This is a genomic window from Streptomyces sp. NPDC090445 (assembly GCF_044769385.1).
In the GTDB taxonomy this organism is placed as follows: Bacteria; Actinomycetota; Actinomycetes; order Streptomycetales; family Streptomycetaceae; genus Streptomyces.
The window spans coordinates 55,361-110,786 of the sequence record NZ_JBIVXV010000006.1; the positions used below are offsets into that span (position 1 = coordinate 55,361).

Consider the following 55,426-nt stretch of genomic DNA (forward strand, 5'->3'; position numbering starts at 1 on the left):
ACGGACGACAGCAACTTCTTCACGCAGGCGTTCGGCGGGGCGGTCAGGAAGAGCCCCCGCGGCGGCACGGCGTTCCCGCACCGCGACGCGCTCTTCTACTCCGAGCCCGGCGCCGGCTGGGGGACCCGCTCCGACGTGCCGGGCGTCTGCGACCCGCTCACCCCGCAGGCCCAGGCTTGGATCGCCGAATTCAGCCAGGCACTGCGCCCCTACGTGGACGGTGCCTACGTCAACGTGCCGAACGTCGGCATGCAGGACTGGGAGACCGCCTACTGGGGATCCAACTTCGACCGACTGCGCACGATCAAGGCGGAGTACGACCCGCACAACGTCTTCAAGTACGAGCAGAGCATCCCGCCCGCGTCCTGCTGAACGAACAGTCCTGAGCCCCCTCGCGACCGGCGAGGGGGCTCAGCCGTGTTGTGCCGCGCGCGGCCGATCGGCGGTTCCGCCCGATCCCGCCCCGCCGGGCGGCTCCGGGGCTTTCGGGATGAGGGCGCAGGGGTTAAGACGTATCCATCATGACATATCTGACGGTATTTTCGTAGGGTGAACAGCACAGTCGATCCGCCTTGTTCGGGGGCTGTCGGTCTTTCAGAATTCCCTTCATGAATCACTCGGCGAATATCAATCACGATGCGGTGCTGCGGGCCAGGGTTTCCCTCCTGGGGTCGGAGAAGCCCACGGTCCGTCAGCGAGTCGCGGCCTACCGGGTGCTCGTGCAGGTCAGCCCGCTGGCGTACCTGTCCCGCCTGGCTGTCGACCTCATAAAGTACAGCAAGGAATTCGCCGACCGGCCCGAGATAGTACGGGCCTTGCGGACCGAATCCGTCGCGGCTGCGCGCCGCTTGTGCGAGCTGGAATCGGGCCGTCAGCGACTTCTCGTCGCAACGCTCACGGCGCTCCGGGAGCAGCTGGATCTCATGGACCGGAAGGAGGAGGCGTCCGCCGTGGCGAGGGAAATATCCCTTCTCCAATCCGCCTCCCGGGAGGCGTAGGGCACGGCGGCCGCGGCGGTTCAGGCGTGCGGTCCCACGGTGACCGGGCCGACCGTGAGCTCGGCCCGGCCCTCGAGGATGGCCGCCGTGCGTTCGGCCTCCGCCTCCAGCAGGCGCCGGGCGCGGGGGCCCAGCGGAGCCAGCGGCTCGACGGTGAGGACGACGCGGCGGCCCGAGCGGCGCTGGTGCCAGACCCCGGCGGCCACGCCGTCCACCAGCAGGACGGGGTGGTTGCCGGCCTGGCCGCCGGAGAGGGCGCGGGTGCGGGCGGCGCCGGGGAAGAGCCGCTCCCGCGGGCGGCCGGCCACGACGTAGGCGTCGAAGTACGGGAGCAGGCGCAGGCCGCGGGGCGGCCCGGCGGGGAAGTCGGAGAAGCCGGTGTCGCCTGCGGCCACCCAGGCGGGTACGGACTCGAAGGACACCTCCTCGATCCGGGCCCGGTCGGCCAGCTGCCGGAAGAGCCGGGCGGTCCACGGCTCGGGGGCGGCGAGCCAGCGGGCGAAGTCCCGGGAGGTGGCCGGACCGTACGCGCGCAGGTAGCCGTCCACGAGGGTGTCCAGGGCGGTCCGGGCCGGCTGCGGGGTGCACTGCGGGCGGGTGTAGGTCGCCTTGCGACCCCGGTCCGGGCCGAAGGCCAGCACTCCCCGGTGGGCCGCGGTGTGCAGGGCCTGCCGCCAGCGGGGCCACATGGTCCCGAAGGCGGGCATCACGGGATCGCCCGCCCACGGCCCGGTCCGGGCCACGATCGCCTCCGTCAGCTCGTCCGCGGTGAGTTCGGCGCCGGTGAGGGCGTCGGTGATCGCGGCGATCACGTCGTCGGTCTGCTCGGGCGTCATCCGCGCCGGCTCGGGCAGGCCGCCGCCCGAGCCGGGTACGGCGGCCAGCGCGCCGGTCCACCAGGGCAGGTCGGCAGCGCGGAGCAGGTGCACGGTGCCGCGGGGGCCGAACGTCTTCACCAGCGTACGGTCGGCCCACAGCGCGGTACGGACGTCGCTCCGGGTCACACCGTCCAGGCGCAGCGCGAGCGAGAGCTCCGCGGCGGAGAGGACCTGCGCGTGCGCCCCCATCATCGCGGCGGCCAGGTCGGCGATCCCCGCGGAGCCGACCGCCGGCGCGGGGCGGTCGAGTGCCTGCCGGGAGAGGCGGCGGGCGAGAGCGGCGTTCCAGGAGACCGGCGTCGGCGTCATACGGGCGAACCTAGGCGCTCCGCCGGCAGTCCGGTCACGAACCCGTGGTCCGGTGGGGGCGGGTCGCGCAGTTCCCCGCGCCCCCGCGGGGCGCGGACCCGCACCGGACTTCACCTGTCCCGCGCGCCGGTGTCCCGCCGGGTGACGGCCTCGGCCACCTCCCCGATGGCGGTGCGCAGCAGATTGCCGTACGGGTCCGGCCGGAGACGGGGGGCGTGCTCTTCGGCCGCCCTGATGTGCTCGGCGGCGGCGTCGAAGGATCCCAGGCGGCGGTGGTTGTCGGCGAGGTTGAGGTGCAGGGAGGGATGGAAGTCCTCGACGCGAAGGCCGGCCTGATGCTCCTGCAGGCGCTGCTCGGTCAGGGCGTCGGCGGCGTCGAGGGCACGGACGTCCCAGACCAGGGCTCGGGCCGGGTCCTCGTAGAGGTCGGCCAGGTGGTGCGCGAGGGTGCAGCGGTGCAGCGGGTCGCCGGTGACACCGATCGCGGACCACAGGCCGAGGAGTTTCCGGCGGGCGGCGGCCACGTCGCCGGCCTGGGCCTCGGTGACGGCTCGGCCGATGGCCTCCATGGTGGGGTCGGGGCTGGGGAGGGGAGTGGCGGTCATGGCGGTGGCTCTCGTCTCGTTCTCGGGGTCAGGCGGGGTGGTGGGCGGGGTTGACCGGCATGGCCAGGGTGGTGAGGTCGCCGCGGTCGGCGGAGCGGATCGTGACGGGCTGCTCGGGGCCTCGCAGGTCCAGCATCACGTCGGGGCCGATGGCGGTGCTGACGGCCGGGTAGAGCGTGGTCAGCCGGAAGGAGAGCCGGAGGGGCTCCCCCGTCACGGTGGCCGGGAGCAGGACGTCGGGGTGCCCGGGGTCGGGGTTCGCCGTCGGGACGTGCACGCCGCGGTCGGTCACGAGCAGCGTGATCGGCCCGTCGGGGTGGTTCTCCAGGGCACGCAGGAGGCGGTCTCGGGGGACGGTTGCGCGGGTGGTGGCCTCGGGCAGTGAGGCGAGCACCAGCCGGTGGTCGGGGAACGCGTCCGGCAGCAGCCGGCAGTGCCGGTCCTCCCGGTCGGGCATGCGGAGCCGGATGGAGTGCGGGGTCGCTTCGATGCGCACCAGCGGGCTGCGGCGGACCTCGGGGGCGGCGGCCCGCAGTTCGTCTCCGTCGACCGTGGCGGTCCAGGGTGCGGTCGCCGGTTCGGCGGGAACCAGGGTGCGGGTGGAGAGGCGGTAGCGGTCGGTCGCGGTCAGGGTGACGGTGTCCCGGTCCGCCTCGATGTGCAGGCCGCCGAGTACGGGCATGCCGGGTTCTCGTGCGGTGGCGGTCAGGATCTGCTCGACCGCGTCGGCCAGTACGGGGCCCTTCAGCGCGGCGACCGCCACGCCCGGCGCGTCGGCGAGGGAGGGCTCGATGAGGGAGGACTTGATGAGGACGGCTTTGCGTTGCGCCGCCACCGCGTCTCCAAGGACCTGTGCGACGTACTCATCGATCAGCCGGGACACCTCACCGGGACCGGCGTCGAGGACCGCCGCGACGGCGGTGAGGGGCATGGCGATCTCGCGGAGCCGGCGCAGCGCGGTCGCCCGCGCCACCTGGTCGGCGCCGTAGTAGCGGTAGCCGGAGGCCGGGTCGACCTCGGCCGGGGGAAGCAGTCCGGAGTCCGCGTAGAAGCGCAGGGCGCTGGGGGTCAGTCCACTGCGCCGGGCGAAGACCCCGATGGGCATCAGTTCGGAAGGCGGCATGCCGGCATCATGGGGTTTCAACCCACTCGAAGGTCAAAGCGGTTCGCCGCGGCAGGTGGGTGGGACGGCGGGTGGGCGGGCACGCTAGCGTGTGCGGCCGTGGATCTCTTCTCGCACTCGTGGACGGCGTTGCGTGCGGCGGTCGCCGACCTTCCCGACGAGGACTTCGCGCAGCCTTCGGGGTGCGCCGGCTGGCTCGTGCGGGATCTCGTGTGCCACCTGGTCATCGACGCCCAGGACGTCCTCATCACCCTCGTGACCCCTGCGGCAGCGGAGCCGACCCGCGACGCGGTGACCTACTGGGAGGTCACCGGCACGCCGCCGACCGGCGACGACCCGCTCGACGCGCTGACCGTCCGGCTGGCCGCCGCGTACGGGGAGCCGGGGCTGCTGAAGTTCCATCTCGACGACGTCGGCTCCGCCGCCGGCCGGGCGGCCGCTCTGGCCGACCCCGGCCTGCGGGTCCGTACGCGCGGCCAGGTGCTGACGGCCGGCGACTACCTCGCCGCGTACGTCCTGGAGTGGACGCTGCACCACCTCGACCTCGTCGCCCGCCTGCCGCACGCGGCCGGACCGCCCGCGGAGGGCCTCGCCCGGTCGCGCCGGATGCTGGAGCAGATCGCTGGGGCGGCGTTCCCCGCGTCGTTCTCCGACGAGGCCGCGCTGCGCGTCGGCACCGGACGGCGGCCCCCGACCGACGCGGAGGAGGACGGGCTGGGCGAGGTGAGCGGGCTGGGCGGGCGGCTCCCCCTCGTCCTCGGATGAGCGCCCGGCCTGCCCGGAGCCGACCCGACGGCATTACGGCATTACGGCAGGATCATGGCATTCGCTCGGCCGGTGCGGGCTCCAGGACCACCACCGCGGTCTCGGACGGCCTCAGGGCCGCGTAGGCGTCCAGGTTCCCGTCGATCTCGCGCCAGCGGGCCCACAGCCGCGACCGCTCGTCGCCCGTCGCGGCCCGGCCCCGTACCCGCCGGAGCCCGTCGGCGAGATCGACGGTCGCGTCCGGGTGCGCCCGGAGGTTGAGCCACCAGGCGGGCTCGCCCGCGCCCCAGCCGTTCATCGCCAGTGCGACGAGCCGGGGGCCGTCCTCCACGTACGCGATGATCACGCTCCGCCGCCGGCCGGTACGGCGTCCGGTCGTGGTCAGCCGCAGGGCGCCCCAGCCGCGGGCCCGCGGCCGCCACAGTCCGATCCGGCCGCCCAGGGCCCGGTACACGCCCCGGTGCAGGGACCAGACCAGGCGGATGAACCAGCGCGGCGGAAGCCGCGGCGTCTTCGTCCTGCGTCCCACGGACACGGCGACCTCCCGCTCATCCGGCCGACTGCGGCCCCGCCTCGCGGAGGACGATAGCCGCGGCCGCCGACAGCGGACAGGGGCTCGGCGCCGGCTCCCGCGCCGCATCCGCGGGGCGGGATGTGACGGAACCCGCCCGGACGCGGTACGAAGTCTCCGTGAACGAAGAGATGCAGGCCGAGACCATCCGCGTCTTCATAGCGCTGGCCCCGCCCGACGACGCGAAGGAGGAGCTGGAGCGGGAGCTGCTGCCCGCCTACGACGCGTACCCCCGCATGCGGTGGAACCGCATCGAGGACTGGCACATCACCCTCGCGTTCCTCGGCGAGGTCCCGGCCGCCGCCGTGCCGCTGCTGAAGCCGCCGCTCGCCGGGCTCGCGGCGGCGCGCCGGCCGCTGCAGCTGGGACTGCGCGGCGGCGGACACTTCGACGAGCGGGTGCTGTGGAGCGGGATCGACGGGGACCTGGAAGGACTGCACCTGCTCGCCACCGAGGTACGGGCCCTGGTCAGGGAGAGCGGCGTCCCCTTCCAGGGCCGGCCGCTGAACCCCCACCTCACGCTGGCCCGGTCCCGCCGAACCGATTCCTCCAGCGCCGTGGAGGCCGCCGCCCGGCTCGCCGGGTTCACCGGCCGCCGCTGGCCGACCGAGCGCCTCCACCTCGTCGGCAGCAACTTCGGCCGCGGCCCCGGACCGATCCACTACCGCGACATCGAGGCCTGGAGCTTCGACGGCACGGGCTGAGGCCCGTCCGCGGATGCGGCACCGGGAGGGCCGGGAGATCCTGGGGCCGGGGGCCGGATCCGTCCCGCCGGGAGGCCCGCGTGTCCCTCACCCGCGAACCTCCACGGCGGCGTCCACGGCATCCGCGGCATCCGCACGCGGCACTCGTCGCGCTCGCCTGCGCCGTCGCCGCCACGACCGTCCTGGCGGCACCGGCTCCCGCACACGCCTTCACCGGCGACAACCACGAGACGATCACCAGGTCGGCACTGCCCTGGGAGCCCCGGACCCTGAAGGAGATGGCCGACGCCCGCACGGGCGCGGTCAACGCGAACGACCGGGGCGACTACTTCAGGCAGGGCATCCTGCACTGCGACAACGCCGACTACCTCGCCCCGCGCCACGCCCCCGGCTACCCGCGCACCAGGGACGAGGCGACCACCGAGCTCCTGGCCTGCATCCGCAGCTCCGTGGCCCGCTTCCGCGCCGCCGTACGCGCCGCGGACGGGCTCGTCGACGCCGAGGGCCGCGTCAGCGCCCGCGCCACCGACCTCGGGACTCCCTGCCCCTGGGACGAGAGACCGGGCCGCGCCAAGTGCCACGTACTCGAACAGCTCGGCCGCGGCTGGCACCAGATCGAGGACTTCTACTCCCACAGCAACTGGTCCGACCGCACCACCGGCACCATCGGCGTCACCAACCCGCCCGGCCTGGCCCGGACCGCCATCGCCCCGTTCCTCGCCGTCGGCCGCTACAGCACCATGACGGACGCCGCCTGGACGAAGGAAGCCGCGGCCCTCGTACCCGAGGAACTCAGCACCGGCTGCTACCCCGACTTCGACTCCACGGGCAAGCGCCCGGCCGACTGCGACGGGCGCGTCCGGCACAACGGCGCCCTCGCCAAGGACACCCCGGCCGCGCCCCGCTCGGGCAACGGCAACTTCCGGCGCGCCACCGACCTGGCCGGCCGGGACATCGCCCGCCAGTGGGACGACTTCCAGGCCGCCCTGCGCGCCGCCTACCCGGGCCGCCGCGGCGAGCAGATGATCTGCGCCCTGGTCCACGACCGCCCCGCCACCGGCTGCCCCTGAAGGGGGCGGTGAGCACCCGCCACAGTTCCGGGGCTGGGGTTGGGGCCGGTTCCGGGGCCGGGCCCGGAACCGGTCGGTCGGTCGGCCGGTCAGTGAACTACGGAGAAGCTGCGCCACGGCAGTGTGCCGGGCGCCGTCTCGTTCTCACTGGACATGGGGACGTAGATTCCGGGGGCCTTGTCCGTCTTCCCGCACTCCGGTGTCCGGTACAGGACGACGTCGAGCTCGCTGTCGTTCGCCACGTGAGTCGCGCCGTCCGGGAGGCGGATCTTGTGGCAGCCCTGGACGGGTGTGTTCGAGTACGTGAGCTCGACCGGGGAGTCGTGGCCGCGGAAGGTGATGGTGCCCACGGTGGTCTTGCCGGCCGAGCAGGCCGTTGCCGTGAGCAGCAGCACTGCCGCCCCGGTGGTGACGGCGATACGCCGGAGGTGGGACATGGCTCGGTCCTCGTCTGTGCGGTGATGGCTGCCCTTGCACCGCAGCGTGACGTGCCGCGCGGGCGCGGGCATCCGGTGCGCGCCCGGCGGGATGACCGCCGAAGGAGGGAGGGTCCCCCGCCCGGCCGCACCGACGGGTGCGAGCCGCCCCGTCCGAGTGGTGTCGCCCACACACGGGAAGTGAGGAATCGAAGCCTGGCAAGGGCCTTTGGTCTTCATCTCCAGGCTGTCGGGCCGTGTGAACCGCCGAGGCGCAGCCAGGGGTCCCGACCGTGGACGGTGCGGGCCGCCGAAATGCGGGGCGGTTGTCAGAGGCGGGTGACACCATCTGCGGCGGTGATCCGACCAGCTACAGGGGGTAGGCATGGCGAGCACGCACACGTGGCCGCGCGGGGCGGAGACGGCGGACAGCGAGGAACTGGAGCGCTGGCTGGCCGGGCACGGATGGGAGATCGACCCGACCGTGTTCATGGCCGGGGTCCTCGGCCCGGCGGTCCAGGTCCGCCGCATCCACAGCACGTGCGAGGACGACGGCGCGGGTCTGCTGATCCTCCCGGGCGAGACCGTGGTGTTCGACGGGGAGCGGATACGGATTCGCCCGTGCTCCTTCGCTTCGGCCGGCGCTCCCGCATAGCGCGGCGCGGCCCCGCGGTCAGCACTGCCAGAGGAAAACGGCCTCGCCACAGGGCACGCAGGTGAAGGCGTGGCCGCGGCCGGTGCCGAAGTTCAAGGCGGTGACGGGATCGGGACCCTCCTGCAGCTGAGCGGCCTGCCGCATCGGCTCGGCGCAGGTACCGCAGGCCGGAGTCTGCTCGTACTGGAGCCAGGCCGGCGGGCCGCCCAGCTGTCCGAGGACGTGGTTCCGGGGCCTGCCGGTCCGGGCCGCCCAGGCCGTGACAGCGCTGTCGTAGTCCGCCGCGTCCGGCAGGACCTGCGGCTCGGCGGCGTGGGCGGCGCCGAGGAACAGCTTCTCGGGGTCGACGTCCCGGCCCCGCGGCCGCGCGATGCGGCGCAGGCCGCGGGCCGGGAGGAGCAGGGCGCGGTTCGCGCCGGAGGTGGGGCTCCAGTCCTGGCACGTGCCCGGGCGGTTCTGGCAGGCGAACAGCGCCAGCACGTGCGCGTGCGGCCGGCCGCCGCCGGCGACGGCGGAGCCGGACTCGTCCAGGAGGAGCTGCGCGAGGAACTTCAGCGGGCCGGCGCATTCGGCGCAGGACGGCCATGCGGTCCCGGGCACGGCCAGGGGCACACCGCCGATGCGGGTGACCACCGCGTGGGGTGCGGCCGGGCCGGCGTGGGTGATCAGGGTGATCGGGGCGGTCGGGGCGGTCATGCGGCCCGACTGTAGGACACGGCACCGACATCGCCGCCCGCTGCCCTGACCGCGGTGTCGGCGCAGATCCTGGGCGTACTGGGCCGCACGGCGAACGGCAGGGCCTCCGCCGCCCGTCTGCGGAGGTCGTCCCGGTGCCCGGCCGCCTCGGCCACGCGTTCCCTCGGCAGGGTGGCCACCGGTGCGCCGCGCGTATCTCCTCGTCCGTGGCGGGAGGGGTCGTACGGCCGACCTTGTGGTCTGTCACCGACACGGCTGCCCCCTCAGAACGGGTGGGCGTACGGGCGCTCCCGCACACGGTCGTGGATGCCGCGCAGCCGAGGCCCGCGGACGGCGGGCAGCCGGGCGAGCGTGCGGACGAACACTCCCCAGTCGGGCCGGAAGGATTGCCACGGGTGATCGGGGAGGGGATCGTCGCGGAGGATGCCCTCGGGCAGCGTGCCCGGCGCCGGGACGAGCCGCCGCCGGGTGGGTAAGGCCAGGTGCGTCCACACGTCGGCCGCGAGCGGCACGGTCACGGCGGTGGCGTCGGACGGCTGCCATGCCGTCCCCGTCCGCGGGTGCCGCGGCACCAGGAGGATGTCGGCGGCCGGTTCGGGCAGGCCCGGTCCGGCCGGTGCCGCCGTCAGCACGGGATTCCCGGGCGGGGTCAGCGCGTCGAGCGCGGGCGCGAACAGCGCCGCGACGGGGCCTTCGGGGAGGGCCACGGGCAGGCCCTCGGAGACCGCCAGCAGGTGGGCCAGCGCCGCCGCGACCGCGGCCGCCCACTGCGGGTTCCAGTCCCCGGACGGATCGACCGGCGGTGCGGGGTCTTTCGTCGGCACCGCCCCCTCCCAGAGGTCCGGCCCGTGCCGGCCCGCGTCGTCTCCGTCGCCCTCGTCGGCGGGCACGGCGCGTACGGCGGCCGGGTCGAACCGCACCTCCTGCCACAGCGAGCAGTCGTCGATTCGGGTCGCCACCGCCAGGCCGCAGTGCGCGCAGGCGAGGTTCGGCCCGTCGCTCCCGTCCAGCCCGCAGCAGGTCCCGCCGTGCCGGCCGGGGATCAGGGCGGTGCCGCGGGTGTCCCCCGGCGCCACGACGATCGTTCCGGCGGAGCCGAAGGACAGGGACGGCTGGGGCGCGAACACCCCGCGGGCTGCCGCTTCGTCCTCACCGATCTCGTGCCACCGTCGCCATGGCGGCCCCCAGGGGTCGGGGTCGACGGCGTAGGTCCCCTGCTGCATCAGCACCGGGAGCAGTCCGTGCCCCCACGTCTGACGGGCGTGCAGGGGAAGCGCTGCCCGGGACAGCCGGGCCGACAGTGCGGCGCCGCATCCTCCGCATGCGAACGCCGTGTTGCGTGCCTCCGCGTTCCGGTTCATCCGGGGCATCGTCACAGCCCGGCCGCCGGTGGCCAACTCCTTTTCGGATGCGCGGGAGGATCAGTCAGATGCGCAGGAGGAGCAGGGCGACGTCGTCCGTCTGGGGGGTGACGGGGCCGGCGGGGTGGACGAGGGCCTCGATGATGTCGTCCAGGTCGGCTCCCGCGCGTGCGGCGAGCACGGAGGCGAGTTCGGCGGTGGCCCGGTCCGGGTCGATGCCGGCCGCGGTGGGTTTCTCGACGAGGCCGTCGGTGTAGAGCGCGAGCAGGGTTCCCGGCGTGAGGTCCAGGTGGGTGACGGGGCACGGGACGTCGGCGTCGGCGCCGAGGAGCGGGGCGGGGTCGAGGTCCACGAGGTGGGGGCGGGTGCCGGGGCGGTGGACGAGCGGGGGCGGGTGGCCGGCGCCGGCCAGGATCGCCAGCCGGTGCGCGAGGTCGATGTGGACGTAGAGGCAGGAGACGAGCAGGTCGGTGTCCAGGTCCGCCAGGAGGCGGCCGGTACGGGTGAGGACCTCGCCGGGCGGGGCTCCGGCGGTGGCCCGGATGGCGGTGCGGACCTGCCCCATCAGCGCGGCGGCGGCGACGTTGTGCCCTTGGACGTCGCCGATGACGGCCGCGACGGTGGTGGTGTCCAGGGGGATGACGTCGTAGAAGTCGCCGCCTATGTCCATGCCGTGGCCGGAGGGCAGGTAGCGGGAGGCGATCTCGAGGCCGGGCACGACGGGCAGGGAGCGCGGGAGGAGCGTCTGCTGGAGGCCGCGGGCGAGGTCGCGGGCGGCGTCGTGGAGGCGGGCCCGGTCCAGGGCCTGGGCGATCAGGCCGGCGAGGGAGGTGAGAACGGCGCGCTCGTCGGCGGTGAAGGTGTGGGGGCGGAGGTAGGAGAGGATGCAGCAGCCGACCGGGCGCCCCGAGATCGTCAGCGGGAGGAAGGCCCAGGCCTGCTTGCCGCTGATGCGGGGCGCGCCGGGGTACTCGCGGGCGATCTCCCGCGCGTTGCCGTAGAAGGCGGGGACGCCGCTGGCCATCACCTGCCCGGCCGGGGTCAGCTCCGTGTCCAGGGGCAGCCCGTCGAGGCGGTCGATGGTGGCCGCGTCGTAGCCGTAGTGCCCGGTGATCTTCAGGCGGCCGGCTTCGGCGGCGGACAGGACCAGGGCGTCGGCGCCGAACGCGGGCAGGACCTGGTCGGCGACCAGTTCGACGACGTCGCGGACGGCGACGGTTTCCGTCAGGGCGGCTGCGAGGTGGAGGAGCTGGTAGATCCGGCCCGTCTGCGGTGGGGCCGCGGCCGCCTCCGTGCGGGGCGGGCCGGCCGGCGGCCCGGGCTGCCCGCCGGTCTCCGGGCGGCCGGTGGGGGTGATGCGGACGCTGATGCCCCCGGCGTCCGGATAGAGCTGGAAGTACAGCCAGTGGTCCGGCGGGTGCAGGGCGGTGAACTCCACCGGATCGCGGCTCATGACGGCGGTCCGGTAGCGGTCCTCGACCAGGGGGATGTCGAGCCACGGCAGGGACTGCCAGGGCCGGGTTCCGAGCAGCTGCCCGGCGCTGCGGCCGAGCAGGGCGGCGGCGGTGCCGTCCAGGAAGGAGATCCGGCCCTCCAGGTCCAGGGCCAGAGCACCTTCGGGCAGGCGTTCGATCCAGTCGGCCGCGGCCTGCGCGGCCTGCGCGGCCCGGCCGCCGCCCCGCGGGGCGGGCGGTGCGGGCGGGATGACGCGCGGCCGCTCGGGCACCGGGGGCGGGGGCGCGGCGCCGTCCAGCACCCGGGCGATACGACGGGCGGCCGCGGTGATGTGGTGCTGCTCACGGCGGCCGGCGGTGCGGGGGTGGCTGGCGGGCCAGAGCAGCAGCAGCGCACCCCTGGGGGCCGTGCCGCCCGGCAGCGGCGCGGCGGCCAGTGCGGACCGGTAGGGCAGGCTGACGGCGGCCCGGGGGTAGTCACGGGCCAAGTCCTCGTGGGAGCCGACCCACACCAGCCGGTCCTCGCGCACCGCGTCGGCGACGGGTGTCGGAGCCGTCGCGGAGATCCGGTTCCAGGGCCGGGTCACCTCCTCCGGCACCCCGTACAGCACGGCCAGCCCCAGTTTCCGCAGCGCCCCGTCCCCGTCCCAGAGGAACAGGCCGCCGGCGAACGCACCCGTACGCCGCACCGCATCGGTCAGCGCCTCGTCCAGCGCCTCGTGCAGCGCCGGAAGGCCGGCCCGGCCCGCGCGGGCGCGGTACGGGCTCTCACCGCGGGCGGTCACGGCCCACCTCCGTTCCGTTCCGGCACCTGCCGGTGACGCCGGTGCCGGGTGGGTTCATCCGCGCCAGGGGTGCGGAAGGGACCTTGCCGACGCGCCTGACCGCGGTCCGGGCGCGCAAACCTTCGACACGGGCAGGCTCCTACGGGACGCGAGGAAGTGCGAGCCGGGCGCCGAGCGGCGAGGGTGGGGCCATGGCCTCCGCACAGCTCATCCTCGACCCGCCCGACGAGCACGGGCGGCGCCAGGTCCGCTACGCCGGCGTCGTCCTGGGCACCGCAGACCGCCCCAGCGACGTCGTCGAACTCCTCCGCCAGGCCGGCGTCACGGCTCCCGAGGCCCTCGACCTCGGCGACCCGGACGTGGCCGAATGGCGCGGCGCCGGCCCGGAGGGCTGGGCGGAGTCACCGCCGTGAGGGCAGGCCGGCGTCCTACCGCTTTCCGCGCGCGGAATCCCGTTGTGCCCGCGGGCTCGGGCTGAGCGCGTCGGCGGCCTCGCCGTCCTTGCCCGACGCGGCTGCGAGGTCGCCGGCGGACGCGTCACGGGCTGCCGGCTGTTTGTCGTCGCCGTGGGCCGTCGGGCGCCTGCGCTGGTTCTGCGGGGTGTCGTCGTGGAGGGGTGCGCCCCCGGCGCCTCCTTGATCCATGTCGTCCATGGGACCGTTCCTTCCGTTCCTGCCGTTCCTGCCCAGGCGGTCGGGCTCGCGACTCGTGGCTCGTGGCTCGTGGCTCGCGACTCGTGGCTCGTGGCCGTACGCGAACGCCGCTCGGTGCGTGCTGCGCCTGCCCTTCAGCGGCAAGGCCAAACCGAGACGGGGCGGCCCCCGGTAGGTCCGGTCCCGTGGTCCCGGTAGCGTTCCCGTGGGGCGGAGGCCCTGAGGGGAGCCGCGGTCGGTCTCCCGTACCGGCGAGGGGGTTGGTGGTCGTGAAGGTCGGGCTCTATCTGGCGCATCCGCGGGCCGGCAGTTTCAACCATGCGCTGTTCGAGGCGGTGCGGGAAACACTGACGGCCGAGGGCTGCGAGGTGTTCGCGCACGACCTGTGCGCGCAGGGGTTCCCGCCGGCGCTGACGGCGCAGGAGACGGAGACGGTCGACGAGGCGCCTCCGGCCTCGGACCCGCTCGTCGCCCTGCACCGCGCGCAGGTGGCGGAGGTCGACGCGCTGGTCTTCGTGCATCCCAACTGGTGGGGCATGCCGCCGGCGGTGCTGGCGGGCTGGGTGCAGCGGGTGCTGGTGCCCGGGGTGGCGTACAAACTGGGGCGGGCCGACGGTGAGCCCTCGGGGCTGCTGCGGGCGGGCCGTGCGCTCGTGCTCAACACCTCGGACACTCCCGGGGAACGGGAGGAGACCGAGTTCGGCGACCCGCTGGAGCGGGTGTGGGCCGCCTGCGTCCTGCCGTACGTGGGCGTGACGGACGTACGCCGGACCGTGTTCCGGACCGTCTCCGACTCCTCGCCCGATCAGCGTGCCGCCTGGCTGGCGGAGGCGCGCCGTCAGGCGTCCGGGCTGCTGTCCGGATGACAACGGGGCTGGTGGAAGTGCTGGAGCCTGGCCTCCACGTGCCCGTCGACGATGCGCGTGTCGAAGGCGGGCTGGGGTGCGGTGGCGGGGCCTTCGACGTTCCATCCGTCCGAGAGGCGGAAGACGCTGCCGTGCCAGGGGCACCGTACGCAGCCGTCCGCGATCTCCCCTCCGCCAGCGGCCCCGGGAGCTCGGCCCAGTCCACCCAGCCGGACACCGCAGCGGGCGCCGCGGCGGCCAGACCGGCACCGACCAGGACGTGTGCGGCGCCGCGCCGGCCCGGCATCAGGTCCAGCAGGGCCGCGGACAGCCAGGTCCCGATCGGTATCTGGACGAGCGGCACCGACCGTACGGCCCGGCGGAGGCCGGCGGCTGCTGCCAATTGGTGCAGGCGATCTTTGTCCATGGCCCGCGCCTACCCCGGGACGCCTCCGCCATGTGCGCCGCCGCCCGGTGCGCCGCCGGGGGGCGGGCCCTGATCCCGTTCCGGATCTGATTCCGATTCGCGTTCCGGTTCGGGTTCTGGTTCCGGTTGCGGTTCCGGCGGGCGGCGGGTGGCGTGGAGGGCCCGCGCGAGTTGCTCGCGGGCGCGGCGCTGGATGCCGTCGCTGTCGTGCAGCAGCATTTCGGCTTCGTCGGGTGTGAGCGGCGCGGGCGGCGGCCCCGCCCCGGTCAGCCTCGCGTAGAGGCTGCGGCAGGCCCGGTCCTCGTCGGGGAACCGCTCCAGCACCGTGCGCACGCCCCGCTCCATGACGCCCACCGCCCACTCGCCTGCCTGTTCCTCCAGGTAGAGGCGCTCCTCCGACCTGGGGAGGCCGGGGGGACCGGGGCAGTCGGGCACCTCGTACAGGCCGGGTGGGACCCGGGCCTCGCGCAGTGCCTCACACAGCCGGCGGCTGTCCATGCCCCGGTCCTCCCTTCGGTGCTCGGCGTCAGTTCGCCCTCTCCAGGTAGCCGTTCGCCACGAGGGTGCTGACCCGTGTGCCCGTCCGGACGTTCGGGCAGTACGAGTCGCCCGGCGCCGGCGACACGGTCGTGACGTACTGCACGCCCTCGCCGGGCTGCTCGAACCACGGGAGGGTGGGGCCGGCGCAGACCAGGATCGGCTGCTTCACCCGGTAGAGGTGGTAGTCGAAGGGCCAGCGGGGGTCCTGGGTGTTGAGGTTGGACGGCGGGATGGAGCGTTCGCCGTACTTGGTGCCGGCCGGCGCGAGGAAGCTCCCGAACTCCGCCCCGAAGCGGTCGAGCAGCTGTCCGGGCTCAAGGGTGACCTCCGTGGCGATGATCTGCCCGTTGGCGTCCCTTGCGAAGCCGTCGCTGTTCGGGAACCTGTAGGCGCCCAGACCGGAGTCCGCGGTCGGGTTCCACCACTTGTTGAGGAACTCCACCGGGGTGAGCTCACCGAACCGCTCGTAGCCCTTGAGGATGGAGCCGAGCACCCTGGTCGTCGGCAGCTTGGCCGGGCCGAACCGCCAGTCGTTGCACTTGAACTCGGTGTGCGCGTAGGGGTACGGCGACGGCACGAACCCGAGGCAGTTCGCCTTCGTGGCGTCGTACCTGGTCTTGGTGTCGGACCCCGTCTTGGCTTCCGAGCCGGCCTTCGTCTCCGAGGCGGTCTTCTTGGCTTCGGAACCGGTCGCGGCTTCGGATCCCTTCTCGGCGTCCGGGCCGGCCTGCGCCTCCGAACCGGGCCGGGACTCCTCCGCCTTCCCCTCCTGCTTCCCCTTCCCCTCCTGCTTCCCCTTCCCCTCCTGCTTTCCCTTGCCTTCCTGCTTTCCCTTGCCTTCCTGCTTTCCCTTGCCCTCCTGCTTTCCCTTCCCCTTCCCCTTCTCGCGCTCCCGGTCCTTCTTGTGCTTCCTGTCCTCGTCCCGTTTCCCGTCCTCGTCGCCGCTCGCCCGGCCGGGTGCCGGCGGCGGGACCGAGGCTGTCCAGATCGGGGATCGGTCGACCGTGGACGCCTGCGCCTCCACGGCGGTGGAGGGGAGAGCGCCGAGCAGAACGGAACCGGTGAGCCCTGCCGTCGTGGCCAGGCTCGCGCACCAACGGGGGAATGCCACTGAAACCTCCGCAAGATCGAGTCCACGGGACGTCAGAAGCGCCCCGACTCATCACAGGAGATCCACGGAGGCCCGGCAATCGGAACGGGGCCGAACGGCGGGCATACGGACACCTGACGGCCCACCGGTGTCCCGCTGTCGGCCCTGCCCGGTGCGGCCCGGTACCGCCTGTCGCTCCGTCAGGCGCTGCTCCGCTGCCGGACGAGGTGGCACAGGCGTACGAGGGTGCCGTCGTCGCCGAAGCCGCCCGCCTTGATCAGTACGGGGAGCGCGGGCCGGCCGAGCAGGGTTCCGCGCGCGACGCCGGGTTCGGGTTCGTCGGCCAGGGTGATGCCGGTGACGCCGAAGGGGCCGAGGGCGTCGAGGACCTCCGCGGCGGTCTCACCCCCGGTGAGCACGAGCGCGTCGACCCGGTCCTCCTCGATGAGCCTGCGCACGGCGCCGGCCATGGAGCGGCCGAGGGCCCGGGCGGTGTCGCGCGACCGGCGTTCGTCCGGCGTGTGCAGGGTGAGGACGGGGGCCGTCGTGCGGTTCAGGTCGGCGACGGTCGCCGCCGGGTCGTCGGTGGCGGTGACGGCCTGTACGTCCACCCGGTCGCGCAGCAGGGCCAGCTGCCGACGGGTGGCGGGGTTGGCGCTGCCGACGACGATCAGTGGCCGCCGAGCCGGACCGGGAACGGGCGGGGGCGCGGCTGCGGCCGCGGCCCGTGCGCAGTGCCGTGCGAGAGCGGCCGCGAGTCCGGGCGAGCCGACCCACAGCACCTCGTCGAGGCGGGGAACGCTTGCGACGAGCAGGTCGAGATCGGCGTCCTGCTGCGCCGAGTACGCCACCACCGCGCCCGCGCCGATCAGCCGGGGCAGTTCGGCGGACCGGTCCGGGCCGACCGGGACGGCGTCCGGGAGCAGCCCCGCGAGATCCGAGCACCGCACCGGGTGCGCGGGATCGCGGGCGAACTCGCTCTCGTGGACCGGGATGCCCCGCACGTACTGGACCCCGTCCACGGTCACCCTGCCCTCGGCGGGAAACGCGGGGGCGACGATCACGGCCCGGCGCCCGGAGCCGGAGCGGGCGGCCCGTATCTCCGCCGCGACGTGCCCGCGGAGGGTGGAGTCCACCGTCTTCAGCAGCACATCGGCGTCGGCGAACAGGCGCGCCGCCTGCCGCGTGCGTGCGGCGGCGGTCTCCTCGTCGGTGACGCGCGTCCCGAGATCGACCGCGGTCACACCCCGGGGCCGTCCGGCTGCCGCCGCCTCCGGGAGGTGGAAGAGGATCCGGGCGTCGTGGCCGGTCCGGCGGAAGGGCGCGGCCCCGTCGCCGGCGCTGGTGAGGTCGTCCGCCAGCACGGCGATGCGCGGCGCTCGGCCGCCGTGGACTGTCATGCCGGTTCCCCTCCGTCTGCCCGCTGTCGCCACGGGGTGCATCCGCGATGCCGTGACAAGATCAATACTGCGCGGCAGGACGGTGCCTGACAATCCGTTCCTCGTCACACCCTGCCGGTGGCAGCCGCGGCAGCCCTCCCCCGGAGGACGAGCGGGTCATGCGCCGGGCTCGGACCCGGCCCGTTGCGGGCGGCCGGCTTCGCCCTGGCCGAGGTGACGCCCGAGGTGGAGGACCGGACGTGGCGGCGGTCGGAACAGTCGCCTGCGTTCCGGTCGACGGCCCTCGGCCGGACGGCCGTGTGCCGTGCGCCCGTTCGGCCGGCTCTTTCCGGTCAACCCCCCTGTTGCATGGCCGAAAACAGTGCAATGCTGTGCGCACGGCGGCCCTCCCCCTCCCCCGCGGAGAGGCCCCAGGCCCCGCCCGGAACGCACCCTCGGGCGGGGCCCATCGCATGTCGCCCGCCGCCCCGCCCCGCACCCGGGCCGCCCCGCACCCGGGCCGCCCCGCGCCCGGTCCACCACACCCGGGCCGTCGCGCCGGACGGCTAACCCTCCAGCGGCTTCAGCTCCTTGGTGAAGTGGAAGGCGGCGATGTCGAAACGCTCCCGGAGGTAGAACCGGTGGGCGCCGGTGCGGTAAGTGGCCGAATCCAGGCTGAACTCGTAGCAGCCCTCGGCACGGGCGTGGTCCTCCAAGTGGGCGAGCATCGCGTGGCCGACGCCGGTCGAGCGGGCGTACGGGGACGTCACCAGGTCGTCGACGTAGAGCTTGCGCACCGTGCTGGTGGTGTCGACGATGCGCCAGCCGGCGGCGGCGACGCAGTTCCCGTCGTCCGCGTAGCCGGCGCTGAAGCGCAGCCCCTGGCCGTGACCGCGCTCGTACACCTGGTGGAAGAGCTCCTCGGTGAGGTGCGGGCGCAGCTCGCGCAGGACGGGGAGCAGGTCGGTGTCCAGGCGCGGGTCGCCGACACCCAGGTCGATGATCTTCATGTCAGGACGATATCCCAGCCCCTGCCGGCGCGGTCGGGGCCGGGATTCGGCCGGAGGCGACGGCGCGGCAGGGCGGTGGGAGGCGGGGCGGTGGTCGGCGGGCCGGCGGGGCGGTCAGCCGCGGTAGAGCTTGTTCACCGCGGTGCGGGTGGTGTTCTTGAAGGCGTTCACGGGCGCGTCGTGGAAGGTGCCCATGCGGCCCCAGTGCACGACGGTGACCGTCCGCCCGTCCCTGCCGACGGCGAAGAGGTGCACGTCGTTGCCGGCCCACGCGTGCGTGGTCCGGACGCCCTGGACGCGCGCCCCCTCCTCGGCCTTGACGCGGCCGAAATCGCGCCACTCGGCCTGGACGTCCGGATCCTGCTGCTCCACCCGTTCGGCACAGCCCTTGACCGCCGCGTCGAGCAGCGCGGCCAGCGCGCGCGCCGCGGCCTCGTCACGCTCCACGACGGTGACCTGGACGGCGTTGGTGTCGACGTCCGTCCAGAAGGCGCGGTGCCGCGACGTGGCACCGGGCAGCGCCTCGCCGACGCAGAACGGCAGCGGGTCGGGGGCCCCGGAGGCCACCGGCCCGGCGTGCCAGGCCGTGCCGGCCTGCCGGGGCAGCTCGCGGGCGTCCAGGAAGGCGGGCCCGTCGGCGGCGGCAGCGGACGGCGCCGCCAGGGTGGCGGCCAGAGCGGCCGCAACGGCGGCCGCGAGGCAGGCGGCGGCAAAGGGACGGTGGCTCATGAGGGTTCCCCGTTCACGGTGACAGCAGGACTGGCGGTACGTACCTCCTCGGCATTTCCCCGCTACCCGGGGATAAACGACCGCGCCCCGCGGCGGCTCGGAACAGCCGGTCGCAGGGCGCGGGGTATACGGGAGTGCGGGGCGCGGGACGGGTGTCAGCGCTGCCGGGCGATGCGCGGGGCGGCCAGGGCCGCCTCCGGCGCGTCGACGAGCGGCGGAACCGGTGCCGCCGTGCCCTTCTCGGCGTCGGGCGCGGGAGCGGGCGCCGGTACGGGGGCTGCCGGGGCCTTGGCGGCCGGGGCCGGAGCCGTGGTACCGCACAGGGCCTGGTCCTTGTAGGCCCGCATCGCGGCGTCGGCCGGGTGGGGAAGGAAGGCGGTGCCGGCCTCGTTGAGGCGCTGGTACTTCATCAGGTTGTAGCCGATCGCGAACTGCCGCTTGCCGTCGGGGCTGGACAGCGCCCACGTCCCGGCGCCGAAGACGCCGCCGTCGTGCCCCCACACCGGGCCGCACGGCGTGTCCATGGAGTAGATGCCGAGGCCGTAGCGCATGCCGACGTTCCCGTCCGCGTCCTTGACGTCGACCGTGGTGCGCATCTGGTCGAGCTGGGTCCGCGGCAGCAGGTCGCCCTTCAGCAGGGCCCGGTAGAAGGTGTTGAGGTCCTGGGTGGTCGAGACGAGCGCGCCCGCGGTGCCGGCCCAGGTCATGTTGTAGTCGCTGTAGTCGCGCGGCGGGTCGATCAGGCCGTAGAAGCTCTCGTACATGCGGGCGTGCGGGCCGTGGATCTTCGGATCGGTGCCGGGGAAGTAGGTGTTCTTCAGGCCGGCCCGGCGGATCACGTCCCGGGTGATCAGCCGCTCGGGATCCTGGCCCGTGGCCTTGCGCAGCACCTCGCCGAGCAGGAGGTAGTTGGTGTTCGAGTAGTGCCACTCGGCGCCGGGTTCGCTCAGCTGCGGGCGGGCCACCCCGTAGCCGATCAGCTCGGCCGGGCGCACCGTGCGGAGGCGGTGGTCGTCGAGGCTCTCGGTGGTGCCCTTGAGGAGGGAGGGGAAGGCGTCCCCGACGTAGTCGTTGATGCCGCCGGTGTGGTTGAGCAGCATGCGTACGGTCACCTTGCGGCCGCGCTCGCCGGGCAGCAGCTCGGGCACGTAGTCGCCGACCGGCCGGTCGAGGTCTATGCGGCCCTTGGCGGACTGCTGGAGCACGGCAACGGCGGTGAAGGTCTTCGTCACGCTGCCGACGCGGTGCCGGAAGTCCGGGCGGACCGGCCGCTTGGTGTCCACGTCCGCAAAACCGGCCGCACCGTCGTAGCGGGTCTGCCCGTCCCGGACCGCCGAGTAGGCGCCGTAGATACCGGCCTCGTGGATGGCCCGCAGCTTCCTGTCGAGCTCCGCGCGGTCGAGGCGGCCGGCGGCCGGTACGGCGGCCGCCGCGGTGTCCGGGCCGGCGGAGGGTGCGGCGACCGCGGCGGGGGCGATACCGGCGAGCAGGGCGACGGCGACGGCACTCGCCGCCGCGGCGCGGCGCAGCCGGCGGGGACGGGGGCGGCCGGGGCGGGTGTGGTCCACGAAGGGCTCCTGAGACGATGGCCCGGGTCACGGGCGCCTGGCGATCACGAACACCTCGATTCTTTCGGCGCGTTCCGCCTGCCTCCTCCTCCACCGGGACGAACTGCCCGCCACCGGGTCTCACCCTCCAGGAGGAACCGGCACATTGACTGCCCGTTACATTTGTCATGCCGTCCGGGCGGGCCGGCCGGGCGCCCGGGATCCGCGGCGTCCGCTCGGCTGACGTCCGGGAGGGCGCAAAGGCCGCCGCGGTGCCATGCTGGGCGAGACACATGGAGGCGGCGATGGGCTGGTACGCGGACCAGGTCGTGCCACGGATCGTGAATGCCGCCTGCGGGGCCGGGATCGCCCGGCCGCTGAGGCGGCGCGTGTGCGCGGGGCTGCACGGCGACGTGGTGGAGATCGGCTTCGGCACCGGGCACAACGTCCCCTTCTACCCGTCGGCCGTCACCGGCGTGGCCGCGGTCGAGCCGTCCGACGTCGGGTGGGGGCTCGCCCGCGACCGGGTCCGGGCGTCCGCCGTGCCCGTGCGGCGGACCGGGCTGGACGGGCAGTCGCTGCCCTTCGGGGACGACACGTTCGACACGGCCCTGTCCACCTGGACGCTGTGCACCATCCCCGACGCCGGTGCCGCCCTGCGCGAGGTGCGGCGCGTCCTGAAGCCCGGCGGCACCCTGCACTTCGTCGAGCACGGGCTGGCCCCTGAGGAGGACGAGGGCGTACGCCGCTGGCAGCGGCGGCTGGAGCCGGTCAACAAGCGGCTGCTCGGCGGCTGCCACCTCACCCGGTCGACGGTCGGCATGCTGCAGGATGCGGGCTTCGTGATCACCGCGCTCGACGTCTTCTACGAGCAGGGCACCCCCAAGCCGCTGGCCGCCTTCTCCCTCGGCGTCGCCCTGTCCCCGTAGGCGACCGCCCGCCCTCGTCCCCGCCCCAGATGGTCAGGCCACCCGGCTGGGGGTGGAAGGGGAACGGGTAGCGCCCGGGACCGGTGAGGTGGCACGGCCCTCTCCCGGACACCGGCCAGTGCCGGTCCAGCTCCTCCGCCGTGCCGTCCACCGGCCGGCCGATCCACAGCCGGTCGCCGAAGGCGCCGGGGCCGTGCCCTCAGGGCAGCCGCCGGGGGCGCGTACGCAGAAAGCGCTCGGCTGCCGCGGCCGCTTCCGCCTTGAGAACGTCGAAGGAGATGCCCCGGGCGGCCCGGTCCTCGTCCCAGGCAGCGAGGGTCTGCGCGCACTCGACGACCTCTCGCAGCTCCTCCGGACGGTTCAGGTCCCAGGCGGTCTCGACCCATATCCGGTCGGTTCCGACGGCGGGATCGAGTGATCCGTCGACGATCCGGCCGGCGAGCCAGTAGGCCTTGGCCCAGGCGGCGGCGCGCTCGTCACCCGGTACCTCGACGACCAGTCCCAGCTCCTCCAGAACCCGGTCGAAGAGCTCCTGGGCCTCGGGCTCCTCGCTGCGCGTCAGGCCGGCCAGGAGAGCGAGCGAGGGGCTCTCCACCCCGGCGAGCAGCGCGTCCAGCCCGGCCTGGATGAGCCGGTCGGAGCGCACGTGCCGGCCGAAGGCGCGCTCCTGGGCCGTCAGGCCGAGGTGTTGGATCGCGTCTTCGCTGTTCATCGTCCTGTCTGCTCCGTCGGGGTCGGTCGAGGCGGGTGTTGCGCGAGGAGGAGGGACGACGGGATGTGGAGGGTGATGCGGGTCGGGGTGAACTCGGTGGCTTCGGCGGATGATGCGCCGGTTCCGGGGTTGCGGGCGTAGCGGGGGTGGGCGCCGGCGCTGATCTGCCAGCGTATGCGGTGGCCGGCCGCGAAGCGGTGGGCGGTGGAGCCCATGGCCGCGGTCACCTCGGCCGGCCGGTCCGGGGTGGCCGCCCGGACGGGGGCCACCCCGTCGCAGACGTTCGTGGAACGGCCGTCGGGGGCCACGTCGCACAGGCGGGTGAAGACGTCGCAGTGGCCGGTGTCGGTGGCGATGGTCAGCCGCGCCGTGACCGGGCCGAGGACCTCCACCGGTGCGGTCAGCGGTGGTCCGGTGAAGGTGAGGACGTCGTCGCGGGCCTCCAGCCTGCGGTTGTCCCGGGCTCCGGCGGTACGGGAGAGCAGCCGGCCGCCGACAGAGGGGGTGGGGTCGGCCGGGTCGTAGCGGAAGGCCGCGAGCGGCGCCGGCCCGGCGGAGGCCGGGGCGTCGGGGGTGAGGTGGCCGTCGGGGGCCGCGTGCCAGGCCCCGGCGGGAGCGGCGGGCGGCCAGTCGGGCAGGTCGCGCCACTCCCCCTGCGCCCCGCCGACGTGGACCCGTACGCGGGTGGGCCGGGCCGCGGAGCGGTCGCCGTCGAGGTGGGCGCGCAGCCAGGCGAGGCTTTCGGCGAAGACCTCGGGCCAGCCCTGCTGCAGGGCGGAGGTGTGCGTCCACGGGCCGACGAGGAGGGCGGTTTCGCAGCCGGCCCGGCGCAGCCTGTCGTACTGCTCGAAGGCCTGGTCGGCCAGGCCGTCGTGCCATCCGGTGACGATGCCCGTCGGGACGGTCGTCCGGTCCGCGGCGTGGGCGAGGGACGCGCCGGTCCAGTACGGGTCGTCGGCGTCCGGGTGCGTCATCGCCTCGTCCAGCCAGGGAAGTTCGCCCAGCGCGGACTCGTACGCCCTGCGCAGCGGCCGGGCCGTGGTGATGGCGCGCAGGCGCCGGTGCAGGCGCATCGTCGCCCTCAGGAAGGGCCAGGTGCCCCGGTGCTGGTAGGTCATGCCGGCGCCGACCGCGAGGGCGGCTTCCAGGCGGAGCACCCCTCCGGCGTGGAACAGGGCGTGGGGGTCGTGCAGGCCGACCTGGACGACCATCGCCTTCAGCTCGGGCGGCGGGTCCAGGGCCAGGGCCCACTGCACGTAGCCGAGGTAGCTGGGGCCGACGGTGGCGAGGCGCCCGTCGAACCAGGGCTGTTCGCGCAGCCAGGCCACGGTGGCCAGGCCGTCGGCGGGTTCGTTCCGCCAGAGGTGGAACCGGCCGCCGGACCCGCCGGTTCCGCGGCAGCTCTGCAGGACCACGTGGTAGCCCTGCTCGGCGAAGAGCACGCCGTACATCGGCCCCCAGGGCAGGCCCCGGCCGTACGGGGAGCGCACGAGGAGCGTCGGGAAGTCGCCCTCGGTGCGGGGGAAGTAGTGGTCGGTGACCAGCGGGCTGCCGTCGGCGGCGGGTACCTCCCGCCCCGGCTGCAGGCCGACGTCGTGGCGCCCGGCCGGCAGGCCTCGCCAGGTGGCGCGCATCAACCGGGCGGACAGCGGCGGCTTCCCGGGCGGCTGCACCCAGGGGGTGCCGGTCGGGGCAGGTGTGTTGACGGGTCGTGAGGACTTGGACATGGTTCACTCCCTCTTTTACGTACACTGTACGGCACTCGAAGGGTCGGGCGTCGGGGTGCAGTGGGGACAGCGGCCGGGCTTGCGCCGAAGGTGCGGTGTGCGGTGCGGCGCGTCGCACGGGAACGGGGAGCGGCGGGCCGCGGCGCTGACACTGGGGGGCCGGGCACCCGTCGGGGCCCCCGGACCGGGAGGGGACGTGCAGGCGAAGGCCGCTGTGGCGCTGGCTCCGTACATGGTCGTGCTGACGGTGACGACGGGGCTGGTGGAGGCGGCCAGTCTGCTCACCCTCGGGCCCGTGTTCACGGCCATGCAGACCGGCAACGTCCTCTTCCTCGGCTTCGGCCTGGTCGGCGAGGGTGGCCTGTCCGTCGCGGCGCCGGCGGTGTCCCTCGGCGCGTTCGTCGCCGGGGCCGTGATCGGCGCCCGCCTGGAGACGCGGCTCGAAGCCGACCGGCACCGGTGGTTCGTCATCGCGCTGCTGGTGGAGGCGCTGCTCGTGGCGGTCGCCGCGGGCACGGCCTGGGGCCTGCATCCCGTTCACCGGGCGCCCACCGCACGCCACCTCGCCACGATCGCCGTGCTCTCGACCGCGATGGGCATCCGCAACGTCACCAGTCTGCGCGTGCGGGTGCCCGACCTGCCCACCACCCTCGTCACCCGGGCCATGACCGCCCTGATGGCCGGATCCGCCCTCGGCCACGACGCCCTCCTCGCCCGCGGGCGGGCTGCGACGGCGCGGCGCGCGGCCTCGGTGGGCGCGATGTTCGCGGGGGGCCTGGCGGGCGCGGCCTGGGTGCACGCGGGCTGGCCGGTGGCCGGACTGCTGCTGGTCGCGTCGGCCGCCGTACTGCTGGTGGCGGTCGCCTACGTCCCCCGCCCGCGCCTGTACACGGACTGAGCCGGAACGGCGGGGCACGGCGCGCCCGCACGGCAGCATTCCCGCATTCCCGCATTCCCGCATTCCCGCATTCCCGCATGCCCGCATGCCCGCATGCCCGCATGCCGAGGCACCCGCGTACCAGGGCGCCCGCATTGCAGGGCGCCCATGTGCCGAAGCAGCAGGGTGCCGGGCGCCCGTGCGGCGGCGTGCCCGCGTGTCGGGGCGTCCGCGCGGCGTGGTGTTCGGCTGCTCTCGGGTCGGGGTGGCGGCGGTTCTTGTGGCGGGTGCCTGCGTGCGCGGGTCGGTTCGGTGGCCGTCTGCTGCCGGTGGTGTCACACGGGCGTGCCAGGATCGGTCGCATGAAGATCCAGATCGCGCCGCCCGCCCAGCCGCATTCCTCCACCGCCTACACCGACTGGGCCCGCATGCAGGGCCCCGCCGCCGAGGAGACCGCGAACGGGCTGCTCGACGAGGTGCGCGGCAGCATCCACCGGGCCTACGAGAAGCCCGGCCGTTTCGTCGACGGCCTGGAGCGGCGCGTGCGGGGGCTGGATCCTACCCACCTGCCCTGGTTCTGGGACACCGTCGGACACCGGCTGATCAGCTGGCACGCCCGGTCCGCCGCCCGCGCCTACGCCCTGGCCCGAACCGCCGAACAGGCGCACGGACTTGTCGTAGACCCCGACTGGCACCGGGCCAATGTGCTCGTCTTCGCCGCCGGCGGGGCCCTGCCCGCCGCCGCCCTCGGCGAGCACCAGGCCTGGCTGGCCGGCCTTCTGGAACCCGCCGCCGCGCACGACGAGTACGTACGGGTCCTGCGCGCCTGGGCCGCGTCCCCCGGGGACCTCCCCGCCGACCTGGCCCGCCGCGTCCGCCTGTCGGCCCGCGCCGCCGGGCTCGGTCCCGACGAGGAGGCCCGCGTGCTGGGCCTCGTACTCGGCGCGGCGCGGGGCAAGTCCGTCCCCGACCGGCTGCTCGACGCTGCCCGGGAGGTGCTCGCCGCCCACCCGCAGGGCGACGCCACCGACGCCCTGCTGCTGGACCTGTTCCCCGAGACCCGCGGTGACGGCTCCGCCTGGCTGCGGCTGCTCCTCGCCTGCGGCGCCGTCGACGCCGCCGTCGCCGGGCGCATCGTCCCGCAGGGCGGCGCCGGCGCCTGGTTCGGCCGGTACGCGGAGCGCTATTCGCACCGTCCCGCGGGCGGAGGCGGCGTGACCCGGCAGCCGCTGCCGGACGAGCTGTTCGACGTACTCGCACGCCTCGCCCCGCGGCTGCGGGCCGCCGCCGCGCCCCTGACCCTGCACGAGGACCGCTACCAGTGGCCCGGACTGGACGCCGAACTCCTCGACGCCTGCCTCGCCGAAGGCATCGCCGTCGTGGACCCCGGCCCGGCTGTCGGGCTCGTCGTGCGCGACGGCGACCTGCGGCGCGACCTGTTGGCGCTCGCCGCCGACCCGGTGTTCGGCCCCCGACTGGAGGGCACCGTCCACGCCGGACTGCGCGGCTCCGGGACGGCGATCAGCCGGCTCCCCCGCAATCCCGGCATCACCGCCGAGGTCCACGGCCGGATCGAGGCCCTGCTCGACGCCCTGCGCGGGGGTGGCCTGGCCGCGGCCGACGAAGCGGTCCGCGAGCTCGACGGCCTGCTGGACCGTCCCACCGCCCGCGCCCTCGACGGCATCGAGGAGGCGCTCGCCGGCCTCGACCTGACGGGCCCGCTCGCCCGCGCCCTGCGCGCCGGGCTCCCCGAGGAGTGGGGCTGGCCGGCCCTGGAGGAGGCCGTCGCCGGCTTCGGGCCCGGCGGGGTCACCGGGGTCACCTCCACCTGGCCCGTGCTCACCGTCCACGGCCGGGACCGGGCCGTCGCCGTCGACCACGCGGGCCCCCGCGGCTCCTGCACCTTCCGCCTCCCCGACGACGTGGTCGGCCACGCCGTGCACTACGTCGGCGGCCGGTTCCTCGTCAGCTGGACGGACCGCGGCGACGGCAGCTCCTTCGGCGAGCGGGCCCTCTGGGCCGACCGCCCCGACGAGGTCTTCGAACCGGAGCAGAAGCTCGGCCTGCGCCGTTACGGCGGCATGGTCCAGGGCGGTCTCGGCTACCAGTTCGAGACCCCGGACGGCGGCGGGCGCCACGACGGCGAACGGGTCCTGCGGCCCGGCGGCCGCGAGGGCATCGGCTCCCACGACGCCCAGATGAGCGACGGCCAGAGCGTGTGGACCGTCGACGTCTTCGGATCGGCGGCCGGCTGGACGCAGGTCGACCCCGCCACGGGCGCCCCTCTCGCCGCCGCCGGCACGGGGACCGGGACGGCCGCCGCCCGCCGCACCCGGCCCGCGGACGGGAGCAACCTGCCCGCCTTCCACGCCGCGGCCCCGCTCCCGCCCGGCACCAACTGGTTCGGCGACCTCCAGAGCCTCGCGCCCCTGCCCCCGGGTGCCCCCGACTCCCCGCTCGGCCAGGACGGCCGGCTCGTCGGCTGCCGCGTCCTGTACCGCACCCCGTACGCGGGCCCCTCGCCCACCTCGTTCGTCCTGGAGGGCATCGACGGGCGCACCGCCACCTACCGCAGCCGCCGCTGGGGCCGCCGCCCCTGGGCGATCGCCCGGATGCCGTCCGGCGGCGAGGACGCGGTCCTGGCCGGGCAGGAGACCTTCCGCGCCCACGCCGCCGGAGACAACTCCCTGCTCTGGCAGACCCAGGGCTTCCCCGGCTCCGGGCGCAAGCGCACCCCCGGCTTCGGGGACGCGGCCGGCCTCTTCCCGCCGCCCGCGTTCTGGCACTTCCTCACCCCCCGCTGCGCGGCCTCCTCCACCGTGCTGCGCGCCGTCACCAACCCGGCCGTACGGGACCTCCTCGACGCCGCCCTGCGCGGCGAACCGGCCCCCGCCCTGCCCGCCACCCCGCCCGCAGCCCTGCCCTCCACCCCGCCCGGCGGCGCGCTGGAGCCCCGGATCGCAGCCGGCGTGGCCCGTGCCGCCGTGCTCGCCGCCGACGTACTGCGGCGCCGGCGCGCCCTGTCCCGCAAGGTCGCGGTGATGCGCGCCGCGCCGGTGGTGGCCCTGCCCGCCGAGATCCCCGACAGCGTCCTCGTCCCCGCCCTGTACGGGCTGCTGCCCGACGGCCGGCCGCGCCACGACGAGCCGGGCCCCGCACCGCAGCCGGCGCTGCTCACCGCCGTCGCCGCCGACGGCCGCCACCTGCGCGGGGAGATCGACGACGAGACCCGCGTCCTGGCCCTGCCCGCCGCGCCCGGCGCCTGGCAGGCCCTGCTGGGCCGGATCGGCGCCGCCGCCTGGCGGGCCGCCGTCGCCACCACGCCCGACCCGGACCGGGCCGCGCTCGTCGCCCTGCTGCAGACCTGGAGCGGCCAGCCGTTCGCCGTCCGCGGCAGCACCTGGCGCACCGGTCGCGCCACCCCGGAGGCCCTGGCCGCCTGCCGCGCCGCCGGCGGGCCGCTGGCCTCGGGCGCGGTCCGCGACGGGACGGCCTGGTTCGTGCAGCCGTCCGCCGCGCCCGCCCCGGACGGCGCCGCCGACACCGCCGAGGTCACGGTCGGGGAGGACGACGCCGCGCGCCTGCCCCGGCTCCTGGCCCTGCTGGCCGAGCGGGGCCCGGTCGCCGTCGAACCGGCGGCGGTCGAGGCCTTCGCCCGGCTGACCGGGGTCCGGGTCCCCGTCGCGGCCCTGGTCCTCGCCGGGTTCCCCGGCCGCGAACGCCACGACGAGCACCTCGCCCTGCTCGGCTCCGCCCTGTACAAGGCCGGCAAGGGCGTCGTCCCGCTGTACGACGAGGTGTGCCGCCGGCTCGGAGCCGGCGGGCGCCGCGCGGTCCTGGCCGCCGGCCTGCCCGGCGACCCTGCCGGGCTGTGGGAGCCCGCCGCCACGACGGCCGCGGCCGAGCGGATGGCCGCCGCCTGGAACGGGCTGCTCGGCGTCGAGGAGTACGCCGACGAGGAGCTCGCCACCGCCCTCGCCGCCGACCTCGGCCTGTCCGACGGCTGGGCCCGCAGCCTGCCCGCCGGACAGGCCCCCGAGGACGCGCCGTTCGGCGAGGCCGGCTTCGTCCTGACCGGCGACCGCATCGGGGGCCTCGTGGTCAAGCACCGCGAACCCGAGCGCTCCCCCTGGGGCTACGTCCGCCCGGGCGAGCCCGCGCACCGCACGGCCGCCTCCGTGATCGCCTGGGCGCTCACCGAGCGCCCGGTCGGCGACCCGGCCGCGCGGGGCGCCCTCGCCCTGTACGGGCGGCTGCGGGACCGGCTCGACGACCCCGGCACCCTCGTCCCGCTCGGCGGGTTCGAGGACCTGGCCGCCACGGCCGCCGCCGACCCGGCGTTCGTCCCGTACGAGGGCGAGGTGCGGCCCTGCCCCGAACCGCTGTGGGAGAAGGTCACGTCCGTCTCCACCGCCGTCGACGACGGGCTGTTCGTCGTCGCCGTCCCCTCCGGCGACACGTTCCTGCGGACCGCCGCCCTGGCCGACGCGGCGCGACGGGCGCGGGCCGAGGCCCTGGCCGCCGCCGACAGCCGGCCGTGGCTGCTGACGGAGCTGCGGAAAACGAAGCGGCTCCTCGACGGGCTCGGCCGGCTCGCGGCCCGCGCCTCGGACACCCCCGTGCCCGAGGGCGGGTACGAGAACAATCCGGCGCTCAGCGCCCCCGAGCTGGTGGAGGAGGTCGCCGCGGCGCTGGGTACGGGCCCCGATGCCGCAGCCCTGTACCTCCAGCTGCTCGCCCTCGCCCGGCCCACCGACCGGGCCGTACGCCGCTGGAACGGCTGGACGGCCGCCCGGCACAAGGCCACCCAGGCGGAACTGTCGGCCACCGGCGCCGTGGAGAGCGGCAAGCGGGCCCGCGCCGGGCGCACGCTCTTCGCGCCGGGACCGTGGGTCCAGCTGAAGGCCCCGCACCTGCCGGTGGAGAGGGACAAGCTGCCCGCCCATCTGGCGTCGGCGTCGGGCACCGTCCTGCACACCCCGCTGCTGCGGCTGCTCCCGGTGCTGCCGCCGCACGAACAGTTCGCCGAAGCCTGGGCCCGGGCCCGTACGGCCCGGTAGCCGCCGGCCCGCGGCCCGCACGGCCGTCGGCCCTCCCGCCGGAGGGAGGATCGGCCGCCGTGCGGGCCGGTGACGCCGTTCACCCGAACGGCGTCACCGGCAGGACCCGCCTATGCTCGGACAAGGGGCACGTCCGAGCCCTGGAGGCGGTCATGTCCGATGCGACCGACCCGGTCGCGGCCGATCTCGCGCTGAAGGCCCGCCACCGGACCATGTGGGCCATGGGCGACTACCCGTCCGTGGCCTCCCACGTCGTCCCGGAGAACGGCGCCGAACTCGTCAGGGAATGCGGCGTACGCCAGGGGGACCGCGTCCTGGACATCGCCGCGGGCTCGGGCAACGCGGCCATCCCCGCCGCCCTCACCGGGGCCGACGTCGTGGCGAGCGACCTCACCCCCGAACTCCTCGAAGTGGGCCAGCACCTGGCCTCGGTGCGCGGCGCGCACCTGGAGTGGCGGGAGGCCGACGCGGAGCACCTGCCGTTCGCGGACGGCGAGTTCGACGTCGTGATGTCCTGCTTCGGCATCATGTTCGCCCCGCACCACCAGACGGCCGCCGACGAGATGCTGCGCGTGTGCCGCCCCGGCGGCACGGTCGGCCTCACCAACTGGACTCCCGAGGGGTTCATCGGCCGGATGTTCACGACGATGAAGCCGTACGCGCCTCCCCCGCCGCCCGGGGCCCAGCCGCCGCCCCTGTGGGGCGACGAGGAGCACGTGTACGGGCTCCTCGGCGACCGCGTCACGGACGTCGACTCCCGCCGCACGACCGTCCGCGTGGACGCCTTCCCCGACCGCGGTGACTTCCGTACGTTCTTCAAGGCCTGCTATGGCCCGACCATCGCCGTCTACCGCGCCCTGGGCGACGACGACGACCGGGTGGCCGCCCTGGACGGCGAACTCGACGCGCTGGCCGAGGAGAACACCCGGGACGGCGTCATGGAATGGGAGTACCTCCTGCTCACGGCCCACCGCACGAGCTGAACGCCGCCGCACCGCCCGTCGGATGTGGCGCACGCGTGCATGTGGTGCATGTGGTGCATGTGGCGTCTGTGGATCCCGTGGTGCCTGCGAGGCTCCAAGTGCCTTTGGATCTAGGCTGCTTGGTACCGCGCGGGCAGCGTGCTCGCGCCAATCGGAGGGAGCACCACGCATGCGCACACGCCGGATCCTCGGTGCGGCCATGGCGTCCGCCGCCCTGGTCGGGACCACGCTCATCGCCGGCAGCCCGGCCGTGGCCCAGACGAACGCGGCCGCGGCGAGCTGTACGGCGCTGGCGCTGGAGACCGTGGTCATACGTGACCGGATGAGCGTCAACGGCAGGGCGCTCGCCCAGCTCAACAAGGGCGAGAGGGCCTCGTCGCCGTGCCGGATGTACTACGGCGGCTCGTACAGCAAGTGCGGCATCATCAGCGACCGCTGGGTGAAGGTCACGAAGCACGGCGTCACCGGATACGTGGTCGGCACCTGTGTGAAGCAGCCCGCCTGATCCCGGCCGCCGGCCGAACGGCGCGTCGCACGGCGAAGGCCCCGGACTCCGTGAGGAGGCCGGGGCCTTGATCGAGCGCTGGGCAGGCCTTGCACCTGCATCCCCCCACAGGAAGTGGGGTGCCTTTCCTTGGACCACCAACGCCGGTCCCACCTCCGCGTTTCGCGGCGGCGAGCTCGAGATGAACCATATCGCATCCCGCGCCCCACCCGGAACCACATCCTCCGGCCTCCGGCCTTCGCGTGGGCGCGGCAGCCACGGCGGACGCTTGACCTGAACCAAACATGAGCTTTTACGGTCCTCTCAGAGCTGCCGGGACGGAACCGGGGGCCGATCGGGAGGAGTCCGCCATGACCGAGCGCACCGCCGCCACCGAGTTCGCCGACCGCTACCGCCACGCGGTGATCCCGCACATCATGGTCGACGACGCCGCCGCGGCGATCGACTTCTACGAGCGGGCGTTCGACGCCCGGGAGGACTTCCGGCTCGACGCCCCGGGCGGCGGGATCCTGCACGCCGAGATCCGGATCGGAGAGTCGGTCCTGATGCTGGGCGACGCAGGCGGGGGCGAGGCGGGAGCCGGGTCCTTCGTCGCACCCGCCGCGCTCGGCGGAGCCACGACCGTCGGCCTGCACGTCTTCGTGCCGGACGTCGACAGCCTGGCGGAGCGTGCGAAGGCCGCCGGCGCCGAGATCCTCCAGCCGCCGACGGACATGTTCCACGGCGACCGCACCGTCATCCTCAAGGACCCCTCGGGCCACGTATGGGTGTTCCTGACCCACCTGGAGGACATCTCGGAAGCGGAGATCCGCCTTCGCATGGCCGCCGAGTGACGGTCTCCCCACCGTCACGGCCGGCGCCGCTGACCGAGCACCGTGCCCAGGACTCGTTCCACGGGGAAGTAGCCCGCCTGGCGGGAGTCGTGGCTGTTCGCCGGGTTGTCGCCGAGGAGGACGAGCCGGCCGGGCGGCACGACCGCGCCCGCCCTGCCGTCGAGGCCCGGTACGCGGTCCAGCGGGGCCGGGTCTCCTGGGACCGCCGCCACGCGTTTGATGATCCAGCGGCGGGAGGCCACCGTACGCGGGGAGGCGGAGCGGGCGACCGACGGCAGGGGCCGGCCTGCGCCCTCCGCGGGCCGCTCCAGTACCACCACCCGCCCCACCGCGATCCGGCCGCCGCGGTGGACGAGGACCCTGGCGCCGTCCTCGTACAGCGGGGCCATGCTGCGGCCGCGCACGGTGACCCGGACCACCGTGTACCGCAGCAGCAGGACGGCGGCACCTGCCCCTGCACCTGCCAGGCCGAGTGCGGCGGCGGGCACCGCCCGGCGCGCGCCGCGCCTCATCGGTGGCCTGCTTCCCGGACGGCGGCGGGTCGGGCGGCCCCGGCCCGGGCGGCAGCGGCCGGGCTGTCCTCCTGCCGGTAGCCGGACGCCTGGAGGGCGAACAGCCGCGCGTACCGTCCGTCCGCCGCCATGAGCGAGGCGTGGCCGCCCTGTTCGACGACCTGGCCCGCCTCCAGCACCACGATGGCGTCGGCTTCCCGGACGGAGCCGAGCCGGTGGGAGATCAGCAGGCTGGTCCGGCCCCGGCGGTGGGTGCGCAGCGCCTCCTGGATCTCCGCCTCCGCCTGCGCGTCGAGCCCGGAGGCCGGCTCGTCGAGCGGATCGGCGAGGTGGCGCCGGATGAACTGCCGGATCTGCGTCCGCAGCGCCCGCCGGCGGTCCTCGGGGTCCAGGACCTCGACGGAACCGGCCGCGGCACCGAGCACGGACGCCACCAGCTCGCGGTGGTGTCGGCGAGGCAGGGGATGTCGGTCCGCGCGAACTCGTGGGGGCGGCCGGTGATGTCCGCGAGCCAGCGTGCGAGGGCGCCGCCCATGCCGGGTCCGAGGGGCACGGGTACGCCGTGCAGCCGCTGCAGCGTGCGCGGCGGCAACGGGAGTACGGCGCACGGGAGTTGGACGATGACGCAGGAGTGGACCCCGGCCGGGTCGTCGAAGCGGCCGCTGTAGGTGCTGGAACTGTCCACCAGCACCAGCCGGCCGGCGCCGATCCGGGTCTGGTGTCCTCCGATGCCGAGGGTGGCCCGCCCTCTCCTCATGTGGAGGACGTGGAAGGCCTGCGGGTCGTGTCGGCGGACGAGCCGTACGGTGCGGGCGAATCCGGTCCGCGGGCACGCCAGCGCCGCGGCCCACACGCTGCCGAGGTGGAGGACGCGCAGGCCCGCGCGGAGCCGCGCGGGCCCATCGGACAGCAGGTCCGGGACGTGCCACAGCCGGGTGATCTCCTCCGGTAGGGCACGGGTTTCGGGAGGGCACGCGGCCACCCGCACGGCAGCACCTCGTGCCGGTGTCCCGGGTGGACATCGTTCGGGCATACCCGTTCGCTCCTTCCTGGTTCGGGGTGGTGGTCGCCTTCGGCCCGGCGTGAGGGGATGCGGACGCCCCGGGGCACGCGGCGGCCCACGGCTCGGCCGTGCAGGTAGTGGTGGCAGCAGTCGGCCGCAGGCCCGTGACCGTGCGTGGCGACGGTTCGTCCGGTCCGGCCGGGCACCACAGACTCTGCTGACCGGCTCCGGGCCGGGGCAACGGCAACCGGTTGTCCCGGACACTCCGCCGTTGTCCGGGCTGGTCGGAGCCGTGTCCGGACTACTGTCCGGCGACAGCGCCGGGCAGGGCAGGGCAGGAGGCTCGGTGCTGCCGGGCGGCCGCCCGGCGGGGACCTGCGCGGGTGCCACCGCAACGGGAAAGGGCACTCATGCGCAGCAGGAAGATCCTCGCGGGCCTCGCCCGCGGAACCACGGCCGGCGTGTCAGGGACGGTCGCCGGGCGGCCCCGGGCGGCCGGTCACTGGGGGATCAGGTCGATGAGGAAGCGCTGGCCCGGCTGGGAGCCGCAGGATTCCTGGACGAGTTCGGCCCCCGCGCCCGCCGCACCGTCGCGGATGCCCAGGCAGAAGTCGCTGCGGGCGCGCCGCAGGCGGAAGCCCTCGGCCGCGGCGCCGACGCTCTCGATCCGGAAGAGCTGTCCGTCCTTGTCGGCCTGGCAGCTGTCCCGGGGCTCCACGAGCCCTTCTGCGAGACCGCTGTCCATGACGGTCAGGCAGCCCATGCCCTTGTCCACGGGATGTTCCCACTTGATGGTGGTCCGGCCGTCGGCGACGGGCTGGAGGAAGGTGCGCGGTCCCGGGTCGGTGCAGGGGCGCTGCACCGCGACCTCCGAGGGGTAGTGTCCGGAGCGCTCCCGCCCTGCGGTCAGACACAGTTCCGTCGCCTGCACGGGCCGGATGCAGGCCCAGCTCCCCGCGGACTTCAGGGGGAAGAGCCCGGCGAGCCGGGCGCCGCCCGCTCCGGCCGTACGGGGGTGTGAGGCCGCGGTCAGGCCGTCGGCGATCAGCGTCCCGGCCGCGGTGGCACCCGGCCAGCACCACCGCGGCCGCCGCGATCAGCATCCGCTTCCGCCGCTTCGTCCCCGCCGACGGCGCGCGCTGCCCAGCACGCGGGGCGTCGGCGTCGGCGTGCGCGTCGGCGTCCGCGTCGGAGGACGGGTCGGCATCCGTGGGGAGTGTCTCGGGGACCTCGTGGGCCTCGTGGGCGAGGCGCTGCCAGGCCCCGCGCCACTCCCCCAGCCGGTCCTGGTCGTCGCAGGCCCGGACGAAGGCCGCCACCCATTCCCAACGCGGCAGCGTCTGCTTGCGCAGGACGTCGGCGACCGTGCTGCGCGGCAGGACGTCGCCGCGGGCCGCCGCCCGGCTTTCGAGATCACGCAGCGTCATTCCGGACCGTGCCTTGAGCGCCCTCAGTGCGGCAATGAAGTCGTCGGCGGGCGGACAAATCGGCAGGCCGTACGAAATCTGCGTCCATCCGACCAGGGGTATCGCACGGGCAGTCAACGGGCAACAGCACCTGTCCGGACGCCCGGACACACCTGATCACGGGGCTGCGGTGACGAAAAGATGCACGAGAATCAGCGCATGGCAATGGCTCGGCGCCTGCGGATGCCTTGGTCGTTGGCCGAAAAGGGCGGGTGATGCTCCGTCATCTCTCTGACGCAGCTGCTGGACCTCTTCGGACGCCCCCGGCCCGGCGCGGTTCCAGCCCTGACCCTCAGCGGACGATCTTGAAGCCGAAGACGTAGGTGCCCAGGGCGGCGGAGGTGTCGATGAACATGCGCAGCATCATCTCGGTCGCCCGGGCGGTGCGGATGCCGCCGAGGTCGAGGACGTCCTGCCAGCCGAGGGCCTTCAGCAGGTCGGTCACCACTTCCTTGGCGGCGGTGTCGTCCCCGCTGACGAAGACCGTGTGGTCGCCGTTGCCGACGGCGGCCGGGTCCGGCATGACGTCGGCGACGAGGGTGTTGAACGTCTTGACGACACGGGCCTGCGGCAGCGCCCGCTGGAGCTGCTCGCCGAGGCTGTCGGTGTTGACGGGGTCGAGGACGGCCTCGGGGTCGGGGTCGGACCAGTCGTAGGGGCTGGAGACGTCCATGACGACCCGGCCCGCGAGGAGGCCGGCCAGCGGGGTGAGTGCGGCGACGCAGGAGGGCCCGTCGATGGCGTTCACGACGAGGTCGGCGCCCGCTGCCGCCTCCGCGAAGGTGCGCAGGTCCAACTCCGGGCAGCGGGAGGCAAGCTGCGCGTAGGCGGGGTTGCGGGCCAGGGTGGTGCCGGGGACGCGGGTGCCGACGGCCACCTCGTGCCCCAGGGCGAGGAAGGCAGGGGCGAGGGCGAGGCACACGCCGCCCGTCCCGAGCACAGCGATCTTCATCGGTCGGGTCCCTCCCCCGTCGTGGTCCGCGTAGGCGGAGATCATATCGACCGCTCGTCCCGCCCTGCCGCGTCCGGGTGTTGCGGGAGCGCGAGGACCGTGTCGATCCGGGCGCGGATCTCCTCGTCCTGGAGGAACGCGCGGTAGTCGCCGTACGCCGTCAGCCTGCGGTCCGCGGCCCGGAGAGCCGTCAGGGCCTCCCGGACCGGCCGGGAGTCGAGGCGGCCACGGGCGGTGAACGACGCCAGGGCGGCGCTGAACGACCCGAGGAATTCGCCGTCCGCGGCGTAGGCCAGCACGGCCGCCTCCGCCTCGGCGGGTTCCATCGGCTGCGGCTCCCACTGCGGGTACGGGTCCGTCTCACCGGGGAGCAGCGGGTCTTCTCCCCATTCCCGGAGCACGTCCCGCAGGTCCCGGACGAGCCAGCCGGCGCGTGCCACTTCGTCGCGCAGGGCCTCCCGTACCGCGGGCAGCAGCAGTTCCGCGTGGGCGCGCAGCGGCCGGAGCACGTCGGCGACGTCCGGCTGCCGCGGGTCGCCGAGGCAGTAGCCCCGGCCCTGCATGTCCCGGTACGGCGCGACGAGCCGCTCCACGAGGTCCGGCAGGGCGCGCGGGTCTCCGATCCGGGTGAGCGCCCAGCGGGCGTGGTCGCCGACGGTGCCGTCGAAGAACTCCGCTTCGCCCGGGTCGTCGAGGAGCGCGGCGAGCCGGTCGGCGTACGGGGCCGCCCGGCGGCCGAGGACCGCCAGCAGGTGTGCCGCCCGGTAGCGCACGCCGTCGTCCTCGTCCTCCAGCAGCCCGGCGGCGAGCGGCAGCACCGCGGCAGCGGTGGAGGGTTGGTGCCGCAGCAGCTCCCACGCCCCGTCGAACACGCACCGGCGCAGCGCTGCGTCGCCCGTCCGGCATCCGGCCGCGGCGAGGTCGGCCGCGAACGGGACCGCGGTCTGCGGGTCGTGCTCCAGCAGGCGCATGACCTTGAGTACGACGTCGTCGCGGTCGAACGGGTACTCGCAGTGGGTCTCGTACCAGACCTTCGCGAACTCCGGGGCGAGGGCCGGGTCGGTGAGGAGCGCCAGCAGCACGGGGAGGCCGCGCCGCAGCGCCTGCGGGTCCAGGGGCACCGCGGCGAGTACGGCCGCCACCCGCAGCACGCGGTCCTCGCCGTCGAGGAGGCCGCCCAGCAGGGACCGTACCCGGGCGACGGTGTCGCCGGCCGGGTCATCGGCGGCCGCGGCCTCGCCCAGACCCAGGAGCAGGGCCACCCGGACCGAGGGGTCCGTCTCCTCGGGCCACCGTTCCAGCAGGGCGGCGGTCCGGTCGGCGATGAGCTGGAGTGCGGACCGCCGTACTTCCGGATCCGGGTCGCGGAACAGCGTCCGCATGCGGGGCTGCTGCCGCTGCCAGGCGGCCCCCCATCCCGGGTCCACGGTATCGGTGTCGCCGGTCCCGGCGTTGTGGGCGAGGACGTCCAGGAGGTCGACGAGGAACGGCCGCTCGACGGTGTCCGGGTCGAGTGCGAGGTCCACGAGGAACGGCAGCGCGGCCGTGGCCGCGTCGGTGATCGTGCCCTGCTTCAGCAGGAGCATCTGGAGGTCGCCCTGCGCCTGTTCGACCGTGTCGCGCGGGGTGGCGGCGTCCGCCCGCGCGATCCGGCGCAGCGCCTTGGGTATGTCCGCGGTCGGCCGGTCCGGGCGTATCGGCTCCAGCCCGCGCCAGTCCACCGAGTCCAGCCCCTGCAACGGGCCTCCCCCCACCGTGCGCGGGCTCATCCCGCACCGGGGCATCCTGTCATCGCGGCCGTGGGGACCGCGCGGGAATTACCCGGCGCCCCGGCGCCCCGGCGGGGTCGGGCCGGCGGGGTCAGGCCGCGGCCCGCCAGTAGCCCAGGCTGTTGACGCGCTGCTTGGGCAGGCCGAGGTCCTTGCGGAGGTAGCCGCTGAGGGTGCGGGTGGTCGCCGTGTCGCAGGCCAGCCACACGTACGCCGACTCCGGGTCGGACGCCAGGGCGGGCAGTTCGGCACGGATCCGCTCGACGAGGGCGGTGCCGTCGCCGGAGCGGGGGACGCGCCGGATCTCGTGCCGGTCGGGGTCGAGCCGTACGGGCAGGTCGGTGTCGGCCTCGTGCTGGGTCTCGAACCAGATGGTGGCCGGGAGCTGCGGGTAGGCGTCCAGCAGGGAGTTGATGGCCGGGAGGGAGGCCGGGTCGCCGATCACCAGCAGCCGCTCGGGGGCCGGCGCGGGGGCGGTGAAGCCGGTCCCCTGCACGGTGGCCTCGATGGTGTCGCCGGGGTTGGCGTTGCGCGCCCAGTCGCTGGCGACGCCGTCGTGCAGGGCGAACTCCAGGGCGAACGTGCCCTCTTCGGCGACGGGGTCGACCAGGGTGTAGGCGCGCTGGTGGGGCTTGCCGTCGTCGTCGAACCACAGGCGGACCCACATGGTCGGGTGCAGGGACTCCCCGGCGGCCGCGAGCAGCCCGCCGTCGGTGAACCAGACCCGGCGGTAGTGCGGGGTGACCTGTTCGGCTCCCGTGACGGTGAACCGGAAGTCCTTGCCCCGCAGCAGCTTGAGGACCACACCCTCCCAACCCTTGGCGACGCCCACGTCCGTCCCTTCCCCTGAACCCCGATACAGTAAGGCCAGCCTAACCTAATGCATGTGAGCGGTGGTGTGCACACCCCCGCGATCCGAATCGAAGGAACAGAACACCGTATGAGACCCGACTCCACCGCCCTCGTTTCCCCGCGCGCGGACGTCCACACCGAGACCGTCGAAGGCTTCGGCACCGTCCGCTTCACCCCGGTCGACCCCGCGGCGGACTCCGCTGTGCTGCACTCCTGGGTCGTCGAGGAGCGCGCATCGTTCTGGGGCATGAACGGCGCGAGCCGTGAACTGGTCCAGGAGATCTACGAGGACGTGGACCGCCGCGACACCCACCACGCGTTCATGGTCCGCCTGGACGACGAGCCGGTGGCGCTGTTCCAGACGTACCAGCCGGAGGAGGACCGGGTCAGCGAGTGCTACGAGGTGCGGGAGGGCGACATCGGCGTCCACCTGATGCTGGCCCCGGCGGACGGCCGGCCGCGCCCCGGCTTCAGCCGCACCCTGGTCGGGTCGCTCATCCGCTTCACCTTCCGCGACCCGGCGGTCCTGCGTGCGGTGGGCGAGCCCGACGCCCGCAACGAGAAGGCCCTCGCGATGCTGAACCGGCTCGGCTTCGTCCGGCACGGGGAGATCACCCTGCCGGAGATCGACCTGCCCGAGGTGTACCTCCCCGAGAAGCGGGCCGTGCTCGCCTTCCTCGACCGCCCCGAGGTGCTGCCGGCACCGGACGCCGGCACCGTGCTCCCGCAGTAGCCGCCGGCTCCCCTGCGCCCGCCCCGGCTTGTCGTTCGCCGCGGTCCGGGGCGGTGTGCCGTACGGTGGCCGGGCCGTATCGGTGCGCCGCGGGCGCGGCCCCCGGCCGAGGTGTGGAGGTGCCGTGGGACGGGTCGGCGACACCGGACCGGCGGACCCCGGAGGCGGTACGGGTCCGGGGCGCCGGCGGGTGCTGGAACTCGCGGCGGCCCTCGCCGTGACGGCGACCACCGCGGCCACCGCGGCCACAACGACCACGGCCTCCGCGGCGTCCCGGCCCGCTGCCGCGGCGGGCGGCGGCTCCAGCGGTCGGGGGTGCCTCGACGTTCGGGCCGAGAACCGGCGGCCCGGTGACGCCGCCTGGCGGATCACCCGGGCCGGCGCCGCCCGCGCGATCGAGGGCTTCGCCGACCGCGCCTCGGTGCTCGCGGGCGAGCCGCTCCCGCTGCGGGTGTCGACGACGGCGCCCTCCTACACCGTCTCCGCGTACCGCATGGGCTGGTACGGCGGCCTCCGGGCCCGCCTGGTGTGGCGTTCGCCCGTGCTGCCCGGGCTGCTCCAGCCGCCGGTCCGGGTCGACCCGGCCACGCGCAGGGCGTGGGCCGAGTGGCAGCAGACCGCCGCGGTCGACACCGCCGGCTGGCCGGAGGGCAGTTACCTGCTGCGGCTGGACACCTCGGGCGGCACCGAGCAGGCCCAGCGGTATGTGCCGCTGACGGTGCGGTCCGCGTCGGCGGCGGGCCGGATGCTGCTGGTCAACGCGGTCGCCACCTGGCAGGCGTACAACCGGTGGGGCGGGGCCGACCTGTACAAGGGCACGACGGGCAAGAAGGCCTCGCGCTCGCTCGCGGTCTCCTTCGACCGGCCGTACCAGAACGCGCACGGCGCGGGCCTGTTCCTGACGTACGAGGCGCCGCTGGTCGCGCTGGCGGAGCGGCTGGGGCTGCCGCTCGCGTACGCGACGGGGATCGACGTGGCGCGCCACCGCCGGCTGCTGTCCGGGGCGGTGGCGCTGCTGTCGCCGGGCCACGACGAGTACTGGAGCCCGGAGCAGCGCCTCCACACCGCCGCGGCCCGGGACGCGGGCATGAACCTGGCGGTGTTCGGGGCGAACTGCTGCTACCGGCGCATCCGGTTCGAGGACTCCGCGGTCGGCACGGACCGGACCGTCGTCTGCTACAAGGAGGACTACGCCCTCGATCCGGGCTTCCGGCGCGGCCTGCCGCCGACCAACGACTTCCGGCGGGCGCCCGCGCCGGAGCCCGAGAGCAGCCTGCTGGGGGTGATCTACGACGGGTACCCGGTCGACGCGCCCTGTGTGGTGACCCATCCGGGCCACTGGCTCCTGGCGGGCACCGGCGCCGCGCAGGGCGACGCGTTCGCCCACCTGGTGGGTGTCGAGTACGACCGGATCGACCTCAGGTACCCCACGCCGCGGCCGGTCGAGGTGCTGGCGCACTCGCCGGTGGTGTGCAAGGGGCGGCACTCGTACGCGGACACGGTGTACGCGTCCCTGCCCTCCGGGGCCGGCCTGTTCGCGACGGGCACCATGCGCTGGGTGGAGGCGCTGGACGCATCGGGGCCCGGCGGCGGGAAGGCGAACCACGGACTGGACCACCGCGCCGGGGCGTTCACACGGACCGTCACCGAGAACGTGCTGCGGGCGTTCGCCGCGGGCCCGGCGGGGCGGGCGCGGCCCGCGGTGGACAACGTGTCGCTCCATTACGGTGTTGACGGTGCCCCGACAGGAGCAGCCACCGGCGTGTAGCCGGGGCCCGGCCGGCCGTCCCCGCTAGCGTTCGGCGTCCGATCCGCCGACCGGCGAGACGCCGGCCCGTCGGTCCGCCCGGCCCCTGGGAGTAGGCGTTGCTCCGTCTTGCCACTGCGCTGACCCTGCTGACGACACTGGTTTCGGGTGCGGCCTGGGCCGGTCCGCCGTCGCCCGCCGACCGTGCCGCCCCGGGCAACGGGACGAACGTCCTGGTCGTCGGGATCGACAGCCGCAGCGGCCTGTCGAAGGCCGAGAAGGACCGGCTGCACGTCGGGGGCGCGGGGTGCAACTGCACCGACGTGATGATGCTGGTGCACCTGTCGCAGGACACCCGCCGCGCGAGCATCGTGTCGATCCCGCGCGACTCGTACGTGGAGTACGCCGACGGCAGCGGCGTCCTCGGCAAGGTCAACGGCGCGTACGCGCGCGGCCGCGGCCCCCTCACGGTCAAGACCGTCGAGAAGGCGACCGGCCTGCGCGTCGACCACTACCTCGAAACCGGGTTCACCGGCTTCGAACAGGCCGTCAACGGGCTGGGCGGCGCCGCCCTGTGCACCGACAAGACCCTCAAGGACGAGAACTCCGGCCTCGACCTGACGCCGGGCATGCACCACGCCGACGGGAACGGCGCCCTGCGCTACGTCCGCGCCCGGCACATCGAGCGCCCGGGCGACCTCGGCCGCGTACGGCGCCAGCAGCGCGCCGTCTCGGACCTGCTGAGCCGCCTCACCGTCGAGGGCGCCCTGGCCGATCCCCTCGCCGCAGCCGCCACCGCACGCACCCTGCTCGCATCCGTGCGCACCGACAGCGCCACCGACCTGGCCGACCTGGTCCGCCTGGGCACGGCCTTCGGGCGGCTGCGCCCGGAGCGGACCGAGTTCGCGACCGTCCCCATCAAGACCTTCGACCACCGGGTCCCCGGCGTCGGGTCGACCCTGCTGTGGCACGCGGAACGCTCCCGCGCCCTGTGGGAGGCCCTGGCCGCGGACCGGCCGATCACCGGCGACCGGCGCATCCAGCCCGTCCCCGAGACCCCAGCGCCGACCAACCCCGCCGGGATCAAGGTGCGGGTGGACGATGCCGCCGTGGCGGCCGCCCTGTCGGCCGGCGGGTTCGTCGTCGGCGGCACCTCCGCCACGGAGCCGAAGGCCCGCCCGGCGGGCCCGCCGATGATCCGGTACGCGCCGGGGCGGGAGAGCGACGCGGCCACCCTGGCGGCGGCCCTGCCGGGCGCCCGCCGGCAGGTCGTGCCCGGCCACGACGCGTACCTGGACGTGGCCGTCGGCGCCCGCACCGTCACCGTCCGGCAGGTCGCCTACGACCGGAACGTCGCCGAGGGCGCCCCGGTCACGGCCGACCGCCTCGGCTGCCTCACCGCCCGGTGACCCGGCTCGCGCCCGGGCTCGCGTCCGGGCGCGCGTCCCGGGTCACCGCCCGCCGGGTGCGGCTCCGGCCGGCGCGAGGGGCGGCTCGGGGCGGTACCGGAGCATGGCGGTGCGGACCTGCTCCAGGTAGGGCCGGATGGCCTCCAGTTCGGCGCCCTGCCGCTGCACCCTCCACGTGGCGATGCGGTAGGCGGCGGCGAGGTTGAGGGCGGGGTCGCCGGGAACGCCTTCGAGTTCGGGGGCGAGGGCGCAGAGCATCCTGCCCATGGCGGGGATCGAGTCCTCGGGGCTGAACGGCGGTTTCGGGACCGTGTGCTGCCGGTCCGGCGGCAGGTAGTACCGCAGGACGCGGGGAGTCCAGCGGGCGATGCCGTACTCGTCCTTGGCCGGGTCGCTGAGCTCGGGGTCGAACCCGCTCTCGGCCTTGAGCATGGCCGCCACCAGCACCGGAGTGACCTGCGGGACGTGGCAGGTGGTGCCCGCCTCGATGATCAGGGCCCGGTAGCGCTCCGGGATGTCGGAGTCGGTGCGCAGCCGGCGGCCGTCGCCGGTGGACCGGGTGTCCGCCGACAGGTTCGCGGCAGCGGTGTGCGTTCCGGCGGAGCCGGGAGCGGCGGTGTTCCGGGAGCGGCCCGCGTCTCCGGCGGCGAACGCGCCGAGCGTCAGGAGGACGGCCAGGAGGACCAGGCCCGCCTCGCGGCGCCGCCGGGGCGCCGGCCGGCTCGGCCCGTCGGGCGTACGGCGCCGGGGCGCGGCCTCGGCCGGCGGGCGGTCCGGGTCAGCGGGGAGGGCCGGAGCCGCGGCGGCCGGAACCGAGCCTGGTCCAGGGGACGCGGGGGTCGGGGCCGGTGTGGGGGCGGTGATGAGGCGGTGCGTGGCGATGCGGCGCTGTTCCCATTCCTCCGCGTCGCCTCCGCAGGCGTTCACGAAGGCGGCCAGTACGGCGGCGCTGGGCAGGCGTTTGCCCGCCGCGGCCTCGGCCAGGGTGGAGGCGGAGTAGTGGGCCCGGGTGGCCAGCCGGCGGTAGGGCGGGCTCCCGGCCTGGCGCCGCAGCTCCCGTAAGTCGTGCGCGAACCGGGCCAAGGGGTCCCGGTCGGGGTCGAGCGGCTGTTCCTGGCGTCCCATGTCTCGTTCCTCCTCGTCCGTGGGCGGCTGGTGGCGGGGCGGCGGGCGCCGGGATGTCCGGCGATTGTCCGGGATCCGTTCGACAAGGTCACCGGGCCGGGACACGGGCGGCGACGGCCGTTTGAATGGCGACGGATCACATCCGGCGTGGGGGGTGCACGGTCGCGGCCACCGGGGACTCATCCAACCCGCATGGGGGTGCGGCGAGGGTGCTTTCCCCCGTGCGCGGGTTGTGCGGTGTTTCACAGACCTTCAGGTCAGCGTGGCCGTGGGGTCCCTTGCCAAGGGGGCCGGGGCTGCGCCGCACCCCTCGTGCACGGCAGGCCGGGCCTGCACCGTCCGGCGCCCCATGGCCGGATGTGATCACTCCCTCTCCCGCCACCAAGGAGGAAGACATGTCTTCGACCGCACGCCAGGTCCGGTTCTCCGCGCTGGCCGGCGCTGCCTGCGCCGCAGTGCTCACGCTGTCCTTACCGGCCCCGGCCCATGCCGCCCCTGCCCCCTCCCCGCCCCAGACCCAGACCCAGATCCAGGGCCAGGGCCAGGCCTCCTCCCCCACCGCCGACGACCACGCCGCGACGCTTGCGGCGCTGAAGACGTTCCAGTCGCACGCCGGACCGGGGGCCGCCGTGCACGCCGGCGACAGCGCCGGCTCCTGGGACCTCTCCGTCGGCACGGGAACCATCAACACCAGCCGTCCGATCCAGCCGGCGGAGCACTACCGCGTCGGCAGCCAGAGCAAGGTCTTCACCGCGGTGGCCGTCCTGCAGCTGGTCGACGAGGGCAAGGTCGCCCTTGACACGCCGATCGAGCGGTACCTGCCGGGTGTGGTCGCCGGGAACGGCCACCACGGCAGCGTCATCACGGTGCGCCAACTGCTGCAGCACACCAGCGGGATCCCGGTCAACAACGCGCCCGCCCCGCGGGCCGATCCGGACGGCACGTACCGCCTGGCCGCGCTCGTCGAGGACGGGCTGCGCCGGCCCTCGGCCTCCGTCCCGGGCACGAAGTTCGAGTACTCCAACACCAATTACGAGATCCTCGGCATGCTCCTCGAGAAGGTGACGGGCCTGCGCGCCCACGAGGTGGTCACCCGCCGCGTCATCGAGCCGCTCGGTCTGACGCAGACCCGCTTCCCGGCGCCCGGTGACCGGAGCCTGCCCACCCCGGCCGTACGCGGGTACCACGGCATCCGGGTGGGCTCGTTCTTCTTCTGGACCGACGTGCTGCCCTTCGAACCGTCCTCCTTCAGCACGGCCGGCGCGGTGATCTCCACCCAGCAGGACCTCACCGCCTTCTACCGCGCGCTGCTCGGCGACAGGCTGATGTCGCCGGCGGCCCTGGCGGAGATGAAGCGTGCGGTCGATGTCGGCGGCCCGGCCTCCGGTTGGGGGTACGGGCTCGGCCTCATCCGGCAGCCGCTTCCGTGCGGGGGCGTGGCCTGGGGGCACAACGGCATGCTGCCGGGCTACTACACGCAGACACTGGTCACCGAGGACGGCCGGCACGCTGCGGTGGTGACCAACGCCCACCTCACCACCAACATCCCCGCGGTGCAGATGGAGGCGCTGCTGAACTCGGCGCTGTGCGAGGGGAAGTGACCCCCGGGGCCTGAGGGGTTTCGCCGACCGCCACGGCGACACCACGGGATAAAGGGGACTAAGATGATGATCGCAGGGCCCGGGTACCGTTTCCCCCGTCGGTATCCGGGCCCTGCACGTCTTGTGGACGGCAGAGGGGCTCCGGTGTACCCGGGCCCCTCTGCCGCGTCGTACGGGCTCGCCCCGCCCCACCCCCGTGGGGGCAGAGCGAGCCCGGTCATGGGCGCCCGGTCACGCGGTGAACGCGGGCGGCTGCGCGGGCTTGGGGAGCTTTCGCGCGAGGTGTCCGGCCATGTCGATGACCGTGCGGTCGGCCAGGTAGGGGCCGATGATCTGGATGGCGAGGGGCAGGCCGTCGGCCGTCCTCCCCGCGGGCATGACGACGGCCGGGAGCCGGACGTGGCCGGCCAGGTTCAGCCATGCCGTCTGGTCGAAGTACGGGCGCTTCTGCCCGTTGACGGTGATGAACCGGCTCGGGACCGGGGTGGACGTCTGGTCGTCGACGCAGGTGCTGGGGACGGCCGGGGTGATGAGGACGTCGTGGTCGGTGAAGTAGTCGGCCCAGCGGCCGCGCAGCTTCTCGCGTTCCTCGTTGGCGCGCAGCCAGTCCCGGTGTCGCATGGTGCGCGAGTGGAGGAAGATTCCGCTGGGGTCGTCTGCGGGGATCTTCTCGGCGGCGGCGATGTCGTCGGCGAAGCCGGCGTCGGTGGCGGTGGCGCTCGCCGTCGCGAACATGAGGCGCTGGAACAGCCGGTCGCTGTCGGCGAGCGGCACGGGCCGCGCGGTGTCGTCGACGGTGGCACCGGAGGAGCGCAGGATCCCGGCGATCTCGTCGAGGAGCCGGCGGATCGTGTCGTCGACGTGGCAGTACGGGTCGTCCTGCCACAGGCCGACGCGGTAGTCCGCGAGGCGGCTGCGCCGTGGTCCCGGCAGGTCGATCCGCCACGCGGCTGCCTCGGCGGGAGCCGGTGCGGCCAGGACGTCGAGGGCGACTCCGAGGTCGTCCGGGGTCCGGGCGATCGGGCCGAGGGCGAGCATGTCTGAGCTGGACAGCCAGCCCGGCGGCCGGGGGATGTGGCCGCGGGTGGGGACGATGCCGCCGCTGGGCCGCAGTGCGTACACGCCGCAGTAGGCGGCCGGGAGGCGGAGGGAGCCGGCGAGGTCGGAGCCGAGTTCGAGGCTGGTGATGCCGGCGGCGACGGCCGCGGCGGGGCCGCCGGAGGATCCGCCCGCGGTCTTGGTGGCGTCGTGCGGGTTCTTCGTCGTGCCGAAGAGCGGGTTCGAGGTCTGCAGGTCCTGGCACATGACCGGGACGTTGGTCTTGCCGACGATGACGGCGCCGGCGGCGCGCAGCCGGGCGACGGCGTCGGCGTCCTGGTCGGGGACGTGGTCGGTGAGGTCGGGTGCGCCGCAGGTGCTGCGCAGTCCCTTCGTCTCCAGGGCGTCCTTGACGGTGACGGGCAGGCCGTGGAGCGCGCCGAGCGGCTTGCCGGTCCTGGCCAGGTGGCGGTCGGCGGCGTCGGCCGCGGCGCGGGCGCCGTCGGCGTCCAGGGTGATGACGGCGTTGAGGCCGGGGTTGGTCTTCTCGATGTGCTGCAGGTACTGCTCCAGCAGGGCGCGGCTGGTCGTCGTACGGCGGCGCAGCGCGGCGAGCTGGTCGCGGGCGGGCGCCAGGTGCAGGGGCGTGCTCGCGGTGGCGACGGCCCGGGAGCGGGCGGCCGCGGTCATGGTGGCCATGGACGCCGCCGCGGCGACGGCGGTGGAGGCGATCAGCAGGGTGCGTCGGAGGATCACGAACGGGCTCCTGAGGTGGCGCTGCGGACTTCGGATGCACTGCGGCGGCTCTCTGCCGCGGGAGGTCTGAAGTGCGCGGCGACGCGCTGGAGGTGCGCGAGCTCGTCCTCGGTGGTGGCGAGGGTGAGCTCGGCGTCCGCGTACTCCGCGGGGGTGTCCACGGGGTCGTCGGCCGCGTGCCGGACGAGGGCGGCGCGGATCTGGTCGGCGGTGACGGCGGCGGCGAACTCGGCGGCGGCGAGGCCTTCGCCGGCGCGGCGGGCCTCCGCCTCGGCCCGTACGGCCGGGTCGAGGTAGCGGCGCATCAGCTTCTGGCCCTGGCGGATCTCGACGCGGCGGCGCAGCAGGGGGAAGTGGGCGCTGCGGCCCCGCAGGATGTCCTGGCCCTGGTGGGTCGGGCGGCGCAGCGTGATGCCGGGATCGGCCTGGTCGAGTGCGGACCACAGGGGGCCCAGGCGCCGGTGGCGGACGTGGGCGGTGGCCCAGTCGCGGGCGCTGCCGGCCCGCCGGGCGACGGTCGGGATGAGGTAGCCGATCTGGGTGAGGGTGGCGCCGATGTCGCCGCAGGCCCAGGCGAAGCCGTTGAGGTGGCTGACGCTGAATCCGGTCTCGGCGCCGACGATGGCGGCGATGCGGATGCCGCTGTAGCCGAGGGTGATGACGGCGCCGACGGTGACGAGGCGCAGGCTGAAGGCGATCGACGGGGTGGTGGCGGTGCGGGCGTACTTCCAGCAGGACACGGCGAGGTAGGTCTCGGCGACGCTGTAGGTGCCGAAGTACAGCAGTACGTAGGCCTGGAAGACAGGGTCGTGCGCGTAGTACAGGGAGAAGTCGGTGGGCCGGGTCGTGGCCGGGGTGAGCGAGGCGAACAGCACGCCCATGGCGGTGATGACCGCGGCGGCCGCGGCGAGCAGGAGCCGGCTGCGGCGGCGGGCCTCGGCGGGCGGCTTCGACCAGTGGGCGAGGACGGTGGCCTGGAGGGCCAGGACGACGATCACGAAGCCCTGGGCGATCGGCACGACGATGTTCGGGACGCCGAGGAGGCCGTCGACGCGCACCCACACCCAGGTGAGGGAGACGGCGTAGCTGAGCGCGGAGAAGCCGTACGTGAAGGCCAGGGCGACGAGCGCCGGGTCGCGGCGGCTCTTGCCCAGGTCACGTATGAGGATGAGGAACCCCGTACCGGCGATGGCCAGGCACAGGGGGTGAAGGATGTCTTTCACGGGTCCCTCTCCGGTCAGCGCAGCAAGGTGCGGGTGATGGGGTCGGCTGCCCTGCGGGCCGACGGGCGGGCGGTGCTCACGTGTTCCTGCAGGAGGGATCCGAGGAGTTCGGCCTCGAACTCCTCCGGCTCGTTGTAGCGGGTCCGGCCGAGGACGAGCTGGACGGTGGCCGGGTCGATGTCGGTGATGAGGCCGCCGAGGCTGCCGGCCTCGACGGAGGCGTTGCCGCGGTGGCGCTTGAGCATGTGGCCGAACTCGTGGCCCACGATGATCTCGGCGTGGGCGCGGCTGATGGCGGTGTCGTAGAACACGTAGTCCGTTTCGCCGGTGGCGAGCCACAGGCCGCACGGGGCGGAGGCGTCGAGGGAGTCGGGGTCGGACGGGTCCGAGACGAACGGCATGAGCCGGATCGACCGGTCGAGGTAGTCCTCCATGAACGGCACCAGGTCCAGGACGCTGTCGGCCTCGGGAAGGCCGAGGCTCTCGACGAACTCCCGGTTCCGGCGCTCGACCTCGTACGCATCGTCGGCCTTGCGGTCGTTGCCGCGGCTACGACGGCTGAGCCACATGGGGGTTCCTCTTCTCCTGGCGACGTCGGCCGCTGGTCACGGCAGTTCCCTCTCGGGGTCGGCGGGCAGGCCTTCCTCTTTGCGCACGGCTTCGAGCGCCGCCAGCACCTTGCGCTGGCCGGCGGCGGAGACGCCCATCGCGCGGAGGGCGATCTGTTCGACGCCGTTCTCCTTGAGCTTGCGCAGGATCTCGAACTGGGTGGCGACCTTCCGGGTGACCTCGTCCTCGACGAAGTAGGCTGCCTCCACGCCGAAGAAGCGGGCGAGGAGGGGGACCATGGTGATGGTCGGGGTGCGCTTGCCCGCGCGGAGCAGGCTGATGTGGGACCGCGTGTAACTGTCCTCGCCGTACGACGAGATGGTGCGGGCCACGTGGGCGTTGGTGTATTCCTCCGCGCCCGGCGGGCGCACCCGGTCGAACAGGAAGTTGAGTCGGTCGCAGAAGGGAGCGCCGGGAACCGGGATCGGGACCGGAACCGGGACCGGAGCGGAGGCCCGGTCAGGCCGGGGTGTGTCCGGTCCGACGGGTCCGTGTGCTGATTCCGCCACGTGCCTTCTGCCTCCTTTCCGCAGGCGTAACTATAGTTGACGCCCGTTGCGCGTAACTATAGTTGACGATCCGTAACCCGCAAGCCTTCATCCGTATGCCCTGCCGGGTCGCACCGCCTCCGCTGCCGGCCCGGCGTTGACTGGTCGCATGCGAAAGACTCCCCAGAAGCAGTGGCACACGGCCGGGCGCACCCTGGCCGGTGCGGTGGTGGCGTTGGCGGCCCTGGGCACGGCGGGCTGCGCGGGCGACGAATCCCCGTCGGAGGCCGTGTCCAAGGCGGCGTCGGCGGTGGCGTCCGCGGGTGCGGAGGTCTCCGCGGCGGCGTCGAAGGCCGCGGACACGGCGGCTTCGGCGGCCGCGGAGGCCCAGAACAAGCTCGACCAGATCAAGGGCGGGGTGAACGCGAAGGACGCCGTCAGCCTGGGCACCCCGTCCACCGACTCGGGCGGGTACACGGTGGTGCCGGTGACGGTGGACAACACCGACAGCGCGGCGAAGTCCTTCGCGGTGCAGGTGAACTTCAAGGACGACAGCGGCAACACCGTGGACGTGGCCGTGGTCACCGTCGACAACGTGGCCGCCAAGGCCAAGGGCGAGGGCACGGCCCGCAGCACGCACACCCTCTCCGGCAAGATCACCGCGGAGGCCGCGCGAGCGGTCCGCTACTGACGCGGAGCCGGGCGGCGGCCCCACACGGTGAGCATGCCGGGGGCCAGCTCGGCGAGCGCGGGCGAGGCCAGGTAGGCGAGGGCCTCGTCGAGGGTGGCGGCGTCGAGGCGGCCCGCCAGCAGGTCGGGCCGCATCCGCTCCCAGGTCTCGCGCCAGAAGGCGGCGAGGGGCGCGCCGGGGGTGAGGGGCGGGCACACAAGCTCCGCGGCGACCCCCTCCAGGCCGGCGGCGCGCAGGACGTGCGGGTGGGCGCGTACGGCCGCGATGTCGGTGCCGATGGTCTCGGACAGGGTCCGCCACATCGCGTCCAGGGTGCGGCGGTACGCGGAGTGCGGGTCGGCGGGGTCGGGGACGTCAGCCGCGTCGCCGATGACGAGGTATCCGCCGGGGTTGAGCCGCTCGGCGAGGAGGCGGACGAGGTCGCGGCGGCCGGGCAGGTGCATGAGCACGAACCGGGCGTGGACCAGGTCGAAGGTGCCGAGGTCCGGCTCGGCGGCGAGCCGCGTGAGATCGGCTTCGCGGACGCGCAGCCGCGGGCCGGCGAACGGGGCCAGGCGGGCGGTGTCGCGGTCGAGGGCGACGACCTCGTCGGCTCCGGCCTCGTCGGCGAGCCAGCGGGCGACGGTTCCGGTGCCCGCCCCGGCGTCCAGGCAGCGCCAGCCGGGGCCGACGCCGAGGCTGCGCAGCCGGGCCCGGGTGAGCGGGTCGTAGACGAGCGCGGCGTGGTCGATGCGCTCGCCCTCCTGGGGGTGTTCCGGGCGGAAGAGGGCCTCGCCGTACCGGCCGGGGCCCTCCTCCGGCATGCCGCCCGGGGATCCGGGCGGGTGCTCCTCGGGTACGGGTGCCACCGCGCGCTCCTTCCTCCCGGGCGCGGTACCCGCCCGGCTCTCCAGGGTGGCCGCCGGGCCGGCGGGCCGCCGGTATTGGGCTGGGCGGGGGCGTGGCCCCGGCCGGGGGGCGGGGCGGTCAGCCGGCAGCGGGCAGGAACGCGGGCGCCGCAACGGGGCGCCGGGGCCGCGGTGTCCGCTACGGGCGCGGGAGCTCGCGCGTCAGCTTCGAGTGCCAGGGACACCAGGTCGACCGGGGCAGGAGCGCACCGCCCACCTCGCCCAGGTGGTCGTTGACGTAGGAGATGTTCGCGTCGCACACCTCCATGGCCATGCCGAAGAAGGTCACCGAGTTGGGGTCGAGGTGGTACTTCCACGGCTTGTTGTACGCGGCGGGCGTTTTGACGATCGTGCCCATGACGCCCACGTTCTCCGTGTCCACGCCGCTCAGTATGTCCCGCGCCTGCCGGATCCTGGCCGGGTCGGTGAGCTTGATGACGAACGTGTCCGTGCCGTCCGTGAACTCGAAGTAGCGCGCCGGCGCGGCCGCCGCGGCCTGCGTTCCGGCGTCGCCGCTCTGCGCGGCCTGTGCGGGCTGGGCCCAGGCCAGGGCGAGCAGTGAGACCGCCGCGAGCGTGCCGGCCTTGGTGGTGCTTCGCATGGCTGATACCTCCGGTGCGGGTGGGTTGTGCGGGTCGTGTGTGCAACCCGTATGCGGCGAACCGTAGTCACGAGACGGACGCAGTGGTCTCTTGTCGCTCGAAAATGCCCTAAAGGACGCCATCGAGTCTCAAATGGCCCCTGTGCGGGCCGGGTTGCGGGCGTCGTAGGCTCACTGCCATGAACCACGGCCCCGCCCCCGCCCTCCTCCTGCACCCGCCGCGCACGTCCACGGCGGAACTGCTCGGGCAGGCGGCTGCCTGGCGCGGGTACGAGGTCGTCGGCCGCGCCGCCGAGGCCGGCGGCCGCCGGACGCACTGGTACGGAGGCCCGCTCGCCGCCGACCGGCTGGGGGCACGGCTCGGCCTCGGACTCCTGGAACCCGCCGACGACTGGCTGACGACGGTGCCGTACGCGCTGCTCGGGCGGCCCGTCCGGCTGACGACGCTGGGGGAGGCGCGCTCCCTGGCCGGGCGGGCCTTCGTGAAGCCGCCTTCCGCGAAGATCGACGTGCTTCCCGCCGCCGTGTACGAGGACGGCTCCCGGCTGCCGGACACCCTGGACGCGGCGACGCCCGTACTGGTCGGCGGCGTGGTGGAGTTCGCCGCCGAGTACCGGCTGTTCGTCCTCGACGGCGAGGTCCGCGCGGGCAGCCGCTACGCCGTGTACGGGCGCCCCGATCCCGCACCGCTGCAGGCGCAGGTCCACGGCTTCGCCCGGGAGGTGCTGGACGCCGCCGCGGAGGGCCTGCCGAGCGCGGTGTGCCTGGACGTGGGGCGGCTCACCGGTGGCGGCTGGGCGGTGGTGGAGGCCAACATGCCGTGGTTCGCGCACTGTTACGCCGCCGAGCCCGACGGGGTCCTGGACGTGGTCCTGCGCGCCGCGGGGCCGCGGGAGGACGTCGGCGACCGGGACCTGCCGTTCCTGCGCGGCACTTCGGGCGTCCGGGCGGACGCCCGGGCCTGAGTCACCGAGCACCCCTGCGAGGGGCGTTGTCAGTGGCCGCCGCTAGTGTTCCGGCAACTGATCACGCGGGAAAGCGGAGGGGCCGTGCAGCGCTGGGAGTACGTCGGGGACGGGTCGGCGAAGTTCTGGGAGGGCGGGGTGGACGGCACCTCGGTGACCCTCCGCTTCGGCCGCACCGGCACGACCGGGCAGACCCAGGTCAAGGACTTCGGCACGGCGGAGGAAGCCCGCGCGTACTTCGCCAAGGCCGTCGCCACCCGCGAGAAGAAGGGGTACGCACAGGTCGGTGACGGCGAGGCGGACACCCCGGGCTCCGCTGCCGCGCCCGAAGCCCGCGCCACCGCAACCACAACCGCAACCGCAACCGCAACCGCAACCGCCGATGACGGCGCGGACGGCCCGCAGGCATCCGCAGCGGCGAGGACGGCCCCGGCCCGGGTCGACGAGGACGTCTTCGAGCTCCCCGAGGCATGGAAGCGGAATGTACTTCCGCGGCGCGGCGGGGTGTCCCGGCCGACGTCCGCGATGGCGGCCGCGCCCGCCCTGGCCGATGCCTGGCTCGAGCAGGAGGCCGAGCTGGTCGCCCGGGTGCTGGACTTCCCGCAGAGCGATCCCGTGCTCGTCGCGGCGGCCCGCGCCCACCTCGCCGGGACGCCCGACCCGCTCGGCGCCGCCGTCCTGGCGCACCTGGTCCGCATCGGGCACGGCGGCAACAACCAGGAGCTGTTCGTGGACGCCTGGGCCGTCCGGCACGGTCTGCCGTTCGCCGCCCGCGCCGCCGTCGAGTTCGGGCAGATCGTTCCCGGCTGGCACACCGACCCCCGCTCCGGCGTCATCGTCACCGGTGTCTGCTGGATCACCGACGCCAACGGTCGGCGGCACGCCAAGGTCCCTACCGCCCCGCGTGCCCGGCAGCTGCTGGCGAGCGCCGCCGAGGCCGAGTACCGGGCCGCCGTCGAAGCGCTGGCCGGGCACCGTGACACCCCGCGCCGCCGCGGCACCGTCAGTTTCATAGTCCCCGGCGAGCTGGACTGGGTCAGTGAGTGCTGCGCGGACCCGCTCCCCTCCCGCGACGGGCACTTCGGCGAGCTCTTCATGCTCGCCGCCTCCCTCGGCACCGCCGAGCACGTCGCCGCGGTCCGGGCCGCCGGCTTCGACCTCGGCTGGTACGGCTGGTCCGCGGAGCTCATCGCGACGTGCGCCGACGGCCTCGGCACAGCCCTCGCCCCGCTCCTCGCGGACCCGTCCAAACTCTCCTGGATCAGCACCGACGCCCTGCGCTCGTATGCCGAGGCGCTTGCCGAACTCCCCTCCGACATCGCCTTCCGCGCCCTGCTCGGCCGGATCGACGACAAGGCGGTCCGGCCCGCGCTGCTGACCGCAGCAGGCCGCTACCCGGTGCGCGCCCTGCGCCTGTTCGCGGAGAGCGCCGAGGAAACCTCCGTGAACGCGTCCCTGGCCCGCCGCCTGCTGAAGGCGCACGTGGCCACGCACCGCGAGCTCGCCCTGGACGTCCTGCCCGAACTGCCGGCCGGCGCCGCCGACCTGGTCGGCCGGCTGGCCCGCCGCGACGGGCAGCTCGCCGAGGCGGACGCAGCCGCCCTGCCCGAGGTCCTCACCAGTCCGCCGTGGACCCGCGTGCGCCCGCGTACCAAGCCCCGTACGGTCGCCGGGCTGAGCGCGCCCGAGGACACCCGCACGGCCTGGCTGCCCGGCGAGCAGGAGGAGTGGGCCGACGCCGAGAACAGCACCGCGAGCTGGGCATCGCACCTGGACCTGGAGAAGCTCGCCGCCGAACAGCGGGCCGGCCGCCTCGGCAACGACCACCAGACCCTCGCCCTGTTCACGCTGGGCCCCGCCGACGTCCTCGGCCCCCTCCTCGCCGAGTGGGACGGCCCCGACTGGAGCTACGAGGGCACCGAGACGTTCATGCCGCTGATCGCCCGCTACGAGGCCGACGCCCTGCGGATGGCCCTCGGTCTCGCCAGCCGGCTCCCCGCCACCATGGGCGTCCTGCTCATGCCGTACGTGAACCTGCGGACAGCCCGGCTCATGGCCGACTGGCTGGTCCGCCTCAAGTCCGCCGGACGCACCGCCCGCGCCTGGCTGGTCCGGCACGCCGGGGACGCCGCCGCCCTGCTCGTCCCCGACGCCCTCGGAGAGCCCGGCAAGCCCCGTACGGCCGCCGAAGCCGCACTCCGGGCCATCGCCACCGCACATGGCCCGGACACCGTCCGGGAGGCCGCCGCCGGTTACGGCCCGCAGGCCGTCGAGGCCATGGCCGAACTCCTCGACGCCGACCCGCTGGTGACGGCGCTGCCCGCCAAGACGGTCGAGCCCGGCGCCTGGGCCGACCCGGCCGCCCTGCCGCAGCTGAAGCTGCGCACCGGCGAGGCCCTGCCGGCCGAGGCCACCGGGCACCTGCTCCGCATGATGGCGTTCAGTACCCCCGGCAGCCTGTATCCGGGTGTGGAGCAGGTGCGGGAGATCGCCGACCCGGCGGCGTTCGCCGAGTTCGGCTGGGCCGTGTTCGACGAGTGGCGGCTCGCCGGCATGCCGGCCAAGGACGCCTGGGCGCTGCACCAGCTCGGCGGCCTCGGTGACAACGACACCGTCCGGCTGCTCGCCCCGATCATCCGGAACTGGCCCGGGGAGGGCGCCCACCACCGGGCCGTCGACGGCCTCGACGTGCTCGCCGCGATCGGCACCGACAACGCCCTGCTCAGCCTGCACGCCATCGCCCAGCGGGCGAAGTTCAAGGCC

General features: G+C 74.7%; 51 protein-coding genes and 2 pseudogenes (2 of these 53 cut by a window edge). 21 read left to right on the plus strand and 32 right to left on the minus strand.

Features of this window, described 5'->3' with window-relative positions; genetic code table 11:
• A protein-coding gene (locus ACIQUT_RS15340) for an FAD-binding oxidoreductase (RefSeq protein ID WP_403563277.1) crosses the window boundary here: on the plus strand, positions 1–372 show its final stretch. Its footprint begins 1,134 nt before the window's first position; only the last 372 of its 1,506 coding nucleotides appear in the window; its start codon lies beyond the left edge, outside the window; its stop codon occupies positions 370–372.
• 236 nt (positions 373–608) lie between these two features.
• The gene (locus tag ACIQUT_RS15345) at positions 609–998 is read left to right on the plus strand and encodes a hypothetical protein (RefSeq protein ID WP_403563279.1); all 390 of its coding nucleotides are present in this window, start codon (positions 609–611) and stop codon (positions 996–998) included.
• Positions 999–1,018: 20 nt separating this feature from the next.
• On the opposite strand, the gene ACIQUT_RS15350 is transcribed toward ACIQUT_RS15345, so the two are convergent.
• From ACIQUT_RS15350 to ACIQUT_RS15360, 3 genes are all read right to left on the minus strand, one after another.
• Positions 1,019–2,185: a winged helix DNA-binding domain-containing protein gene (locus tag ACIQUT_RS15350; RefSeq protein WP_403563281.1), complete on the minus strand. Its 1,167-nt coding sequence runs from the start codon at positions 2,183–2,185 to the stop codon at positions 1,019–1,021.
• 110 nt (positions 2,186–2,295) lie between these two features.
• Positions 2,296–2,790, minus strand: coding sequence for a hypothetical protein (locus ACIQUT_RS15355; RefSeq protein WP_403563284.1), 495 nt, complete (start codon positions 2,788–2,790; stop codon positions 2,296–2,298).
• Positions 2,791–2,818: 28 nt separating this feature from the next.
• A complete protein-coding gene (locus ACIQUT_RS15360; protein ID WP_403563286.1) occupies positions 2,819–3,913 on the minus strand; it encodes a MerR family transcriptional regulator in 1,095 nt (364 codons plus the stop codon).
• Positions 3,914–4,012: 99 nt separating this feature from the next.
• Between ACIQUT_RS15360 and ACIQUT_RS15365 the strand changes: the two genes are divergently transcribed.
• Positions 4,013–4,678 carry a maleylpyruvate isomerase N-terminal domain-containing protein gene (locus tag ACIQUT_RS15365; protein WP_403563288.1) on the plus strand — a complete coding sequence of 222 codons (666 nt, stop codon included), beginning with the start codon at positions 4,013–4,015 and terminating at the stop codon, positions 4,676–4,678.
• Positions 4,679–4,730: 52 nt separating this feature from the next.
• Here the strand turns inward: ACIQUT_RS15365 and ACIQUT_RS15370 are convergent, their stop codons facing one another.
• The gene (locus ACIQUT_RS15370; RefSeq protein ID WP_403563290.1) at positions 4,731–5,207 is read right to left on the minus strand and encodes a nitroreductase/quinone reductase family protein; all 477 of its coding nucleotides are present in this window, start codon (positions 5,205–5,207) and stop codon (positions 4,731–4,733) included.
• Between the two features lie 173 nt (positions 5,208–5,380).
• On the opposite strand from ACIQUT_RS15370, the gene thpR reads away from it, so the two are divergent.
• Both thpR and ACIQUT_RS15380 read left to right on the plus strand, forming a co-directional pair.
• Positions 5,381–5,953 (plus strand): RNA 2',3'-cyclic phosphodiesterase, encoded by a 573-nt coding sequence (gene thpR, locus ACIQUT_RS15375; protein WP_403563668.1) that lies wholly within the window; start codon positions 5,381–5,383, stop codon positions 5,951–5,953.
• An 80-nt stretch (positions 5,954–6,033) separates the two neighbouring features.
• Positions 6,034–7,023 (plus strand): hypothetical protein, encoded by a 990-nt coding sequence (locus ACIQUT_RS15380; RefSeq protein WP_403563293.1) that lies wholly within the window; start codon positions 6,034–6,036, stop codon positions 7,021–7,023.
• Between the two features lie 89 nt (positions 7,024–7,112).
• On the opposite strand, the gene ACIQUT_RS15385 is transcribed toward ACIQUT_RS15380, so the two are convergent.
• Positions 7,113–7,460, minus strand: a complete 348-nt coding sequence (locus ACIQUT_RS15385; protein ID WP_403563295.1) for a hypothetical protein — start codon at positions 7,458–7,460, stop codon at positions 7,113–7,115.
• A 364-nt stretch (positions 7,461–7,824) separates the two neighbouring features.
• Between ACIQUT_RS15385 and ACIQUT_RS15390 the strand changes: the two genes are divergently transcribed.
• The gene (locus ACIQUT_RS15390; protein ID WP_403563298.1) at positions 7,825–8,094 is read left to right on the plus strand and encodes a hypothetical protein; all 270 of its coding nucleotides are present in this window, start codon (positions 7,825–7,827) and stop codon (positions 8,092–8,094) included.
• 18 nt (positions 8,095–8,112) lie between these two features.
• Here the strand turns inward: ACIQUT_RS15390 and ACIQUT_RS15395 are convergent, their stop codons facing one another.
• The 3 genes from ACIQUT_RS15395 to ACIQUT_RS15405 all read right to left on the minus strand — a co-directional run bounded on the left by ACIQUT_RS15395 (position 8,113) and on the right by ACIQUT_RS15405 (position 12,390).
• Complete coding sequence (locus ACIQUT_RS15395; protein WP_403563301.1) at positions 8,113–8,790, minus strand: hypothetical protein; 678 nt, start codon at positions 8,788–8,790, stop codon at positions 8,113–8,115.
• A 263-nt stretch (positions 8,791–9,053) separates the two neighbouring features.
• Complete coding sequence (locus tag ACIQUT_RS15400) at positions 9,054–10,151, minus strand: hypothetical protein (protein WP_403563304.1); 1,098 nt, start codon at positions 10,149–10,151, stop codon at positions 9,054–9,056.
• 64 nt (positions 10,152–10,215) lie between these two features.
• Positions 10,216–12,390: a SpoIIE family protein phosphatase gene (locus ACIQUT_RS15405; protein ID WP_403563306.1), complete on the minus strand. Its 2,175-nt coding sequence runs from the start codon at positions 12,388–12,390 to the stop codon at positions 10,216–10,218.
• Between the two features lie 191 nt (positions 12,391–12,581).
• Here ACIQUT_RS15405 and ACIQUT_RS15410 point away from each other — a divergent pair, with 191 nt between their 5' ends.
• Positions 12,582–12,803 carry a hypothetical protein gene (locus tag ACIQUT_RS15410; RefSeq protein WP_403563308.1) on the plus strand — a complete coding sequence of 74 codons (222 nt, stop codon included), beginning with the start codon at positions 12,582–12,584 and terminating at the stop codon, positions 12,801–12,803.
• A 15-nt stretch (positions 12,804–12,818) separates the two neighbouring features.
• Here ACIQUT_RS15410 and ACIQUT_RS15415 read toward each other — a convergent pair whose 3' ends face one another.
• Entirely contained in the window at positions 12,819–13,043 is a 225-nt protein-coding gene (locus ACIQUT_RS15415; protein WP_403563310.1) for a hypothetical protein, read from the minus strand.
• 269 nt (positions 13,044–13,312) lie between these two features.
• Between ACIQUT_RS15415 and ACIQUT_RS15420 the strand changes: the two genes are divergently transcribed.
• Positions 13,313–13,909: an NAD(P)H-dependent oxidoreductase gene (locus ACIQUT_RS15420; RefSeq protein WP_403563312.1), complete on the plus strand. Its 597-nt coding sequence runs from the start codon at positions 13,313–13,315 to the stop codon at positions 13,907–13,909.
• On the opposite strand, the pseudogene ACIQUT_RS15425 reads toward ACIQUT_RS15420, so the two are convergent.
• From ACIQUT_RS15425 to ACIQUT_RS15455, 7 genes and pseudogenes are all read right to left on the minus strand, one after another.
• A pseudogene (locus ACIQUT_RS15425) lies at positions 13,882–14,315 on the minus strand (Rieske (2Fe-2S) protein). The gene ACIQUT_RS15420 and the pseudogene ACIQUT_RS15425 overlap by 28 nt on opposite strands.
• Before the next feature lie 9 nt (positions 14,316–14,324).
• On the minus strand, positions 14,325–14,813 hold the full coding sequence (locus ACIQUT_RS15430) for a hypothetical protein (RefSeq protein ID WP_403563314.1): 489 nt from the start codon (positions 14,811–14,813) through the stop codon (positions 14,325–14,327).
• A gap of 28 nt (positions 14,814–14,841) precedes the next feature.
• Positions 14,842–15,966 (minus strand): TNT domain-containing protein, encoded by a 1,125-nt coding sequence (locus ACIQUT_RS15435; protein WP_403563316.1) that lies wholly within the window; start codon positions 15,964–15,966, stop codon positions 14,842–14,844.
• A gap of 179 nt (positions 15,967–16,145) precedes the next feature.
• Positions 16,146–17,345 (minus strand): four-carbon acid sugar kinase family protein, encoded by a 1,200-nt coding sequence (locus ACIQUT_RS15440; protein ID WP_403563318.1) that lies wholly within the window; start codon positions 17,343–17,345, stop codon positions 16,146–16,148.
• A 545-nt stretch (positions 17,346–17,890) separates the two neighbouring features.
• A complete protein-coding gene (locus ACIQUT_RS15445) occupies positions 17,891–18,334 on the minus strand; it encodes a GNAT family N-acetyltransferase (RefSeq protein ID WP_403563320.1) in 444 nt (147 codons plus the stop codon).
• A 114-nt stretch (positions 18,335–18,448) separates the two neighbouring features.
• Complete coding sequence (locus tag ACIQUT_RS15450; protein ID WP_403563322.1) at positions 18,449–19,063, minus strand: hypothetical protein; 615 nt, start codon at positions 19,061–19,063, stop codon at positions 18,449–18,451.
• Positions 19,064–19,218: 155 nt separating this feature from the next.
• Complete coding sequence (locus tag ACIQUT_RS15455) at positions 19,219–20,631, minus strand: serine hydrolase domain-containing protein (RefSeq protein WP_403563324.1); 1,413 nt, start codon at positions 20,629–20,631, stop codon at positions 19,219–19,221.
• 284 nt (positions 20,632–20,915) lie between these two features.
• On the opposite strand from ACIQUT_RS15455, the gene ACIQUT_RS15460 reads away from it, so the two are divergent.
• Entirely contained in the window at positions 20,916–21,539 is a 624-nt protein-coding gene (locus ACIQUT_RS15460) for a class I SAM-dependent methyltransferase (RefSeq protein ID WP_403563326.1), read from the plus strand.
• Between the two features lie 199 nt (positions 21,540–21,738).
• Here ACIQUT_RS15460 and ACIQUT_RS15465 read toward each other — a convergent pair whose 3' ends face one another.
• Positions 21,739–22,251, minus strand: a complete 513-nt coding sequence (locus ACIQUT_RS15465; RefSeq protein WP_403563328.1) for a hypothetical protein — start codon at positions 22,249–22,251, stop codon at positions 21,739–21,741.
• A complete protein-coding gene (locus tag ACIQUT_RS15470) occupies positions 22,248–23,885 on the minus strand; it encodes a CocE/NonD family hydrolase (RefSeq protein WP_403563669.1) in 1,638 nt (545 codons plus the stop codon). Before ACIQUT_RS15470 ends, ACIQUT_RS15465 begins: the two co-directional genes overlap by 4 nt.
• Before the next feature lie 289 nt (positions 23,886–24,174).
• Here ACIQUT_RS15470 and ACIQUT_RS15475 point away from each other — a divergent pair, with 289 nt between their 5' ends.
• The 5 genes from ACIQUT_RS15475 to ACIQUT_RS15495 all read left to right on the plus strand — a co-directional run bounded on the left by ACIQUT_RS15475 (position 24,175) and on the right by ACIQUT_RS15495 (position 32,236).
• Entirely contained in the window at positions 24,175–24,876 is a 702-nt protein-coding gene (locus ACIQUT_RS15475) for a YoaK family protein (protein WP_403563330.1), read from the plus strand.
• A gap of 341 nt (positions 24,877–25,217) precedes the next feature.
• A complete protein-coding gene (locus ACIQUT_RS15480; RefSeq protein ID WP_403563332.1) occupies positions 25,218–29,915 on the plus strand; it encodes a hypothetical protein in 4,698 nt (1,565 codons plus the stop codon).
• A gap of 152 nt (positions 29,916–30,067) precedes the next feature.
• Positions 30,068–30,898 carry a class I SAM-dependent methyltransferase gene (locus ACIQUT_RS15485; protein WP_403563334.1) on the plus strand — a complete coding sequence of 277 codons (831 nt, stop codon included), beginning with the start codon at positions 30,068–30,070 and terminating at the stop codon, positions 30,896–30,898.
• Between the two features lie 169 nt (positions 30,899–31,067).
• Positions 31,068–31,403 (plus strand): hypothetical protein, encoded by a 336-nt coding sequence (locus tag ACIQUT_RS15490; protein ID WP_403563336.1) that lies wholly within the window; start codon positions 31,068–31,070, stop codon positions 31,401–31,403.
• Positions 31,404–31,753: 350 nt separating this feature from the next.
• The gene (locus ACIQUT_RS15495) at positions 31,754–32,236 is read left to right on the plus strand and encodes a VOC family protein (RefSeq protein WP_403563338.1); all 483 of its coding nucleotides are present in this window, start codon (positions 31,754–31,756) and stop codon (positions 32,234–32,236) included.
• A gap of 14 nt (positions 32,237–32,250) precedes the next feature.
• Here the strand turns inward: ACIQUT_RS15495 and ACIQUT_RS15500 are convergent, their stop codons facing one another.
• The 7 genes and pseudogenes from ACIQUT_RS15500 to ACIQUT_RS15530 all read right to left on the minus strand — a co-directional run bounded on the left by ACIQUT_RS15500 (position 32,251) and on the right by ACIQUT_RS15530 (position 38,770).
• Entirely contained in the window at positions 32,251–32,748 is a 498-nt protein-coding gene (locus tag ACIQUT_RS15500) for a S26 family signal peptidase (RefSeq protein WP_403563340.1), read from the minus strand.
• Positions 32,745–33,173 (minus strand): hypothetical protein, encoded by a 429-nt coding sequence (locus ACIQUT_RS15505; protein WP_403563681.1) that lies wholly within the window; start codon positions 33,171–33,173, stop codon positions 32,745–32,747. The genes ACIQUT_RS15500 and ACIQUT_RS15505 overlap by 4 nt, the downstream gene beginning before the upstream one ends.
• A 38-nt stretch (positions 33,174–33,211) precedes the next feature.
• Positions 33,212–33,781 (minus strand): annotated as a pseudogene (locus ACIQUT_RS15510) (hypothetical protein); the annotation flags it as partial.
• Between the two features lie 469 nt (positions 33,782–34,250).
• On the minus strand, positions 34,251–34,682 hold the full coding sequence (locus ACIQUT_RS15515) for an RICIN domain-containing protein (protein WP_403563342.1): 432 nt from the start codon (positions 34,680–34,682) through the stop codon (positions 34,251–34,253).
• 827 nt (positions 34,683–35,509) lie between these two features.
• On the minus strand, positions 35,510–36,169 hold the full coding sequence (locus ACIQUT_RS15520; RefSeq protein ID WP_403563344.1) for an NADPH-dependent F420 reductase: 660 nt from the start codon (positions 36,167–36,169) through the stop codon (positions 35,510–35,512).
• 41 nt (positions 36,170–36,210) lie between these two features.
• Entirely contained in the window at positions 36,211–37,938 is a 1,728-nt protein-coding gene (locus tag ACIQUT_RS15525) for a hypothetical protein (protein ID WP_403563346.1), read from the minus strand.
• Between the two features lie 91 nt (positions 37,939–38,029).
• The gene (locus tag ACIQUT_RS15530; protein WP_403563348.1) at positions 38,030–38,770 is read right to left on the minus strand and encodes a siderophore-interacting protein; all 741 of its coding nucleotides are present in this window, start codon (positions 38,768–38,770) and stop codon (positions 38,030–38,032) included.
• A 108-nt stretch (positions 38,771–38,878) separates the two neighbouring features.
• Here ACIQUT_RS15530 and ACIQUT_RS15535 point away from each other — a divergent pair, with 108 nt between their 5' ends.
• The 3 genes from ACIQUT_RS15535 to ACIQUT_RS15545 all read left to right on the plus strand — a co-directional run bounded on the left by ACIQUT_RS15535 (position 38,879) and on the right by ACIQUT_RS15545 (position 42,679).
• On the plus strand, positions 38,879–39,523 hold the full coding sequence (locus ACIQUT_RS15535; protein ID WP_403563350.1) for a GNAT family N-acetyltransferase: 645 nt from the start codon (positions 38,879–38,881) through the stop codon (positions 39,521–39,523).
• A 124-nt stretch (positions 39,524–39,647) separates the two neighbouring features.
• Entirely contained in the window at positions 39,648–41,291 is a 1,644-nt protein-coding gene (locus ACIQUT_RS15540) for a N,N-dimethylformamidase beta subunit family domain-containing protein (protein ID WP_403563352.1), read from the plus strand.
• A 98-nt stretch (positions 41,292–41,389) separates the two neighbouring features.
• Positions 41,390–42,679, plus strand: coding sequence for an LCP family protein (locus tag ACIQUT_RS15545; RefSeq protein ID WP_403563354.1), 1,290 nt, complete (start codon positions 41,390–41,392; stop codon positions 42,677–42,679).
• Positions 42,680–42,721: 42 nt separating this feature from the next.
• On the opposite strand, the gene ACIQUT_RS15550 is transcribed toward ACIQUT_RS15545, so the two are convergent.
• Positions 42,722–43,804 (minus strand): helix-turn-helix domain-containing protein, encoded by a 1,083-nt coding sequence (locus ACIQUT_RS15550; RefSeq protein ID WP_403563356.1) that lies wholly within the window; start codon positions 43,802–43,804, stop codon positions 42,722–42,724.
• 395 nt (positions 43,805–44,199) lie between these two features.
• Between ACIQUT_RS15550 and ACIQUT_RS15555 the strand changes: the two genes are divergently transcribed.
• The gene (locus ACIQUT_RS15555) at positions 44,200–45,405 is read left to right on the plus strand and encodes a serine hydrolase domain-containing protein (protein WP_403563358.1); all 1,206 of its coding nucleotides are present in this window, start codon (positions 44,200–44,202) and stop codon (positions 45,403–45,405) included.
• 231 nt (positions 45,406–45,636) lie between these two features.
• Here ACIQUT_RS15555 and ACIQUT_RS15560 read toward each other — a convergent pair whose 3' ends face one another.
• From ACIQUT_RS15560 to ACIQUT_RS15575, 4 genes are read right to left on the minus strand one after another with little or no spacing between them, the layout of a single operon-like run.
• Positions 45,637–47,199, minus strand: coding sequence for an amidase (locus tag ACIQUT_RS15560; protein WP_403563360.1), 1,563 nt, complete (start codon positions 47,197–47,199; stop codon positions 45,637–45,639).
• On the minus strand, positions 47,196–48,422 hold the full coding sequence (locus ACIQUT_RS15565) for an MAB_1171c family putative transporter (RefSeq protein ID WP_403563362.1): 1,227 nt from the start codon (positions 48,420–48,422) through the stop codon (positions 47,196–47,198). The genes ACIQUT_RS15560 and ACIQUT_RS15565 overlap by 4 nt, the downstream gene beginning before the upstream one ends.
• A gap of 14 nt (positions 48,423–48,436) precedes the next feature.
• Positions 48,437–48,991: a hypothetical protein gene (locus ACIQUT_RS15570; protein ID WP_403563364.1), complete on the minus strand. Its 555-nt coding sequence runs from the start codon at positions 48,989–48,991 to the stop codon at positions 48,437–48,439.
• 36 nt (positions 48,992–49,027) lie between these two features.
• Positions 49,028–49,540 (minus strand): hypothetical protein, encoded by a 513-nt coding sequence (locus ACIQUT_RS15575; protein WP_403563366.1) that lies wholly within the window; start codon positions 49,538–49,540, stop codon positions 49,028–49,030.
• A 148-nt stretch (positions 49,541–49,688) separates the two neighbouring features.
• Between ACIQUT_RS15575 and ACIQUT_RS15580 the strand changes: the two genes are divergently transcribed.
• Complete coding sequence (locus ACIQUT_RS15580; RefSeq protein ID WP_403563368.1) at positions 49,689–50,210, plus strand: hypothetical protein; 522 nt, start codon at positions 49,689–49,691, stop codon at positions 50,208–50,210.
• Here the strand turns inward: ACIQUT_RS15580 and ACIQUT_RS15585 are convergent.
• Both ACIQUT_RS15585 and ACIQUT_RS15590 read right to left on the minus strand, forming a co-directional pair.
• A complete protein-coding gene (locus ACIQUT_RS15585; protein WP_403563370.1) occupies positions 50,204–51,058 on the minus strand; it encodes a class I SAM-dependent methyltransferase in 855 nt (284 codons plus the stop codon). The genes ACIQUT_RS15580 and ACIQUT_RS15585 overlap by 7 nt on opposite strands.
• 178 nt (positions 51,059–51,236) lie before the next feature.
• On the minus strand, positions 51,237–51,698 hold the full coding sequence (locus tag ACIQUT_RS15590; RefSeq protein ID WP_403563372.1) for a calmodulin-binding protein: 462 nt from the start codon (positions 51,696–51,698) through the stop codon (positions 51,237–51,239).
• Between the two features lie 179 nt (positions 51,699–51,877).
• Between ACIQUT_RS15590 and ACIQUT_RS15595 the strand changes: the two genes are divergently transcribed.
• Both ACIQUT_RS15595 and ACIQUT_RS15600 read left to right on the plus strand, forming a co-directional pair.
• Positions 51,878–52,663, plus strand: coding sequence for an ATP-grasp domain-containing protein (locus ACIQUT_RS15595; protein WP_403563374.1), 786 nt, complete (start codon positions 51,878–51,880; stop codon positions 52,661–52,663).
• Positions 52,664–52,747: 84 nt separating this feature from the next.
• A protein-coding gene (locus ACIQUT_RS15600) for a DUF4132 domain-containing protein (protein WP_403563376.1) crosses the window boundary here: on the plus strand, positions 52,748–55,426 show its 5' portion. The gene runs 1,005 nt beyond the window's last position; 2,679 of the gene's 3,684 nt are visible here — the first part of the coding sequence; it begins with the start codon at positions 52,748–52,750; its stop codon lies off the right edge, out of view.

What these genes read in the sequence shown, in the direction of transcription:
- ACIQUT_RS15345 (WP_403563279.1), top strand. Translation starts at nt 609, where the DNA reads ATGAATCACTCGGCGAATATCAATCACGATGCGGTGCTGCGGGCCAGG.
- ACIQUT_RS15350 (WP_403563281.1), bottom strand. Translation starts at nt 2,185, where the DNA reads ATGACGCCGACGCCGGTCTCCTGGAACGCCGCTCTCGCCCGCCGCCTC.
- ACIQUT_RS15355 (WP_403563284.1), bottom strand. Translation starts at nt 2,790, where the DNA reads ATGACCGCCACTCCCCTCCCCAGCCCCGACCCCACCATGGAGGCCATC.
- ACIQUT_RS15360 (WP_403563286.1), bottom strand. Translation starts at nt 3,913, where the DNA reads ATGCCGCCTTCCGAACTGATGCCCATCGGGGTCTTCGCCCGGCGCAGT.
- thpR (WP_403563668.1), top strand. Translation starts at nt 5,381, where the DNA reads ATGCAGGCCGAGACCATCCGCGTCTTCATAGCGCTGGCCCCGCCCGAC.
- ACIQUT_RS15385 (WP_403563295.1), bottom strand. Translation starts at nt 7,460, where the DNA reads ATGTCCCACCTCCGGCGTATCGCCGTCACCACCGGGGCGGCAGTGCTG.
- ACIQUT_RS15390 (WP_403563298.1), top strand. Translation starts at nt 7,825, where the DNA reads ATGGCGAGCACGCACACGTGGCCGCGCGGGGCGGAGACGGCGGACAGC.
- ACIQUT_RS15395 (WP_403563301.1), bottom strand. Translation starts at nt 8,790, where the DNA reads ATGACCGCCCCGACCGCCCCGATCACCCTGATCACCCACGCCGGCCCG.
- ACIQUT_RS15400 (WP_403563304.1), bottom strand. Translation starts at nt 10,151, where the DNA reads ATGAACCGGAACGCGGAGGCACGCAACACGGCGTTCGCATGCGGAGGA.
- ACIQUT_RS15410 (WP_403563308.1), top strand. Translation starts at nt 12,582, where the DNA reads ATGGCCTCCGCACAGCTCATCCTCGACCCGCCCGACGAGCACGGGCGG.
- ACIQUT_RS15415 (WP_403563310.1), bottom strand. Translation starts at nt 13,043, where the DNA reads ATGGACGACATGGATCAAGGAGGCGCCGGGGGCGCACCCCTCCACGAC.
- ACIQUT_RS15430 (WP_403563314.1), bottom strand. Translation starts at nt 14,813, where the DNA reads ATGGACAGCCGCCGGCTGTGTGAGGCACTGCGCGAGGCCCGGGTCCCA.
- ACIQUT_RS15440 (WP_403563318.1), bottom strand. Translation starts at nt 17,345, where the DNA reads ATGACAGTCCACGGCGGCCGAGCGCCGCGCATCGCCGTGCTGGCGGAC.
- ACIQUT_RS15445 (WP_403563320.1), bottom strand. Translation starts at nt 18,334, where the DNA reads ATGAAGATCATCGACCTGGGTGTCGGCGACCCGCGCCTGGACACCGAC.
- ACIQUT_RS15450 (WP_403563322.1), bottom strand. Translation starts at nt 19,063, where the DNA reads ATGAGCCACCGTCCCTTTGCCGCCGCCTGCCTCGCGGCCGCCGTTGCG.
- ACIQUT_RS15460 (WP_403563326.1), top strand. Translation starts at nt 20,916, where the DNA reads ATGGGCTGGTACGCGGACCAGGTCGTGCCACGGATCGTGAATGCCGCC.
- ACIQUT_RS15465 (WP_403563328.1), bottom strand. Translation starts at nt 22,251, where the DNA reads ATGAACAGCGAAGACGCGATCCAACACCTCGGCCTGACGGCCCAGGAG.
- ACIQUT_RS15470 (WP_403563669.1), bottom strand. Translation starts at nt 23,885, where the DNA reads ATGCGCGCCACCTGGCGAGGCCTGCCGGCCGGGCGCCACGACGTCGGC.
- ACIQUT_RS15480 (WP_403563332.1), top strand. Translation starts at nt 25,218, where the DNA reads ATGAAGATCCAGATCGCGCCGCCCGCCCAGCCGCATTCCTCCACCGCC.
- ACIQUT_RS15485 (WP_403563334.1), top strand. Translation starts at nt 30,068, where the DNA reads ATGTCCGATGCGACCGACCCGGTCGCGGCCGATCTCGCGCTGAAGGCC.
- ACIQUT_RS15490 (WP_403563336.1), top strand. Translation starts at nt 31,068, where the DNA reads ATGCGCACACGCCGGATCCTCGGTGCGGCCATGGCGTCCGCCGCCCTG.
- ACIQUT_RS15495 (WP_403563338.1), top strand. Translation starts at nt 31,754, where the DNA reads ATGACCGAGCGCACCGCCGCCACCGAGTTCGCCGACCGCTACCGCCAC.
- ACIQUT_RS15500 (WP_403563340.1), bottom strand. Translation starts at nt 32,748, where the DNA reads ATGAGGCGCGGCGCGCGCCGGGCGGTGCCCGCCGCCGCACTCGGCCTG.
- ACIQUT_RS15520 (WP_403563344.1), bottom strand. Translation starts at nt 36,169, where the DNA reads ATGAAGATCGCTGTGCTCGGGACGGGCGGCGTGTGCCTCGCCCTCGCC.
- ACIQUT_RS15525 (WP_403563346.1), bottom strand. Translation starts at nt 37,938, where the DNA reads ATGAGCCCGCGCACGGTGGGGGGAGGCCCGTTGCAGGGGCTGGACTCG.
- ACIQUT_RS15535 (WP_403563350.1), top strand. Translation starts at nt 38,879, where the DNA reads ATGAGACCCGACTCCACCGCCCTCGTTTCCCCGCGCGCGGACGTCCAC.
- ACIQUT_RS15550 (WP_403563356.1), bottom strand. Translation starts at nt 43,804, where the DNA reads ATGGGACGCCAGGAACAGCCGCTCGACCCCGACCGGGACCCCTTGGCC.
- ACIQUT_RS15555 (WP_403563358.1), top strand. Translation starts at nt 44,200, where the DNA reads ATGTCTTCGACCGCACGCCAGGTCCGGTTCTCCGCGCTGGCCGGCGCT.
- ACIQUT_RS15570 (WP_403563364.1), bottom strand. Translation starts at nt 48,991, where the DNA reads ATGTGGCTCAGCCGTCGTAGCCGCGGCAACGACCGCAAGGCCGACGAT.
- ACIQUT_RS15580 (WP_403563368.1), top strand. Translation starts at nt 49,689, where the DNA reads ATGCGAAAGACTCCCCAGAAGCAGTGGCACACGGCCGGGCGCACCCTG.
- ACIQUT_RS15590 (WP_403563372.1), bottom strand. Translation starts at nt 51,698, where the DNA reads ATGCGAAGCACCACCAAGGCCGGCACGCTCGCGGCGGTCTCACTGCTC.
- ACIQUT_RS15595 (WP_403563374.1), top strand. Translation starts at nt 51,878, where the DNA reads ATGAACCACGGCCCCGCCCCCGCCCTCCTCCTGCACCCGCCGCGCACG.